The 56,040-nt window shown below is 72.0% G+C and carries 60 protein-coding genes; 46 read left to right on the top strand and 14 right to left on the bottom strand.

Translation table 11 applies throughout. The annotated features are described in order from the left end of the window. Positions 1–69: 69 nt before the first annotated feature. On the bottom strand, positions 70–942 hold the full coding sequence (locus E1262_RS12590) for an A/G-specific adenine glycosylase (RefSeq protein ID WP_203453809.1): 873 nt from the start codon (positions 940–942) through the stop codon (positions 70–72). A 210-nt stretch (positions 943–1,152) separates the two neighbouring features. Here E1262_RS12590 and E1262_RS12585 point away from each other — a divergent pair, with 210 nt between their 5' ends. After that, a complete protein-coding gene (locus E1262_RS12585) occupies positions 1,153–2,382 on the top strand; it encodes a hypothetical protein (protein WP_132103479.1) in 1,230 nt (409 codons plus the stop codon). A 410-nt stretch (positions 2,383–2,792) separates the two neighbouring features. On the opposite strand, the gene disA is transcribed toward E1262_RS12585, so the two are convergent. From disA to E1262_RS12570, 3 genes are all read right to left on the bottom strand, one after another. After that, the gene (gene disA, locus E1262_RS12580; protein WP_132103552.1) at positions 2,793–3,851 is read right to left on the bottom strand and encodes a DNA integrity scanning diadenylate cyclase DisA; all 1,059 of its coding nucleotides are present in this window, start codon (positions 3,849–3,851) and stop codon (positions 2,793–2,795) included. A gap of 248 nt (positions 3,852–4,099) precedes the next feature. After that, on the bottom strand, positions 4,100–5,536 hold the full coding sequence (gene radA / locus E1262_RS12575) for a DNA repair protein RadA (RefSeq protein ID WP_132103478.1): 1,437 nt from the start codon (positions 5,534–5,536) through the stop codon (positions 4,100–4,102). Positions 5,537–5,649: 113 nt separating this feature from the next. Further along, on the bottom strand, positions 5,650–6,354 hold the full coding sequence (locus E1262_RS12570) for a class I SAM-dependent methyltransferase (RefSeq protein ID WP_203453807.1): 705 nt from the start codon (positions 6,352–6,354) through the stop codon (positions 5,650–5,652). Positions 6,355–6,576: 222 nt separating this feature from the next. Here E1262_RS12570 and E1262_RS12565 point away from each other — a divergent pair, with 222 nt between their 5' ends. Next, entirely contained in the window at positions 6,577–8,082 is a 1,506-nt protein-coding gene (locus E1262_RS12565) for an LPXTG cell wall anchor domain-containing protein (protein WP_132103477.1), read from the top strand. Positions 8,083–8,307: 225 nt separating this feature from the next. Here the strand turns inward: E1262_RS12565 and E1262_RS12560 are convergent, their stop codons facing one another. Continuing rightward, the gene (locus tag E1262_RS12560; protein ID WP_420810519.1) at positions 8,308–9,123 is read right to left on the bottom strand and encodes a DUF3109 family protein; all 816 of its coding nucleotides are present in this window, start codon (positions 9,121–9,123) and stop codon (positions 8,308–8,310) included. Here E1262_RS12560 and E1262_RS12555 point away from each other — a divergent pair. The 3 genes from E1262_RS12555 to E1262_RS12545 all read left to right on the top strand — a co-directional run bounded on the left by E1262_RS12555 (position 9,082) and on the right by E1262_RS12545 (position 11,830). Beyond that, positions 9,082–10,041 (top strand): Ppx/GppA family phosphatase, encoded by a 960-nt coding sequence (locus E1262_RS12555; RefSeq protein WP_132103476.1) that lies wholly within the window; start codon positions 9,082–9,084, stop codon positions 10,039–10,041. The two genes, E1262_RS12560 and E1262_RS12555, sit on opposite strands and share 42 nt — an antisense overlap. A 48-nt stretch (positions 10,042–10,089) precedes the next feature. Continuing rightward, a complete protein-coding gene (locus E1262_RS30885) occupies positions 10,090–10,893 on the top strand; it encodes a M15 family metallopeptidase (RefSeq protein WP_203453805.1) in 804 nt (267 codons plus the stop codon). 76 nt (positions 10,894–10,969) lie between these two features. After that, a complete protein-coding gene (locus tag E1262_RS12545) occupies positions 10,970–11,830 on the top strand; it encodes a sugar phosphate isomerase/epimerase family protein (RefSeq protein WP_132103548.1) in 861 nt (286 codons plus the stop codon). Between the two features lie 376 nt (positions 11,831–12,206). Here the strand turns inward: E1262_RS12545 and E1262_RS12540 are convergent, their stop codons facing one another. Then, positions 12,207–12,692: a hypothetical protein gene (locus E1262_RS12540; protein WP_132103475.1), complete on the bottom strand. Its 486-nt coding sequence runs from the start codon at positions 12,690–12,692 to the stop codon at positions 12,207–12,209. Between the two features lie 309 nt (positions 12,693–13,001). Here E1262_RS12540 and E1262_RS12535 point away from each other — a divergent pair, with 309 nt between their 5' ends. The 10 genes from E1262_RS12535 (at position 13,002) to E1262_RS12490 (ending at position 20,949) form a co-directional block, all read left to right on the top strand. Next, positions 13,002–13,616, top strand: a complete 615-nt coding sequence (locus E1262_RS12535; RefSeq protein WP_203453804.1) for a TetR/AcrR family transcriptional regulator — start codon at positions 13,002–13,004, stop codon at positions 13,614–13,616. Positions 13,617–13,673: 57 nt separating this feature from the next. Then, complete coding sequence (locus tag E1262_RS12530; RefSeq protein WP_132103474.1) at positions 13,674–14,402, top strand: ABC transporter ATP-binding protein; 729 nt, start codon at positions 13,674–13,676, stop codon at positions 14,400–14,402. Beyond that, positions 14,399–15,127, top strand: coding sequence for an ABC transporter permease (locus tag E1262_RS12525; protein WP_132103473.1), 729 nt, complete (start codon positions 14,399–14,401; stop codon positions 15,125–15,127). Before E1262_RS12530 ends, E1262_RS12525 begins: the two co-directional genes overlap by 4 nt. 151 nt (positions 15,128–15,278) lie before the next feature. Further along, positions 15,279–16,208, top strand: a complete 930-nt coding sequence (locus tag E1262_RS12520; protein WP_132103546.1) for a proline dehydrogenase family protein — start codon at positions 15,279–15,281, stop codon at positions 16,206–16,208. Beyond that, positions 16,205–17,011, top strand: a complete 807-nt coding sequence (gene proC, locus E1262_RS12515) for a pyrroline-5-carboxylate reductase (protein ID WP_132103472.1) — start codon at positions 16,205–16,207, stop codon at positions 17,009–17,011. Before E1262_RS12520 ends, proC begins: the two co-directional genes overlap by 4 nt. A gap of 7 nt (positions 17,012–17,018) precedes the next feature. Further along, complete coding sequence (locus tag E1262_RS12510; protein WP_132103471.1) at positions 17,019–18,197, top strand: acetoin utilization protein AcuC; 1,179 nt, start codon at positions 17,019–17,021, stop codon at positions 18,195–18,197. Between the two features lie 327 nt (positions 18,198–18,524). Beyond that, the gene (locus E1262_RS12505; RefSeq protein ID WP_119662687.1) at positions 18,525–18,743 is read left to right on the top strand and encodes a helix-turn-helix domain-containing protein; all 219 of its coding nucleotides are present in this window, start codon (positions 18,525–18,527) and stop codon (positions 18,741–18,743) included. Between the two features lie 99 nt (positions 18,744–18,842). Continuing rightward, a complete protein-coding gene (locus tag E1262_RS12500; protein ID WP_074946526.1) occupies positions 18,843–18,944 on the top strand; it encodes a 30S ribosomal protein bS22 in 102 nt (33 codons plus the stop codon). 66 nt (positions 18,945–19,010) lie between these two features. Further along, a complete protein-coding gene (locus E1262_RS12495; protein ID WP_132103470.1) occupies positions 19,011–20,045 on the top strand; it encodes an NAD-dependent epimerase/dehydratase family protein in 1,035 nt (344 codons plus the stop codon). Between the two features lie 46 nt (positions 20,046–20,091). Next, positions 20,092–20,949, top strand: coding sequence for a lysophospholipid acyltransferase family protein (locus tag E1262_RS12490; protein WP_420810520.1), 858 nt, complete (start codon positions 20,092–20,094; stop codon positions 20,947–20,949). Positions 20,950–20,954: 5 nt separating this feature from the next. Here E1262_RS12490 and E1262_RS12485 read toward each other — a convergent pair whose 3' ends face one another. After that, complete coding sequence (locus E1262_RS12485; protein WP_132103468.1) at positions 20,955–21,824, bottom strand: HAD family hydrolase; 870 nt, start codon at positions 21,822–21,824, stop codon at positions 20,955–20,957. 46 nt (positions 21,825–21,870) lie between these two features. Between E1262_RS12485 and E1262_RS12480 the strand changes: the two genes are divergently transcribed. The 17 genes from E1262_RS12480 to ccsB all read left to right on the top strand — a co-directional run bounded on the left by E1262_RS12480 (position 21,871) and on the right by ccsB (position 38,616). Then, positions 21,871–22,137, top strand: a complete 267-nt coding sequence (locus E1262_RS12480) for a glutaredoxin family protein (protein ID WP_238992909.1) — start codon at positions 21,871–21,873, stop codon at positions 22,135–22,137. A 137-nt stretch (positions 22,138–22,274) separates the two neighbouring features. Then, positions 22,275–23,009: a redox-sensing transcriptional repressor Rex gene (locus E1262_RS12475; protein WP_132103466.1), complete on the top strand. Its 735-nt coding sequence runs from the start codon at positions 22,275–22,277 to the stop codon at positions 23,007–23,009. Then, positions 23,006–24,370 carry a glutamyl-tRNA reductase gene (locus tag E1262_RS12470; RefSeq protein ID WP_132103465.1) on the top strand — a complete coding sequence of 455 codons (1,365 nt, stop codon included), beginning with the start codon at positions 23,006–23,008 and terminating at the stop codon, positions 24,368–24,370. Before E1262_RS12475 ends, E1262_RS12470 begins: the two co-directional genes overlap by 4 nt. Then, on the top strand, positions 24,367–25,311 hold the full coding sequence (hemC, locus tag E1262_RS12465; protein WP_132103464.1) for a hydroxymethylbilane synthase: 945 nt from the start codon (positions 24,367–24,369) through the stop codon (positions 25,309–25,311). The genes E1262_RS12470 and hemC overlap by 4 nt, the downstream gene beginning before the upstream one ends. After that, positions 25,286–26,926, top strand: a complete 1,641-nt coding sequence (locus E1262_RS12460; protein ID WP_476702882.1) for a bifunctional uroporphyrinogen-III C-methyltransferase/uroporphyrinogen-III synthase — start codon at positions 25,286–25,288, stop codon at positions 26,924–26,926. Before hemC ends, E1262_RS12460 begins: the two co-directional genes overlap by 26 nt. Before the next feature lie 9 nt (positions 26,927–26,935). Continuing rightward, entirely contained in the window at positions 26,936–27,919 is a 984-nt protein-coding gene (hemB, locus tag E1262_RS12455) for a porphobilinogen synthase (protein ID WP_132103462.1), read from the top strand. A 61-nt stretch (positions 27,920–27,980) separates the two neighbouring features. Next, positions 27,981–29,516: a sodium-dependent transporter gene (locus tag E1262_RS12450; protein ID WP_132103545.1), complete on the top strand. Its 1,536-nt coding sequence runs from the start codon at positions 27,981–27,983 to the stop codon at positions 29,514–29,516. Next, positions 29,513–29,641, top strand: a complete 129-nt coding sequence (locus E1262_RS12445; RefSeq protein ID WP_132103461.1) for a methionine/alanine import family NSS transporter small subunit — start codon at positions 29,513–29,515, stop codon at positions 29,639–29,641. The genes E1262_RS12450 and E1262_RS12445 overlap by 4 nt, the downstream gene beginning before the upstream one ends. A gap of 53 nt (positions 29,642–29,694) precedes the next feature. Further along, a complete protein-coding gene (locus tag E1262_RS12440) occupies positions 29,695–30,141 on the top strand; it encodes a Fur family transcriptional regulator (protein ID WP_132103460.1) in 447 nt (148 codons plus the stop codon). After that, a complete protein-coding gene (locus E1262_RS12435; protein WP_132103459.1) occupies positions 30,138–31,586 on the top strand; it encodes a catalase in 1,449 nt (482 codons plus the stop codon). Before E1262_RS12440 ends, E1262_RS12435 begins: the two co-directional genes overlap by 4 nt. A gap of 500 nt (positions 31,587–32,086) precedes the next feature. After that, a complete protein-coding gene (locus E1262_RS30880) occupies positions 32,087–32,488 on the top strand; it encodes a M28 family peptidase (protein ID WP_203453802.1) in 402 nt (133 codons plus the stop codon). Between the two features lie 137 nt (positions 32,489–32,625). Then, the gene (gene hemL / locus E1262_RS12425) at positions 32,626–33,936 is read left to right on the top strand and encodes a glutamate-1-semialdehyde 2,1-aminomutase (RefSeq protein ID WP_132103457.1); all 1,311 of its coding nucleotides are present in this window, start codon (positions 32,626–32,628) and stop codon (positions 33,934–33,936) included. Next, a complete protein-coding gene (locus tag E1262_RS12420) occupies positions 33,933–34,580 on the top strand; it encodes a histidine phosphatase family protein (protein WP_132103456.1) in 648 nt (215 codons plus the stop codon). Before hemL ends, E1262_RS12420 begins: the two co-directional genes overlap by 4 nt. Further along, the gene (locus E1262_RS12415) at positions 34,580–35,200 is read left to right on the top strand and encodes a TlpA family protein disulfide reductase (protein WP_132103455.1); all 621 of its coding nucleotides are present in this window, start codon (positions 34,580–34,582) and stop codon (positions 35,198–35,200) included. Before E1262_RS12420 ends, E1262_RS12415 begins: the two co-directional genes overlap by 1 nt. Continuing rightward, positions 35,197–35,940 carry a cytochrome c biogenesis CcdA family protein gene (locus E1262_RS12410; RefSeq protein ID WP_132103454.1) on the top strand — a complete coding sequence of 248 codons (744 nt, stop codon included), beginning with the start codon at positions 35,197–35,199 and terminating at the stop codon, positions 35,938–35,940. The genes E1262_RS12415 and E1262_RS12410 overlap by 4 nt, the downstream gene beginning before the upstream one ends. Before the next feature lie 13 nt (positions 35,941–35,953). Next, positions 35,954–37,618 carry a cytochrome c biogenesis protein ResB gene (resB, locus tag E1262_RS12405; protein WP_132103453.1) on the top strand — a complete coding sequence of 555 codons (1,665 nt, stop codon included), beginning with the start codon at positions 35,954–35,956 and terminating at the stop codon, positions 37,616–37,618. Continuing rightward, the gene (gene ccsB / locus E1262_RS12400; protein ID WP_132103452.1) at positions 37,618–38,616 is read left to right on the top strand and encodes a c-type cytochrome biogenesis protein CcsB; all 999 of its coding nucleotides are present in this window, start codon (positions 37,618–37,620) and stop codon (positions 38,614–38,616) included. The genes resB and ccsB overlap by 1 nt, the downstream gene beginning before the upstream one ends. A gap of 136 nt (positions 38,617–38,752) precedes the next feature. On the opposite strand, the gene E1262_RS12395 is transcribed toward ccsB, so the two are convergent. Further along, positions 38,753–39,187 (bottom strand): PLD nuclease N-terminal domain-containing protein, encoded by a 435-nt coding sequence (locus E1262_RS12395; RefSeq protein ID WP_203453801.1) that lies wholly within the window; start codon positions 39,185–39,187, stop codon positions 38,753–38,755. Positions 39,188–39,671: 484 nt separating this feature from the next. Between E1262_RS12395 and E1262_RS12390 the strand changes: the two genes are divergently transcribed. The 3 genes from E1262_RS12390 to E1262_RS12380 all read left to right on the top strand — a co-directional run bounded on the left by E1262_RS12390 (position 39,672) and on the right by E1262_RS12380 (position 41,721). Beyond that, entirely contained in the window at positions 39,672–40,139 is a 468-nt protein-coding gene (locus E1262_RS12390) for an Lrp/AsnC family transcriptional regulator (RefSeq protein WP_132103450.1), read from the top strand. Between the two features lie 78 nt (positions 40,140–40,217). Then, positions 40,218–40,688, top strand: a complete 471-nt coding sequence (locus tag E1262_RS12385) for a Dps family protein (RefSeq protein ID WP_132103449.1) — start codon at positions 40,218–40,220, stop codon at positions 40,686–40,688. A gap of 67 nt (positions 40,689–40,755) precedes the next feature. Then, on the top strand, positions 40,756–41,721 hold the full coding sequence (locus E1262_RS12380; protein WP_132103448.1) for a threonine ammonia-lyase: 966 nt from the start codon (positions 40,756–40,758) through the stop codon (positions 41,719–41,721). On the opposite strand, the gene E1262_RS12375 is transcribed toward E1262_RS12380, so the two are convergent. Next, complete coding sequence (locus E1262_RS12375) at positions 41,699–42,088, bottom strand: rhodanese-like domain-containing protein (protein ID WP_132103447.1); 390 nt, start codon at positions 42,086–42,088, stop codon at positions 41,699–41,701. The genes E1262_RS12380 and E1262_RS12375 overlap by 23 nt on opposite strands. Before the next feature lie 94 nt (positions 42,089–42,182). Here E1262_RS12375 and E1262_RS12370 point away from each other — a divergent pair, with 94 nt between their 5' ends. Together E1262_RS12370 and E1262_RS12365 are read left to right on the top strand one after the other, a co-directional pair. Continuing rightward, positions 42,183–42,647, top strand: a complete 465-nt coding sequence (locus E1262_RS12370; RefSeq protein ID WP_132103446.1) for an Lrp/AsnC family transcriptional regulator — start codon at positions 42,183–42,185, stop codon at positions 42,645–42,647. A 35-nt stretch (positions 42,648–42,682) separates the two neighbouring features. Further along, complete coding sequence (locus tag E1262_RS12365) at positions 42,683–43,606, top strand: DUF2207 domain-containing protein (RefSeq protein ID WP_132103445.1); 924 nt, start codon at positions 42,683–42,685, stop codon at positions 43,604–43,606. A 13-nt stretch (positions 43,607–43,619) separates the two neighbouring features. Here E1262_RS12365 and E1262_RS12360 read toward each other — a convergent pair whose 3' ends face one another. Further along, the gene (locus tag E1262_RS12360; RefSeq protein ID WP_132103544.1) at positions 43,620–44,642 is read right to left on the bottom strand and encodes an LLM class F420-dependent oxidoreductase; all 1,023 of its coding nucleotides are present in this window, start codon (positions 44,640–44,642) and stop codon (positions 43,620–43,622) included. A gap of 159 nt (positions 44,643–44,801) precedes the next feature. Between E1262_RS12360 and E1262_RS12355 the strand changes: the two genes are divergently transcribed. From E1262_RS12355 to E1262_RS30305, 5 genes are all read left to right on the top strand, one after another. Continuing rightward, on the top strand, positions 44,802–45,203 hold the full coding sequence (locus tag E1262_RS12355; RefSeq protein WP_132103444.1) for a cytidine deaminase family protein: 402 nt from the start codon (positions 44,802–44,804) through the stop codon (positions 45,201–45,203). A 526-nt stretch (positions 45,204–45,729) separates the two neighbouring features. Beyond that, positions 45,730–46,380, top strand: a complete 651-nt coding sequence (locus E1262_RS12350; RefSeq protein WP_132103443.1) for a GNAT family N-acetyltransferase — start codon at positions 45,730–45,732, stop codon at positions 46,378–46,380. Positions 46,381–46,626: 246 nt separating this feature from the next. After that, on the top strand, positions 46,627–46,941 hold the full coding sequence (locus tag E1262_RS12345; protein ID WP_132103442.1) for a DUF4229 domain-containing protein: 315 nt from the start codon (positions 46,627–46,629) through the stop codon (positions 46,939–46,941). A gap of 64 nt (positions 46,942–47,005) precedes the next feature. Continuing rightward, a complete protein-coding gene (locus tag E1262_RS12340; RefSeq protein WP_132103441.1) occupies positions 47,006–47,236 on the top strand; it encodes a hypothetical protein in 231 nt (76 codons plus the stop codon). A 106-nt stretch (positions 47,237–47,342) separates the two neighbouring features. Then, the gene (locus E1262_RS30305) at positions 47,343–47,516 is read left to right on the top strand and encodes a hypothetical protein (protein WP_162605881.1); all 174 of its coding nucleotides are present in this window, start codon (positions 47,343–47,345) and stop codon (positions 47,514–47,516) included. Positions 47,517–47,639: 123 nt separating this feature from the next. Here the strand turns inward: E1262_RS30305 and E1262_RS12335 are convergent, their stop codons facing one another. From E1262_RS12335 to E1262_RS12325, 3 genes are read right to left on the bottom strand one after another with little or no spacing between them, the layout of a single operon-like run. Continuing rightward, complete coding sequence (locus E1262_RS12335) at positions 47,640–48,515, bottom strand: 1,4-dihydroxy-2-naphthoate polyprenyltransferase (RefSeq protein ID WP_132103440.1); 876 nt, start codon at positions 48,513–48,515, stop codon at positions 47,640–47,642. Further along, on the bottom strand, positions 48,515–49,723 hold the full coding sequence (menE, locus tag E1262_RS12330; RefSeq protein ID WP_132103439.1) for an o-succinylbenzoate--CoA ligase: 1,209 nt from the start codon (positions 49,721–49,723) through the stop codon (positions 48,515–48,517). The genes E1262_RS12335 and menE overlap by 1 nt, the downstream gene beginning before the upstream one ends. Before the next feature lie 45 nt (positions 49,724–49,768). Next, complete coding sequence (locus E1262_RS12325; RefSeq protein ID WP_132103438.1) at positions 49,769–50,680, bottom strand: 1,4-dihydroxy-2-naphthoyl-CoA synthase; 912 nt, start codon at positions 50,678–50,680, stop codon at positions 49,769–49,771. Between the two features lie 65 nt (positions 50,681–50,745). Between E1262_RS12325 and E1262_RS12320 the strand changes: the two genes are divergently transcribed. After that, the gene (locus E1262_RS12320; RefSeq protein WP_132103437.1) at positions 50,746–51,027 is read left to right on the top strand and encodes a hypothetical protein; all 282 of its coding nucleotides are present in this window, start codon (positions 50,746–50,748) and stop codon (positions 51,025–51,027) included. A 95-nt stretch (positions 51,028–51,122) separates the two neighbouring features. Further along, positions 51,123–52,274, top strand: coding sequence for a hypothetical protein (locus E1262_RS12315; RefSeq protein WP_132103436.1), 1,152 nt, complete (start codon positions 51,123–51,125; stop codon positions 52,272–52,274). A gap of 66 nt (positions 52,275–52,340) precedes the next feature. On the opposite strand, the gene E1262_RS12310 is transcribed toward E1262_RS12315, so the two are convergent. After that, positions 52,341–53,609 (bottom strand): MFS transporter, encoded by a 1,269-nt coding sequence (locus E1262_RS12310; RefSeq protein ID WP_132103435.1) that lies wholly within the window; start codon positions 53,607–53,609, stop codon positions 52,341–52,343. Positions 53,610–53,665: 56 nt separating this feature from the next. Between E1262_RS12310 and E1262_RS12305 the strand changes: the two genes are divergently transcribed. Both E1262_RS12305 and menD read left to right on the top strand, forming a co-directional pair. Next, complete coding sequence (locus E1262_RS12305) at positions 53,666–54,235, top strand: CGNR zinc finger domain-containing protein (protein ID WP_132103434.1); 570 nt, start codon at positions 53,666–53,668, stop codon at positions 54,233–54,235. Continuing rightward, the gene (menD, locus tag E1262_RS12300) at positions 54,232–55,923 is read left to right on the top strand and encodes a 2-succinyl-5-enolpyruvyl-6-hydroxy-3-cyclohexene-1-carboxylic-acid synthase (RefSeq protein ID WP_132103433.1); all 1,692 of its coding nucleotides are present in this window, start codon (positions 54,232–54,234) and stop codon (positions 55,921–55,923) included. The genes E1262_RS12305 and menD overlap by 4 nt, the downstream gene beginning before the upstream one ends. Positions 55,924–56,040 lie beyond the last annotated feature (117 nt).

Raw genomic sequence — 56,040 nt, 5'->3', positions numbered from 1 at the left:
ACCGGCTTGTGGCGGAACGTAGCGAAATGATTACCGGCGGTCAAGAGTGGTCACGCCGAGCGGAGGCAGTCACTCCGCCGGGCGGGAGGCGGGGAGGCGGAACAGGTCGCCGTCCAGGGGCTCGATGAGGCCGTCGGCGACCAGCGCGTCCAGTGCCCGTTCGCGCTGCACCGGCTCGGCCCACGTGGCGTCCAGCAGCCGCTTCGGCACCGGGCTTGCCGACTCGCGGAGTACCGCCATCAGCCGGCCGCGCACCTGGCGGTCGGTGCCGTGCCACGCCTGGCCGCGCCGCGGCGGGCCGTCGTCGGGTGGGGAGCCGGCCAGCCGCCATGCGCACTTGGCCGCGATCGGGCACGACGAGCAGCGCGGCGACCGGGCGGTGCAGACCAGTGCGCCCAGCTCCATCACCGCGACGGCCCAGCGCGGCGCCGTGTCGGTGTCGGGCAGCAGGTCGTGCGCCAGCCGCCGTTCCGCGGCCGTCGGCGCCGTCGGCGGGTACTGGGTCCCGGCGACGGCGCGGGCGAGGACCCGGCGGACGTTGGTGTCGAGGACGGCGTGCCGGGCGCCGAACGCGAACGACGCGACGGCGGCGGCCGTGTAGTCGCCGATGCCGGGCAGCGCGATCAGCTCGTCGTACGTGGCCGGGACCACGCCACCGTGCCTCGAGACGATCGCCTCCGCGGCCGCGTGCAGCCGCAGCGCCCGCCGCGGGTAGCCGAGCCGGCCCCACGCCCGGATCGCCTCGCCCGGCTCCTCGGCGGCGAGGTCGGCGGGCTGCGGCCACCGTCGCATCCACTCGTGCCACACCGGCTGGACCCGGACGACCGGCGTCTGCTGCAACATGATCTCGCTCACCAGCACACCCCACGGCGTGCGGTCCGGCGCGCGCCACGGGAGCTCGCGCGCGTGCGCGGAGTACCAGGACAGGACGGCGGCGTGCATCAGGCCCGAGTCTAAGGGCGGCCGCAGGTGGTCACAAAGGGTCGAAAAAGGACGCCGGGAAAACATTCTCCAACGACGTTTGGTCATGGTCGTTGACTCGTGCTCAGTCTCGTAGTTAGCGTCTTTTCCGCGTGATCATTTCGGCACGCACGGATAATCCGGACTTTGACCTCATCGAGACCGGAAAAGGGTAGTGGAGAAGGAGCAAGTATGACTCTGGAAGCGACTGACCGGCGGCGTGTGCGCCGTGGTGCGGTCAAGGTGGTCGTGGGTGTGGCCGGCGCTGCGCTGGCGTGCTCGGCCGCCGGGCTGCAGGCACAGGCCGCCGAGTCCGGCCGGGCCGCAGGGCCGGACCAGCGCTCCGGCGAGTTCAGGATCGCGGCGGACGGCTACTACGCCACCGCGCAGGTGAAGACCGGCGCCCAGGCGCCGATTCCGGTGCAGGTGCCGGAGCTCGACGCGCACGTCACCGTCGGGCAGATCGAATCCGAGGCGAACTCGGCCGGCGTCGAGGGCGAGGACGAGAACGTCTTCTCCCGCGCGTTCGGCACCATCGCCAGCGTCGGCGGCGCGGGCGCCGAGTTCGACGTGCCGTACCTGGTCGAGCAGGTCGCGCTGCCGGAGGAGGCGGAGGCGGCGACCTACGGCCTGCACGGCCTCGAGGTGCCCATTCTCGGCAACCTGGACGCGATCTCCGGTGAGGCCAAGGCCAACTGGAACGACGACCTCGTGACCGAGGGCGGCGCGGGCGGCGTGCTGACGTCGCTGTACTCCGGCGTCGGCGAGGTCGACCTGATCGACGTCGCGGACCTGGGCGCCGTCGCCGAGCTGCTGCCGATCGAGCTGCCGGTCGGCGGCCCAGTGGTCACGGTCGGCGCGGGCCAGCTGCTCCAGGAGACCGGCACCTTCCCGAAGGAGGACGGTTCGCTGGGTGCGTACGCCGAGGTCAGCGGCCGGTTCGCGGACCTGAGCATCCTGGGAGGGGCGGCCAACGGCGGCATCTCGCTCGGCTTCGCGGGATCCGACGACGGCGAGACCCCGAACGCGTGGGGCCGGATCGAGGCGACCGGCGAGCCGGGTGGCGCGACGTTCGACTACGAGCTGCCGGCGCTGGAGCTGCACGTCGGTGACGACGACGTCATTCACGTCGAGCCGGGCTTCGACGAGACCTTCGACCTGGGCGGCCTGTCGGTGAACCTGAACTTCGCCGACTACCGCGACGAGGACACCGTCCTCGCCGAGGACGGTACCACCGCGTCCGCCTCGGGCGGCGGCCTGTCGGTGCGCGTCACGGTGAGCGTCCCGGTCCCGGTCGTCGGCGATGTCGAGGTGGCCAGCGCCGAGGTCGGCCTGCTGAGCTTCCCCGAGCTGAGCGTCGAGGTCCCGCAGGGTGGCATCACCGGCGACGCCGCCGAGGCGGACGCCGCGCGCTCGCTCTGAGAGCCGCTGGGGTCCCTGACCCGGCGATCGAGCGCGGCGGGCCCACCCCCCGCCGTGACAGAGAAATGAGATGAACCTCGTGGGCCCGGCCCCTTCCCGAGAAGGCGGCCGGGCCCACGAGTCGTTTCCGGGGTACATCACCATGCGTCTTACCGCTTCACCAGATGACATGGGTAGAGCGTCAACAGCCCTACTCACGTGCTCATTTCCGGCTCTTCTGCTGTTCCGTAGGTCGACGCCTCAGGTTTGCCGGGTGCCGGTTCGCCGGGTTTCGTGTCGTGCCGTCCCCCTGCTGCCCTGACCACGCAAATGGTTGATGATCATGGTTGTCCACGGCACTCCATCAGGCGTTCTCCCGCTTCACCAGGAATGCATGGGTGGTAATTTCCCGAAGTGGCGGGGCCGGGGGGTCAGACGTAGCGTTCGAGGATGCTGGACTCGGCCAGCCGCGACAGCCCCTCGCGAACGCTGCGGGCGCGGGACTCACCGACGCCCTCGACGGCCTGGAGGTCGTCGACGCTGGCGGCCAGCAGCTTCTGCAGGCCGCCGAAGTGCTCGACCAGGCGGTCGATGACGCTGTCGGGCAGCCGCGGCACCCGGGCCAGCAGCCGGAACCCGCGCGGGCTCACCGCGGCGTCGAGCTGCTCGCCGCCGCCGGGGAAGCCGAGCGCCCGGGCCACCGCGCCGAGGTCGAGCAGGTCGGTGCCCGACAGGGCGTCGAGCGCGCTGATCGCCTCGCCGAGGCTGCGCTTGCGGCGGCCGGACGGCGCCGGCAGGTAGTCGCGTATCACCAGCTCGCGGTCGGAGTCGACGCCGGCGACGAGCTCGTCGAGCTGCAGGCTGAGCAGCCGGCCGTCGGTGCCGAGCTCGACGACGTAGCCGTCGATCTCGACCGAGATGCGCCGCACCATCTCGAGCCGCTGGGCCACCGAGACGACGTCGCGGACGGTGACGAGGTCCTCGATCTCCAGCGCCGACAGCGTGCCGGACACCTCGTCCAGGCGCAGCTTGTAGCGTTCGAGCGTGGCCAGCGCCTGGTTGGCCCGCGACAGGATCTGCCCGGCGTCCTCGAGCACATAGCGGATGTCGTCGACGTAGATGGCGACGATGCGCATGGACTGGCTCACCGAGATGACCGGGAAGCCGGTCTGCTTGGCCACCCGCTCGGCGGTGCGGTGCCGGGTGCCGGACTCCGTCGTCGGGATGGACGGGTCGGGCACCAGCTGGGTGGCCGCCTTGAGGATCTTGGTGCAGTCGCGGTCGACGACGATGGCGCCGTCCATCTTCGCCAGCTCGCGCAGCCGGGTGGCGCTGAACTCGACGTCGAGACTGAACCCGCCGGTGGACATGGCCTCGATGGTCTTGTCGTAGCCGAGCACGACCAGGGCGCCGGTGCGGCCGCGCAGGATCCGCTCCAGGCCTTCGCGCAGCGCTGTGCCGGGCGCCACAGCTGCCAGAGCCAGGCGCAGCTTAGCGTCGGCGCCGGCTCGATCGATGCCTTGCACGTGACCCCTGTCGTGACCCGGACGGCTTCTCGTGATGAACAGTGTACGGTCGCGCGACGCCGGCCCGGCGAGGGACGGCAGACGACACTGGAGAAAACAGTCTAGCCAGGCGCCGACCGCGAGGTCCCAGGTGGCGAGGAGCCCCACATGGGAAAGCGGAGCGTGTGATGTGCCGCTGCGCGGCGACGATGACGTCAATACCACGCAACGATTCAGGTGTGCTGGGGCGAATCCGCGGCCAGCCCGGCATTGGGGCCGGACGCGGCCAGCGCCTGCCCGACATCGGCCACCTCGATGACGCGGATGCCGCCGGGCACCGGGCCGGGCAGAGGTGGTAGCCGACCGCTGGGTCTGACGTCAGTCCCCGATGATTCCGACGGCACCAGCGCCGTCGTGAACCCCATGCGTTCGGCCTCGGCCAGCCGCCGGCTCAGGCCGGAGACCCGGCGGATCTCACCGGCCAGCCCGACCTCTCCGAGCGCGGTAAGCCCGGCCGGCAGCGGCGAGCCGGACGCCGCGCTGGCCACGGCCAGCAGCAGCGCGAGGTCTGTGGACGGCTCGGACAGCTTCGCGCCGCCGACGGTCGACGTGTAGACGTCGCTGTTGCTGAGCCGGACCTGGCCGCGGCGTTCCAGCACCGCCAGCACCATGGCTACCCGCGAGGAGTCGAGCCCGCTGTTCGCCCGCCGCGGCGTGGCCAGCGCCGACGTGGCCACGAGCGCCTGCACCTCGCCGAGCAGCGGGCGCCGGCCCTCGAGCGTCACCGTGATGCAGGTGCCCGGCACCGGGGTGGCGTGCCGGGACAGGAACAGGCCGGTGGGGTCGGCGAGCGAACGGATGCCGGTGTCGGTGAGGTCGAAGCAGCCGACCTCGTCGGCCGGGCCGAACCGGTTCTTCACCGTCCGCACCAGCCGCAGCCGGGAGTGGCGGTCGCCCTCGAAGTGCAGCACGACGTCGACCAGGTGCTCGAGGACTCGCGGTCCGGCGATGCTGCCGTCCTTCGTGACGTGACCGACGAGGATGGTGGCGATGCCGCGATCCTTGGCGACCCGGATGAGCGACGCGGCCACCTCGCGGACCTGCGTGACGCCGCCGGCTGCGCCGTCGACGGCCGGGCTGGACACCGTCTGCACGGAGTCGAGCACCAGCAGCGACGGCCGGACCTCGTCGACGTGGCCGAGGACGGCGGACAGGTCGGTCTCGGCGGCGAGGTAGAGGTGGTCGGCGACTGCGCCGGTGCGCTCGGCCCGCAGCCGCACCTGGGCCGCGGACTCCTCGCCGGTGACGTACAGCGCCCGGCCGGCCTCGTGCGCCCACCGCGCGGTGACGTCGAGCAGGAGGGTCGACTTGCCGACGCCCGGCTCGCCGGCCAGCAGGATGACCGCTCCCTGCACCAGCCCGCCGCCCAACGCGCGGTCGAACTCTCCGACGCCGGTGGGCCGGGACCGCGCCGCCTCGATGGCGACCGAGCCGATCGGCCGGGCCGCCTCGGTGACCGGGCCGGCCGCCGTGACGCCGGCCTTGGCCGCGCCGGCCTGCTCGACCGTGCCCCACGCCTGGCACTCGCCGCACCGGCCGACCCACTTGGCCGTGGACCAGCTGCACTCGGAGCACCGGAACACCGGGGCCGTCGTCTTCGCCTTCGCCATGCCCAGAACCGTAGACGGCCGGACCGACAAAGAAGGCCAGGAGGGGAGGCCGGTGCGAGACGCAGGACCGGGTGACCGCCAGTGGGGATTGCCCGACCCGACGACCCGAATGACTAGAACCGGCGCCAGAACAGGTTGACCGCGTAGTCGACGGAGCTGCCGGCGTGCTCGGCCAGGATCGCGTCGGCCGTCTTCGGGTCGAACTCGATGCGTACGACGGCCTCGAACGACGCGCGGTCGGGCTGCTCCCAGCGCATCGTCAGCGGCTCGCGGTGCCAGCCCTGCCGGGCCCAGAACCGCTCCACCGCCTCGGCGTCGTACGACGGCAGCCCCGCGCGGAACCAGCGGCCGAACGTCGACCGGGTGGCGTCGTTGTCGATGACGAACGCGGTGCCGCCGTGCCGCAGCACCCGGGCCAGTTCGGCCAGCCCCGGCTCGCAGCCGGGACCGAAGAAGTAGGCCCAGCGCGCGTGCACGACGTCGACCGACGCCGGCGGGAGCGGCAGCTGCTGCGCCCGGCCGCGCAGGACGGTGATCCGCGAGCGGACCGCGGCCGGCAGCGCCGCGGCTCGTTGTTGCGCCCGGCGGACCAGCGGAGCATGCGGCTCGACGCCCACGACGCGGCGGGCGGACGCGGCGAACCGGGGGAGGTGGAACCCGGCGCCACAGCCGACGTCGAGCAAATCGAGGCCGGCCCAGTCGTGGATGCGCAGCATGGCCGCCTCGAGGACGCCCTCGGGGTCGACGCCGCGGTTCTCCAATTCGTAGACGTCCGGATAGTGCCAGATGTTCGGGCTCGGGATGACGTCGCGGCGCACGACCACATCATTGCAGACCGATTGCGGAATTCGGGCAGAAGGGGTCTTTGCCGGCGCTAGGAAACAACTCAGAACTTTGTCGTCGTGCGCCTGTCAGCTGGAAGAATGACCTTTTGTAGAGTACCTTGACACATCTGGTCAGGGGGTCGAATGTACTCCCTGGCGGGCACCCCACAAAACAGGTTGCCTGGGAAACACCTTTCGAATGATTTGAGGAGAATTGTGTTGAAGACAGTGCTGCGTGGCGCCGTTGTGGCCGGCGCTGCGCTCGCCGCCTGTTTCGCCTTGAGCGTGCCGGCGGCCACGGCCGAGGAGGGGAAGGGGGTTGAGCTCCCCAACGAGATCACCAGCGTCGAGGAGGCCGACGGCCTGCTGGACACCCTCGGTCTCGGTGACATCGAGGTCGGCAACAGCCTGTGCGCACTGCCCTGGCTGTGGCAGGGCCCGTTCAACATCCTCGTCGGCGGCCAGGAAGCCTATTACGAGGCCTGCAACGGCAATACCGGCATCGCGATCGGTGACGGCATCAACGTCCTGAACAACGGTGCCGACTCGTACGGCGACGGGATCAACGTCCTCAACAACGCCTGCGCGGCGCCCTGGCTCTGGCAGGGCCCGGCCAACGGCGCTGTCGAGGACCAGGCCGCCTACTACGTGGTCTGCAACACCGAAGAGACCACCTACGGCGACGGCATCAACGTGCTCAACGGTGCCTGCGCCCTCCCGTGGCTCTGGCAGGGTCCGGCGAACGTGTTCAACGCCGACCAGGAGGCCACGTACGTCGCCTGCAACAGCGACGGCACGACCTACGGCGACGGCGTCAACGTCGGCAACAACGTGTGCGCGCTGCCCTGGCTGTGGCAGGGCCCGGTCAACGGGTTCAACGACGGTCAGTCCGCGCACTACGCCGCCTGCAACAACGACGGCACGCTGACCGGCGACGGCGCCAACCTGCTCAACAACGCCTGCGCCGCGCCGTGGCTGTGGCAGGGCCCGATCAACACGGTGCTGGGCGAGCAGTCGGCCCACTACACCGCCTGCAGCGGTGCGGACGCGCCGTCGACGGACCTGCTGAGCAGCCTCGTCTCGACCGAGGGTGGCAGCCTCGACATCCTCAACGACGCGTGTGGCGCGCCGTGGCTGTGGCAGGGTCCGCTCAACGCGGTCATCGGAAGCCAGGAGGCCTACTACCAGGCCTGCGACCAGCGCGCCGGGGCCGAGACCGAGGTGGACGGCACGGAGACCGAGGTGGACGGCACGGAGACCGAGGTGGACGGCACCGAGGTCGAGGTGGACGGCACCGAGGTCGAGGTGGACGGCACTGAGGTCGAGGTGGACGGCACCGAGGTCGAGGTGGACGGCACGGAGACCGAGGTGGACGGCACCGAGGTCGACGGCACCGAGGTCGACGGCACCGAGGTCGACGGCACCGAGGTCGACGGCACCGAGGTCGACGGCACCGAGACCGACGGCACCGAGACCGACGGCACCGAGACCGACGGCACCGAGGTCGACGGCACCGAGGTCGACGGCACCGAGACCGACGGGTCGGATGACGGCTCGGAGGACGGCGCCGCCGGCGGTGCCGAGGACGGCTCCGGCAGCGGCGACGGTGAGGAGCTGCCTGACACCGGTGCGTCGAGCCAGCTGCTATTCGTCGGCGCCGGCCTGCTGCTCGCCGGTGCGGCCGCCGCGTTCGCGGTGAGCCGCCGCCAGGTCCAGCAGTAAGCACGCAACTCCCCTGCAGAGGCCGCCGGCCCGGACGTGAGGTCCGGGTCCGGCGGCCTCTCGCTGCCAGGCGGCGTTCCGAACCGGTCGCCCCATCTCACCAAAGTTGATCTTGGAGAAAGCGCGGAATCAATCGGGCATTTCGCCCAGTAACTCCGCACTTTCTCCAAGATCAACCTCGGCTGGATTGCTGGCGCCGTCGCCGTCGCGGAGGACGAATCGGGGTCAGTCCCGCTCGTGCGCCGCCGTCGCCGGATGCACCAGCAGCGGCAGCTGGGCGGCGAGGAACGCCTCGCAGTGCTCGGCCAGCTGCTCGTACGCCTTGTCGCCGATGAGCGCCCGCAGCTCCGGCTCGTTCGACCGGTACACCGGCTCCCGCCCGACGTGCGCCTCCGTCGCCGTCGTGCAGTACCAGCTCATGTCGTGGCCACCGGCGCCCCAGCCGGCGCGGTCGTACTCGCCGATGCTGATCTCGAGGTAGGTCGTCCCGTCCGGCCGCTCGGCCTCGCGGTAGGACCGCCGGATCGGCAGCTGCCAGCACACGTCGGGCTTGGTCTCCAGCGGATGCAGACCGGTGGAGAGCGCGTAGGCGTGCAGCGCGCAGCCGGTGCCGCCGGCGAACCCTGGCCGGTTGAGGAACACGCACGCGCCGTCGACGACGCGGGTCTTGCGCTCGCCTTCGTCGTCCGTCTCGACGACGCCGCCGCGCAGCCCCTCGTCGCGCAGCTGCCAGACGTCCGGGCCCAGCCGGTTCGCGTATCCGCGCACCCGCTTCTCGTCGTCCTCGTCGGAGAAGTGGGCGCCGTGCGTGCAGCAGCCGTCGTCGGGACGGTCGGTGTAGATGCCCGGGCAGCCCTGTCCGAAGATGCACGTCCAGCGAGACGTGAGCCAGGTCAGGTCGCAGCGCAGCACCTGGCCGTCGTCGGCCGGATCGGTGAACTCCACCCAGGCTCGCGCTCCGTGTGTCCGCAACTCCACCCCACGAGTATCGTCTTTTTCGTGCGCATGGGTGTGCTCGACGTCGGTTCCAACACCGTCCATCTGTTGCTCGTCGACGCCCACCTGGGTGCGCGTCCACTGCCGGCGTACAAGCAGAAGACCGATCTCCGGCTGGTCGAGCTGCTCGACGACTCCGGCTCCATCAGCAAGCAGGGCGCCGAGCGACTGCTGAAGAGCTGCCGCGAGGCGGTCCAGGCGGCCGAGGACAAGGGCGCCACGTCCATGCTCGCGTTCGCCACGTCGGCGCTGCGCGAGGCCGTCAACGGCACCGCCGTCCTCGACCGCGTGCGCGACGAGGCCGGCGTCGACCTGCAGATCCTCTCCGGCGAGGACGAGGCGCGGCTGACCTTCCTGGCGGTGCGGCGCTGGTACGGCTGGTCGGCGGGGCGGCTGCTCAGCTTCGACATCGGCGGCGGCTCGCTGGAGCTGGCCGCCGGCGGCGACGAGGACCCTGACATCGCGGTGTCGCTGCCGCTGGGCGCCGCCCGGCTGACTCGCGACTGGTTCACCGGCGACCCGCCGGACAAGGACGAGCTGCGGGCGCTGCGACGGCACGTGCGGGCCGAGATCGCGTCGATCATCGGCGACGTCAACCGGTACGGCACCGCCGACCGCGCGGTCGCGTCGAGCAAGACGTTCCGCTCGCTGGCCCGGGTGGCCGGTGCCGCTCCGTCCGGCGACGGCCCTTACGTGCGACGCACTTTGAGCAGGGAAGATGTGCAGGATCTCGTGAAGAAGCTGGCGTCCATGACGGCCGCGGAGCGGGCCAAGCTGCCCGGCGTCTCCGCCGGACGAGCAGGGCAGCTGCTGGCCGGCGCCGTCGTCGCCGACGCCGCCATCGACCTGTTCGAGGTCGACGAGGTCGACATCTGCCCGTGGGCGCTGCGCGAGGGCGTGATCCTGCGCCGGTTGGACCAGATCGAGGGGGCCGGTTTCGGCGAATCGGACGAATCGGGTTAGAGTCATCTGGCCGTTATCACCTCGTGACCTTCCGGAGGACCGCCGCTCGTGCCCAACGCTCGTCACAAGCGGCGCCATCCTGCCCGCCTCCGCCGGCTCGTCCTGCCCGTCGCCGGCGTGGGTGCGGCCGCGGGTGCCGCCGTCGGCGCGACGGCGCTGTCCTGCGCCCCGGCTCCCACGACCGCCATCGCCTCGGTCTCGCCGATCCCGGCCGACGTCGACCAGCTGCGCGAGGACGCCGCGTCGAGCGCGGCCCGCGGCGACAACGGCACGCCGGCCCCGCTGGCCGGCAGCGGCACGCCGTCGACCGCCCCGACGGCCACTTCGTCGCCGTCGGTGACGGCTGCTCCCGCACCCACGGCGGCCGCTCCCGCGGCAACGCCCGCGCCCACGCCGTCGCCGACCGGCTTCCCGCCGGTGCCCGGCTGCGACGCCACCATCCCCGGCGGCGACGTCGCCAACGGCGAGCTCGGCGACGAGCACCTCTGCGGCATCGGCAGCGGCCAGCAGCTGCGCCCGGACGCCGCCGCCTCCTTCGTCGCGCTCGACGCGTTCTACCGGGCCGAGACCGGCGAGGGCCTCATCGAATGCGTCACCGACTCCTACCGCAGCTACGAGGCCCAGGTCGACGTCGCCGAGCGCAAGCCCGGCCTGGCCGCCGTCCCCGGCACCAGCGAGCACGGCTGGGGCCTGGCGGTCGACGTCGGCTGCGGCGCCAACTCCTTCGACGGCGCGCTCTATGACTGGCTCGACGACAACGCCGGTGAGTTCGGCTGGGACAACCCCGACTGGGCTCGCCCCGGCGGCAGCACGCCGGAGCCGTGGCACTGGGAGTTCACCCCTGATTCCTGAGCGAAGCGCCACGTCGCCGGGTGGCCCGGCCGCATACCCTTGGAGCGTGTCCGAACTGCGCCAGAGTGCCTCCGGGGTGCTGCGTGTTCCGGAGGCACCCGTGGGGCTGTCCACCGCCGCCACCTATCCGCAGGGCGCGGCGACGGCGTTCGAGATGGCCGCGTCGCTCGGCTACGACGGCGTCGAGGTGATGGTGTGGACCGATCCGGTCAGCCAGGACATCGACCAGATCGAGCGGCTCGCCGAGCGGTACAGCGTCCCGGTGCTGTCCGTGCACGCGCCGTGCCTGCTGATCACGCAGCGGGTGTGGTCGCCCGATCCGACGGTGCGGCTGACGAAGTCGCTGGAGGCGGCCCGCCGGCTGGGCGCGTCCACCGTCGTCGTGCACCCGCCGTTCCGGTGGCAGCGCGAATACGCCCGCGGGTTCGTCGAGCTGGTGGCCCGGCTGGAGGACGAGTACGGCATCGCCGTCGCGGTCGAGAACATGTACCCGTGGCGGGCGGCGGGCCGTGAGGTGGCCGCCTACGCGCCCGACTGGGATCCCACTGACGAGTCGTACGAGCACATCACGCTGGACCTCTCGCACGCGGCCGTCGCCGGCCAGGACGCGCTGGTGCTGTCCGAGGCGGTCGGCGACCGTCTGGCCCACGTGCACATGACCGACGGCACCGGGTCGGCGCGCGACGAGCACCTGATCCCGGGCCGCGGCAACCAGCCGTGCTCAGCGGTGCTGGAGCGGCTGGCCCGCATCGAATGGTCAGGGTCGGTGATCCTCGAGGTCAGCACCCGGCGTGCGCGCAATACGGCCGAGCGCGAGGCCGACCTCGCCGAGGCGCTGGCCTTCACGCGGCTCAACCTCGCCGCGTCGGTCGACACGGCGTTCGCGGTGGGTCCCGACGGGACGGCCGAAGTGGTTGCCCGCGGCCAGGGCGGCTGAGCGCCGTCGTCAAGCGGCCAGCGCCGCTGACGATGCCGGCGATGTGTGATCGGTATGGCGACCGGGCGCGTTCGCTGTCGTGATGACCACAGCTGCGCCACACGGTGGCGGCAGCAGGTGCAGGTTTCTCCGTGTGCCGGAACCCGCATTCCTCCATGATCATCAAGGGTTGGCCCCGTCATGGCGTGGTGGATCCTTGATGATCACCGGGACGCGTGGTGGCGAGCGCTTTCCGACGGTCGGCGAGGGTCGCCACGAGGATTCTCTGAGCACCCCTACTTGCCCCCGACGCGAGCCGTGCGAGAAGACCGAGCAGCACGGGGGAGATTGCCGCAGGAGAAACTGGCAATCTCCGTCCCGTGCCCTCAGCTCATAGTCAGCCCTGCGGCAGCAGCTGCGTGCCCTCGGGGAGCAGCTCGAGCAGCTCGGTCTCGGTGAGGTCCTCGGGAGCGACACCCTCGGGCAGCAGGCTCTCCAGCTGCTCCTGGACGTCGGCCGGGATCTCCTCGGAGCCGTTGCAGGCCGCGTAGTCGCCGGACTGGCTGCCCAGGAGGACGTTGAACGGGCCCTGCCAGAACCACGGCAGAATGCATGCGTTGTCCGCGATGCTGCTGCCCTCGCCGTCCTCGGCCGCGCCGTTACAAGCCGAGTACGAGCCGTACTGGTCCTCGACCATGAAGTTGACCGGGCCCTGCCAGAACCACGGCAGAATGCAGGCGTTGTTCAGGATGTCGATCTCCGGAAGGGAGTCGGTACCCGGAACCTCCGGAACCTCCGGGACCGCGGTGGCCGTAGCCCCGACGCCCATGGAGGCTGCGAACGCCACACCAGCGACGAGGGCGCCGCGCAGTACGTTCTTCACCAGAATACTCCTTGAATGATCACGCGTTGTGTTGCGGTCGGATGGTGCTTGATGCGCATCAGCACGAAAGCTTCGACGGGTGAGCGGGCTATGTCAAGCGTGTTGTCGGAGAGTCACCCGATTGGTGTGACTGGCCGCCGTCTACCCCTCCTGTACAGGTGTTTCATGGTGGTGGCGGCCTGTTTGGCCCGAATTCTCGACACTTCTCGTACATCGCCGAAAGAAATGCGACAACAAGCCACATGCCAGGCGTGTGACGGCACTGCGTGCGGCATCGGCGCGGAGCCGGCGAGATAGGATGCCGGAATTGTGGGAAAGGTTCTGAGGGGGCGGTCCGGGCGGCGTCGCGGCGCACCGGACACCAAGGGTGAGATCCTGGCCGCCGCTCGCCAGGTGTTCGGCGAGCGCGGCTACGACGGCGCCAGCGTGCGCGCCATCGCGGCGGCCGCGGGTGTCGATCCCGCGCTCGTCCACCACTACTTCGGGACCAAGGAGAAGCTCTTCCTGGCCGCGATGGACATCCCGTTCGACCCCTCCGCCATCGCCGGCGCGATCATGGACGACACCAGCGGCGCCGGCATCGGGGAGCGGGCGATCCGCACGTTCCTCGCCGTCTGGGGTCAGCCCGCCGGCCGCGCCCCGATCCTCGCCCTGCTCCGCTCGGCCATGCAGAACGAGGCCGCCGCCCGGCTGCTGCGTCAGTTCGTCACCCGTGCCATCCTCGGCCGCGTCCTGAGCATCTTCGAGGGCGTCCCGAACGGCGCGCTGCGGGCCGAGGCCATGGTGTCGCACCTCATCGGCCTGGCGATCGTCCGATACGTCGTCAAGCTGGAGCCGATCGCCTCCGTCCCGGACGAGGATCTGGTGCGGCTGATCGCACCCGTCCTGCAGCGGTACTACGACGGCGCCTTCGAGCAGGACTAGCCCACACGACCTCGCGAACGCTTGACGCCGACCGTTCGCGGTCGCATTATTCATCACATGATGAATTTCGCCGTACGGATCCGCGGACTGCGGGTCGTGCGCGGCCCGGTGACGGTCCTGGACGATTTCGACCTGGACATCCGCAGCGGCAGTCTGACCGGCCTGCTCGGCCCGTCGGGTTCGGGGAAGTCGACGCTGATGCGCGCCATCGTGGGCGTGCAGAAGGTGGCCGGCGGGACCGTCGAGGTCCTCGGCCGCGCGGCCGGAGACAAGGACCTGCGCGACCGCGTCGCCTACGTGACGCAGGCCCCGAGTGTCTACGCCGACCTCACGGTCCGGCAGAACCTGCGCTACTACGCCCGGGTGCTCGGCGCGCCGCTGAGCGACGTCGACCGGGCGATCGAGCAGGTCGACCTGGGGTCGCGGGCCGACCACCTGGTCGGCCGGCTGTCCGGCGGGCAGGAGTCGCGGGTGTCGCTGGCGACGGCGCTGCTCGGCAAGCCGGAGCTGCTGGTCCTGGATGAGCCGACGGTGGGCCTGGACCCGGTGCTGCGGGTCCAGCTGTGGGAGCTGTTCCACCGGCTGGCCGAGAGCGGCGTCACGCTGCTGGTGTCCAGCCACGTGATGGACGAGGCGGAACGGTGCGAGCGGCTGGTCCTGCTGCGTGAGGGGGCGTTGCTGGCCGACGACACGCTGCCGGACCTGCTGGCCCGTACCGGCGCGGCCGACGCCGAAGGGGCGTTCCTCGAGCTGGTCGAGAAGGCGGAGCAGGAGGCATCGTCATGAGCCCGCGCATCACCCTGGCCACGGCCGCCCGCGTGCTGACCCAGCTGCGGCACGACCCCCGCACCATCGCGCTCATGCTGGTGGTGCCGAGCCTGCTGATGACGCTGCTGTGGTGGATCTACGACGGCGGCGTCGTGTTCGACCGCATCGGCCCGGCGCTGCTGGCGATCTTCCCGTTCCTGGTGATGTTCCTGGTCACCTCGATCGCGACGCTGCGCGAACGGACGTCGGGGACGCTGGAGCGGCTGCTCTCCATGCCGACCGGCAAGCTCGACTTCCTCCTCGGCTACGCGCTGGCGTTCGGCACCGTCGCGCTGATCCAGGCGCTCATCACCGCGACCGTCTCGATCGGGTTGCTCGACCTCGGCACCGCCGGGCCGTCCTGGCTGCTCATCGCGGTGGCGGTGTTCGACGCGCTGCTGGGCGTGGCGCTCGGGTTGTTCGTCAGCGCGTTCGCGTCGACGGAGTTCCAGGTCGTCCAGTTCATGCCGGCGCTGATCGTTCCGCAGTTCCTGCTCTGCGGGCTGCTGGTGCCGCGCGACCAGCTGCCTGATGTCCTCGGCGCGATCTCCGACGTGCTGCCGCTGTCGTACGCCGTCGACGCGATGAGCGAGGTCCAGGCGAACACCGACCCGCAGGTGTGGGGGCAGATCGGCGTGGTGCTCGCGTTCTCGGTGGTGTTGCTGGCACTCGGCGCGGCCACGCTGCGTCGCCGCACCCCCTGACCTCCGGTGCCGTACCCTGGCGGAGTCCGGCTACCGCGAAGGAGAGGGCACCGCCTTGGCAGGAAGGAAGGGTGGCAGCCGACCGCAGGGTCTGGCGTCAGCCCCGGTGAGCAGTGGCAGCCGACCGCGAGGTCTGGCGACAGCGCCGATGATGCTGCGTTCGGCCTTGCTGGGCGCGTCGCGGAGCGAGCGGCTGCGGCACACCGTCGAGCGCCTCCCGCTGACGCGCAACGTCGTCGCCCGGTACGTCGCCGGGACCGAGCAGAGCGACGCCGTGCGGGTGGCCGGCGAGCTGACCGGCGAGGGGCTCGCCGTCACCATCGACCACCTCGGCGAGGACACCCGCGACCGCGCCCAGGCGACCACCATCGCGCAGCGGTACGTCACGTTGCTCGAGGCGCTGCACAAGGCCGAGCTCACTCCTGACGTCGAGGTGTCGGTGAAGCTGTCGGCCGTCGGGCAGGCGCTGCCGGCCGACGGCACCGCCATCGCGCTCGAGAACGCCCAGCAGATCTGCCAGGCCGCCGCCGACGCCGGCACCACGGTGACGCTGGACATGGAGAACCACACCACCACCGACGCCACGCTGGACGTGCTGCGCGACCTGCGCGCCGACTTCCCCAGCGTCGGCGCGGTGCTGCAGGCCCAGCTCAAGCGCACGGAGGCCGACTGCCGCGACCTCGCTTACGAGGGCTCCCGGGTGCGGCTGTGCAAGGGCGCCTACGACGAGCCCGAGAGCGTCGCCTTCCGCGACCGCGGCGACGTCGACCGCTCCTACGTGCGCTGCATGAAGGTCCTGTTCGCCGGCGACGGCTACCCGATGATCGCCACCCACGACGCCCGGCTGGTCGAGATCGCCGGGTCGCTGGCCGCCCGGCACCGTCGCGAGCAGGGCAGCTACGAGTACCAGATGCTCTACGGCCTCCGCTCGCGCGAGCAGCGCCGGCTGGTCCGGGCCGGCGAGCGGGTCCGCGTCTACGTCCCCTATGGTCCGGAGTGGTACGCCTACCTGGTCCGCCGCCTGGCGGAGCGGCCGGCCAACCTGGGTTTCCTCCTGCGATCGGTGGCGAGTTCCAAATGACCGTGGCGATCCTCGGTGCTGGTGTGATGGGTGAGGCGCTGCTCTCCGGCATCGTGCAGGGCGGCCGGCCCGTCTCTGACGTGCTGGTGGCGGAGAAGCGGCCCGACCGGGCGGCGGAGCTGACCGAGCGGTACGGCGTCGACGTGGTCGGGAACGCCGAGGCCGTGAAGCGCGCCGACACCGTCCTGCTCGTGGTGAAGCCGCAGGACATGGGGCCGCTGCTGGACGACGTCGCCGCCTCGGCCCGGCCCGGGCAGCTGTTCGTGTCGCTGGCGGCCGGCATCACGACGGCGTTCGTCGAGGCGCGGCTGCCCGACGGCGTCGCCGTCGTGCGTGTCATGCCGAACACCCCGGCGCTGGTCGGCGAGGGCATGTCCGTCATCTCGCCGGGTTCGCACAGCGGCGAGGAGCAGCTGCGCGAAGCCGAGGAACTGTTGCGGTCGACCGGCCGGGTGGCGCGGGTCCCGGAGAAGCTGCAGGACGCCGTCACGGCGGTCTCCGGCTCCGGCCCGGCCTACGTGTTCTACGTGGTCGAGTCCATGATCGAGGCCGGCGTCCACCTGGGCCTGCCGCGCGCCACCGCCACGGAGCTCGTCGTGCAGACGCTGGTCGGCTCGGCCAAGCTGCTGCGCGAGACCGGCCAGCACCCCACGGTGCTGCGCGAAGGGGTCACCTCGCCCGGCGGCACGACGGCGGCGGCGCTGCGGCAGCTCGAGGAGGGCCGGGTCCGTGCCGACTTCCTGGCCGCCTTGGAGGCCGCCCGCGACCGCTCCCGCGCGCTGTCGTCCGGCGAGTCGGTCTGACAGCTCCATGCACACCGTGCATGTCGCCTGGTCCGACGCCCTGACCGGTTACAACTTCGGGCCCGGGCACCCGCTGAACCCGGTCCGCGTCGACCTCACCATCCGGCTGGCCCGCGAGCTGGGCGTCCTCGGCGGCGACGGCGTGCACGTCGAGGCGCCCGATCCGGCCGACGACGCCGCCCTGCGCACGGTGCACACCGCCGACTACCTCGACGCCGTGAAGGCCGCCAGCGCCGACCCTGACACCGTCGACCTCGCGCACGGCCTCGGCACCACCGACGACCCCTGCTTCTCCGGCATGCACGAGGCGAGCGCGCTGGTCGCAGGCGGGACGATCGCGGCGGCACTGGCGGTCTGGGAGGGGCGCGCGCTGCACGGCGTCAACGTCGCGGGCGGGCTGCACCACGCGATGCCGGGCAGCGCGTCCGGGTTCTGCGTCTACAACGACCCCGCGCTGGGCATCCAGGCGTTGCTCGACGCCGGCGCCGAGCGGATCGCCTACGTCGACGTCGACGTCCACCACGGCGACGGCGTGCAGGCCGTCTTCTACGACGACCCTCGGGTGCTGACGATCAGCCTGCACGAGACGCCGCGGACGCTGTTCCCGGGCACCGGCTACCCCACCGAGACCGGCGGCCCGGGCGCCGAGGGCGGCGCCGTCAACGTCGCGCTTCCTCCCGGGACGTCGGACGCGGGTTGGCTGCGCGCGTTCCACGCCGTCGTCCCGCCCCTGCTGCGCGCCTGGCGGCCACAGCTGCTGTTCACCCAGCACGGCTGCGACAGCCACCTGGAGGACCCGCTCGCGCACCTCGCCCTGACGGTCGACGGCCAGCGCGAGTCCTACCGCCTGTTGCACGACCTCGCCCACGAACTCTGCGACGGCCGCTGGGTCGCGACCGGCGGTGGCGGCTATGCGCTGATCGAGGTGGTCCCGCGCGCCTGGACCCACCTGCTGGCCATCGCGGCCGAACGCCCCATCGACCCCGCGACGCCCACCCCGCCGGCCTGGCGCACGCACATCCAGGGCCACTACTCCCGCACGCCCCCGCAGCGTATGACCGACGGCGCACGGCCGGCGCACTCCGACTGGTCCGACGGCTACGACCCGTCCAACCCACTCGACCAGGCCATCAACGCCACGCGACTCGCCGTCTTCCCGCTGCACGCCCTCGACCCGGCCTACTGACGGAGGGAACGCGGGATCGGCCCGAAGCGGCTCCGGGACCGAGCGGGCCGGCGCTCCTGCTTCCACGTTGATCATGTTCCCTGGCGGTCGCTGAGACGCCGCCGGGGAACATGATCAAGGCGGCGTGGTCGACACCTCCCACCGGTGGCTCCGACCGTCAACGGAAGGCGCCCAAAAGGTCACGACTGAGGACCAATCCGGCCGCGGATCCGGTTCACTTCTCGATCCCCCTTTCCCATCCGTCACATCCGCCACTACCATCAAGCAACACGTCGCCGAAGATGCGCGTCCAACCCATGGGCGCCGCCGGCACGTCGTGGAGGAGCGATGACGACCAACGGGCCCGAAGCACCACTCGGAGAGGTGCGCTTCCTCACTGTCGCCGAGGTGGCGACGGCGATGAGGGTGTCGAAGATGACGGTGTATCGCCTCGTCCACGCGGGCACGTTGCCGGCGGTCCAGGTGGGCCGGTCGTTCCGCATCCCGGAGAGCGCCGTTCACGAGTACCTGCGCGACTCCTACGTCCGCGGGATGCAAGCAGGCTGAGGCCAACGCCCGATTGGACGACGCCCCCGGTCAGCCCGGTAGGCTTGGCCGGTCGCGCGGCTGTCGCGCGTTCAATCGACCTGCGAGTGAGGGTGCCCTGTGGGCTCTGTGATCAAGAAGCGCCGCAAGCGGATGGCGAAGAAGAAGCACCGCAAGCTCCTGCGCCGGACGCGCGTCCAGCGTCGCCGTATGGGCAAGTAAGTCACTCCGGCGGCCGTGCGGGGGTGGTGTCTCGCGCGGCTGCGCTCCAGGGAGAGCGGGACACGATTGTCCAGGGTCGTCATGGTGGTGGGCGTCGCCCGGTATCTGGGCGCCCGGCTGGCTGAGCGCCTCTCGGCAGAACCGGGCATCGGCCACGTCGTCGGCGTCGATCTCGTCGAGCCCACGCAGAGCATCGGTGGCGCCGAGTTCGTGCGCGCCGACATCCGCACCTCCGACATCGGCCGCGCCATCGACCGCGTCGCGCCCGACACCGTCGTGCACATGAACATCCTGGCGACACGCGCCGACGCCGGCGGCCGCACTCCCCAGAAGGAGATCAACGTCATCGGCACGATGCAGCTGCTGGCGGCGTGCCAGCGCTCACCGTCGGTGCGCAAGGTCGTGGTGAAGTCGTCGACGACCGTGTACGGCTCGGGGCCGCAGGCGCCGGCGCTGTTCGCCGAGGACATGGTGTCCGGGGCGCACGCGCGGCGCGGCTACGAGAAGGACGCCGGCGAGGTCGAGGCGTACGTGCGCGGCTTCTCGCGGCGCCGGCCCGACGTCGGCGTGACGATCCTGCGGTTCACCAACGTGCTGGGTCCTGACATCCGCACCGCCCTGTCGGAGTACTTCGTGCTGCCGGTGGTGCCCGTGGTGCTGGGCCGCGATCCGCGCTTCCAGCTGGTGCACGAGGAGGACTGCGTCGACGCGCTGCGGCTCGCGACGGTGGAGCACCGGCCGGGCATCTTCAACGTGGCCGGCGACGGCTTTCTGGTGCTGAGCCAGGCGCTGCGGCGGGCGGGCCGGCCGGCGTTGCCGCTGCCGACGCTGAGGTCGCCGTTCGTCGGCGGCATCATGAAGCGCACCGGCATCGTCGACATGGACTCCGCGCTGGTGCGGTTCCTCACCTACGGCCGCGGCGTCGACACCACCCGCATGCGCACGCAGCTGAAGTTCGAGCCCCTCTACAGCACGGTGGCGACGTTCGACGCGTTCGCCGGCGCGCGCACCCGCGGCGGGCTGCTGGACCGCGACCGCATCCGCGCGGTCGAGCACGCCGTCCGCGGCGTCCTGACCGGGGAGGACACCCGTGGCCGATAGCCCGCTGCCGGGCCTGCTCGACCGCATCGCATCCACGGCGGGCCGGGTGCTGCGCGACCGCCTCGGCGTCGACGGCGAGCGGCTGGACGAGCTGGTCGCGTTCGCCGGGCGGCGGCTGACCGGCGAGTTCGAAGTCGACCCGTTCGGCTTCGACCCGGAGCTGACCGAGACCGTGTTGCTGCCGCTGCTGCGCCCGCTGTACCGGCACTGGTTCCGGGTCGAGGTGCGCGGCATCGAGAACATCCCCGACACCGGCGCGGCGCTGGTGGCGGCGAACCACTCCGGCACGTTGCCGGTCGACTCCTTGATGACCCAGCTGGCGGTTCACGACACCCACCCCAAGGCCCGGCACCTGCGCGCGCTCGGCGCCACGCTGGTCTTCCAGCTGCCGGTGGTGGCCGACCTCGCCCGCAAGAGCGGCACCACGCTGGCCTGCAACGAGGACGTCGAGGCGCTGCTGAGCGGCGGCGAGCTGGTCGGCGTGTGGCCCGAGGGCTTCAAGGGCGTCGGCAAGCCGTTCTCGCAGCGCTACAAGCTGCAGCGGTTCGGCCGCGGCGGGTTCGTGTCCGCGGCGCTGCGCACCAAGGCGCCGATCATCCCGTGCTCGATCGTCGGGGCCGAGGAGATCTACCCGATGATCGGCAACGCCGAGTCGCTGGCCCGGCTGCTCGGGCTGCCGTACTTCCCGCTGACGCCGACGTTCCCGTGGCTGGGCCCGCTCGGGCTGGTGCCGCTGCCGTCGAAGTGGATCATCGAGTTCGGCGAGCCGATCCGCACCGACGACTACCCGCCCGGTGCCGCCGACGACCCCATGGTGGTGTTCGAGCTGACCGATCAGGTGCGCGACACCATCCAGGCGACGCTCACCGAGCTGCTGGAGCTGCGCGGCACCGCGTTCGGCTGACGACGTCAGCGCCGCTTCCGGGCGGCGACGATGCCGACCGCGGCGCCGGCGACGGCACCCGTCCCGGCCGCGATGCCCAGCGTCGTGTTGCGCCGCCGGGCCCGGTAGTCGCGGATCCGCCAGCCGCGCTTGCGGGCGTGCCTTCGCAGCTTGCGGTCCGGGTTGACCGCGCAGGGAAAGCCGACCAGCGAGAGCATCGGGATGTCGTTGGCAGAGTCGCTGTAGGCGGAACAGCGGCGCAGGTCCAGGCTCTCGCGCTCGGCCAGCGAGCGGACGGCGGCCGCCTTGTCCTCCCCGTGCAGCAGGTCACCGACCAGCCGGCCGGTGTACGTGCCGTCGACGTGCTCGGCGACGGTGCCCAGCGCGCCGGTCAGGCCCAGCCGCCGGGCGATGATCGTCGCCACCTCGACGGGTGCCGCCGTCACCAGCCACACCCGCTGACCCTGGTCGACGTGCAGCTGCGCGATCGCCTGGGTGCCGGGCCAGATCTTGTCGGCCATCAGCTCCTCGAAGATCTCCTCGCCGACGCGGGACAGCTCCTCGACCGATCGGCCGGCGATGAACGACAGCGCCGCCGCCCGCGCCTCGACGATGTGGTCAGGGTCCTCGGCGCCGAACGCGAACTGCAGCTGCTGCCGGCCGAACCGGAGGATGTCGCTGGTGCGCAGCAGCCCGCGCTGGTGCATGCCGCGGGCGAGGTAGAACAGCGAGGCGCCGCGCAGCACGGTGTTGTCCAGGTCGAAGAAGGCGGCCGCCCGTGCGTCGGACGGCAGCTCGATGCCGGCGATCGCCTCGGCGGTGCTGGCCGCGACGTCGGCTCGCGCGCGTTCCGACGCGGCTCCGGTCCGTTCCCTGCGCAAGCGCAATCCCGGCATGGTCGCCAAGAGTAGCGGCGCCCCGGGCTTGCGTACGGTTGACTTCGTGACGGACACGAATCAGGCCCCGGGCGCGCGGGTGCTGCTGCTCGGCCGGCCGGGCTGCCACCTGTGCGACGACGCCCGCACCGTCGTCGAGGCGGTCTGCGCCGAGCTGGGCGTCGGCTGGGAGGAACGCAGCATCGTCGGCGATCCCGAACTGGAGCGGCGCTACGGCGAGCAGATCCCCGTCACGTTCGTCGACGGCGCTCAGCATGACTTCTGGCGGGTCGACGCCGACCGGCTGCGCCGGGCTCTCACCGGCGCCTTATAGAACATCCAGCCCAGAACAGCAACTTTGTGCACACGTTCACAAGCGTCTAGGCTGGGGCGCATCGTAAGTCCTGCCGGTTCGGGTCCGTCACCCGGCCCCCGGATGTCGCCTTCCGCGCCGGCCTACCGGGGAGTGTCGTGACCCGAAACAGCCGCCCATCGTCGACGCCGACACCAGCCGCAGCGGCACCGCGCGGCGTGCCGGAGGCGACGGTCGCGCGGTTGCCGCTCTATCTGCGGGCGCTCACCACGCTGGCCGAGCGCGGCGTGGCGACGGTGTCGTCTGAGGAGCTGGCCGCGTCGGCCGGCGTCAACTCCGCCAAGCTGCGCAAGGACCTCTCCTACCTGGGCTCCTACGGCACCCGCGGGGTCGGCTACGAGGTCGACTTCCTGCGCCACCAGATCACCCGCGAGATCGGCCTGACCCAGGACTGGGCGGTCGTCATCGTCGGCATCGGTAACCTCGGCCACGCGCTGGCCAACTACGGCGGGTTCGCTTCGCGCGGCTTCCGCATCGCCGCGTTGGTCGACGCCGACCCCAGCCGGGTGGGCGAGGAGGTCACCGGGCTCAAGGTCCGGCACGCCGACGAGCTGGAGCAGATCGTCCAGGATCTCGGCATCGCCATCGGCGTCGTCGCCACGCCGGCCCGGGCCGCGCAGCTGGTCTGCGACCGCCTGGTCGCGGCCGGCGTCACCAGCATCCTCAACTTCGCACCGGCCATCGTGCAGGTGCCCGAGGGCGTCGACCTCCGCAAGGTCGACCTCTCCACCGAGCTGCAGATCCTCGCATACCACGAACAGCGCAAGAACGGCGCCGCGCTGGCCCTGACCGCCGAGCAGGCGGCCGAGCTGGCCGAGGCGGTGAACGGATGAGCGTCCTGGCCATCGGCGTCTCCCACCGCAGCGCGCCGGTCGAGGTGCTGGAGAGCGTCGCCCTCGACCGCACCGCGGTCGTGAAGCTGCTCGACGAGGTCCCGTCGTCCGACCAGATCGCCGAGGCGGTCGTCGTCGCCACCTGCAACCGGCTGGAGCTGTACCTCGACACCGCCACGTTCCACGGCGGCATCGAGGAGGCCAGCGCGCTGCTGTCCCAGCACACCGGCGCACCCATCGAGCTGCTGACGCCGTACCTCTACGTGCACTACGGCGACCGCGCCGTGTCGCACCTGTTCCACGTCGTCAGCGGCCTCGACTCCATGGTGGTCGGCGAGACGCAGATCCTCGGCCAGGTGCGCGACGCGTTCCGGCTCGCGCAGACCTCCGGCGCCACCGGCCGGGTGCTGACGGAGCTGTTCCAGACCGCGCTGCGGGTGGGCAAGCGGGCGCACGCCGAGACCGGCATCGACGCCGCCGGCCGCTCGCTGGTGACGCTCGGGCTGGCCCGGGTGCTGCCGGCGGTCGCCGCCGAGGGATGGTCGTCCGGCCGGGTCGCCGGCGCGTCCTGGCGCGAGCTGCTCCCCGGCACGTCGGCCCTGGTGGTCGGCGCGGGCTCGATGGCGGCGCTGGCCGCGGCCACGTTGCAGCGCGAGGGCGTCGACGTCGTCGTCGCCAACCGCACGCACGAGAACGGCGTCCGGGTGGCCGAGGCGGTCGGCGGCCGCGCGGTGCCGATGACGGAGCTGCGGCAGGTGCTGCGCGACGTCGACCTCGTCATCTCCTGCACCGGCGCCGCCGGTGTGGTGCTGCCGTTCGAGACCGTCGAGGCGGCGGTCGCAGGCCGTGGCGGGCGGCCGATGGGCATCGTCGACCTCGCCCTGCCGCGCGACGTCGACGCCGGCGTGGCGGACCTCCCCGGCGTGGTGCTGGCCGACCTCGCCCGCCTCAGCGAGGCCGCCGACGACGACGTCGCCGACGCCCGCACCATGGCCGGCGACGTCTCCGCCGTGCGCTCGATCGTCACCGACGAGGTGGCCGCGTTCGCCACCGCGCGCCGCGCCGCCGAGGTGGCGCCCACCGTCGTCGCGCTGCGCAGCATGGCCGACGACGTCGTCGACGCCGAGCTCACCCGCATGGTGGGACGGCTGCCCGACCTCGACGAGCGCACGCGCGCCGAGGTCGCCCGCACCGTCCGCCGGGTGGTCGACAAACTGCTGCACCAGCCGACGGTGCGGGTCAAGGAGCTGGCCGCGCAGCCCGACGGTGCGTCCTACGAGGCTGCGCTGCGCGAGCTGTTCGCGCTGGACCGCCGGTCCATCGACGCCGTCGCCAAGCCCGACGGGACGGTGGCGCCATGACGACCACCCCGCTGCGGCTGGGCACCCGGCGCAGCGCCCTCGCGCTGGTCCAGGCCCGGTACGTCCACGACCGCCTGCGCTCGCTCGGGCACGAGGTCGAGCTGGTCGAGATCACGACCAAGGGCGACCTGTCGTCCGCGCCGCTGGACCGCATCGGCGGCACCGGCGTGTTCGTCACGGCGCTGCGCGAGGCACTGCTCGACGGCCGGGTCGACCTCGCCGTCCATTCGCTCAAGGACCTTCCGACGGGGTCTGCCGACGGCCTGGTGCTCGCGGCGGTCCCGGAGCGGGAGGACCCGCGCGACGTGCTGTGCGCGCGCGACGGCCTCAAGCTCTCCGACCTGCCCGCCGGCGCACGTGTCGGCACCGGGTCGCCGCGGCGCGAGGCGCAGCTGCGGGCGCTCGGGCTGGGCATCGAGATCGTCGGCCTGCGCGGCAATGTCGACACCCGGCTGAGCAAGGTGACCGACGGCACGCTCGACGCCGTCGTGCTGGCCAGGGCCGGGCTGGCGCGGCTGGGCCGGCTCGACTCCGTCACCGAGGTGCTCGACCCGATGCAGGTGCTGCCCGCTCCGGGGCAGGGCGCGCTCGCCGTCGAGTGCCGGACCGCCGACACCGCACTCGCAGAGGTGCTCGGCGCGCTCGACGACGCCGCCACCAGGGCGGCGGTCACCGCCGAACGGACCCTCCTCGCCGTGCTCGAGGCCGGCTGTACGGCGCCCGTGGGCGCCTACGCCGAGGCGGCAGAGGGAGAAAGTGGCCTCGAGCTGTACATCCGGGCTGTCGTTGCAGCACGCGACGGATCGGTGAGTATCCGCAAGTCAGCTACCGGACCTCTCGGGGGGGCGGAGCAGATCGGGCGCGCCCTCGCGCTGGAGCTTCTCGCCGACGGGGCCGGGGCAGTCGTCGACGCCGGTGGGTCGGCGTCGAAGGAGGAATAGAGTCGTGACCACTCCGCGAGGTGCGCAGAAGCGCGCCGATGAAGGTGGCGTCGCGTTCGTCGGCGCCGGTCCCGGCGATCCGGGGCTGCTCACCCTACGGGCGGTCGAGGTGCTCGGCGGGGCCGACGTCGTCATCATCGACGAGCCGGCGCACCGCACGATGCTCGCGTACGCGCCCGGCATCGTCGAGATCGTCGACGTCGGCGTCGACGAGGAAGGCGTCACCCTGACCGCGTCGGCCCGCGGCCGCCGTGTCGTCCAGGCCGCCAAGGGGGGACGGCGGGTGGTGCGCCTGCTCGGCGGCGACCCGTTCACCCACGCCACCGGCGCCGACGAAGCGCTCGCGTGCGCCAAGGCCGGCATCCCGTTCGAGGTGGTCGCCGGCGTCGCCACGGCCACGTCCGTCGCCGCGCACGCCGGTATCCCGCTGGTCACCGGACGCCGCCGCAGCGTCGAGATCTTCGACGTCGGCGGCAAGATCGACCTGCGGTCCTGCACGGCCGACACCGTCCTGCTGACCGGCGTCACCGAGCAGCTCGGCCATCTCGCCGACGCGCTCGTCGACGCCGGCCGGGTGCCGTCAACGCCGGTCGCCGTCGTGACGTCCGGCAGCACCGTCGAGCAGCAGACCGTCGTCTCGACGCTCGGCGGCATCGCGGCCGACGCCCGGGCGGCCAAGGTCGAGGGGCCGTACGTCGTCATCGTCGGCGACACCGTCGAGCACCGCGACACCCTGTCGTGGTTCGAGACCAAGGCGCTGTTCGGCTGGCGGGTGCTGGTGCCGCGGACGAAGGAGCAGGCCGGCGCGCTGTCGACGGCGCTACGCCGGTCCGGTGCGGTACCCGAGGAGGTGCCGACCATCTCCGTCGAGCCGCCGCGCAACCCGCAGCAGATCGACAAGGCCGTGCGCGGCATGGTCGAGGGCCGCTACGAGTGGATCGCCTTCACCTCGGTCAACGCGCTGCGGGCGGTCAAGGAGAAGCTGACGGCGTACGGCCTCGACGCTCGCGCGCTGTCCGGCCTGAAGGTCGCCGCCGTGGGTGAGAAGACCGCCGAGGCGCTGCGGGCGTGGGGCATCGAGCCCGACCTCGTCCCGTCCGGCGAGCAGTCCGCGGTCGGGCTGCTGGCCGACTGGCCGCCGTACGACGAGGTGCTCGACCCGATCAACCGGGTGTTCCTGCCGCGGGCCGACATCGCGACGGAGACGCTGGCCGCCGGGCTGACGGAGATGGGCTGGGAGGTCGACGACGTCACGGCGTACCGGACGGTGCGCGCGGCGCCGCCGCCGGCCGAGACCCGCGACGCGATCAAGACCGGCAAGTTCGACGCCGTCGCCTTCACGTCGTCGTCGACGGTGCGCAACCTGGTCGGCATCGCCGGCAAGCCGCACGCGTCCACCGTCGTCGCCTGCATCGGGCCGCAGACGGCGAAGACCGCCGAGGAGCACGGCCTGCGCGTCGACGTCTTGGCGCCGGAGCCGTCCGTCGAGGCGCTGGCCGACGCGCTCGCGCAGTTCGGCCTGACCCGCCGGCTGGCCATGGTCGAGGCCGGCGAGCCGGTGCTCAAGCCGTCCCAGCGCCGCCGTGCGTCCGCCCGCCGCAAGAACGCCCAGTAGGAGGGCCGCATGGGGTACCCGGAGATCCGGCCGCGGCGGCTGCGCCGCACGCCGGCCATGCGCCGGCTGGTCGCCGAGACGTCGCTGGAGCCGCGCCACCTGGTGCTGCCGATGTTCGTCCGCGAGGGCGCGACCGAGCCGCGGCCGATCCCGTCCATGCCCGGCGTCGTGCAGCACACCATGGAGTCGCTGCGCAAGGCGGCGCTCGAGGCGGTCGAGGCCGGCGTCGGCGGGCTCATGCTGTTCGCCATCCCGGAACGGAAGGACGCCGTCGGCTCCGGCGGCGTCGACCCGAAGGGGCCGCTCAACGCCGCCATCCGCGAGGTCGTCGCCGAGGTGGGCGACGCGACGGTCGTCATGGCCGACCTGTGCCTCGACGAGTTCACCGACCACGGCCACTGCGGTGTGCTGGCGCCCGACGGCTCGGTCGACAACGACGCGACGCTCGAGGTCTACGGCCGCATGGCGGTCGCGCAGGCCGAGGCCGGCGTCCACGTCGTCGGGCCGAGCGGGATGATGGACGGTCAGGTGGGCGCCGCGCGGACCGCGCTGGACGCCGCCGGGTTCACCGACGTCGCGATCCTGGCCTACGCCGCCAAGTACGCCTCGGCGTTCTACGGCCCGTTCCGCGACGCCGTCGAGTCGTCGCTGACCGGCGACCGCAAGACGTACCAGCAGGACCCCGCCAACGGGCTGGAGGCGCTGCGCGAGACCGCCCTCGACCTCGAGGAGGGCGCCGACATGGTCATGGTCAAGCCGGCCATGTCCTACCTCGACGTGCTCACCCGGGTTCGCGACCTCGTCGGCGTCCCCGTCGCGGCCTACCAGGTCTCCGGCGAGTACGCGATGATCCAGGCCGCCGCCGAGCGCGGCTGGATCGACCGCGACCGCGCCGTCCTCGAGACGCTGACGTCCATCCGCCGGGCCGGCGCCGACATCGTCCTGACGTACTGGGCGGTCGAGGCCGCCCACTGGCTGCGCGCGGCCCGCTGACCCTTTCTCGCTGTCGGACCGCACCGGTAAGGTCGGCCTGTCACACGACACGCGAGGAGTGATAGTGCAGCGCGAACGGGAGCAATGGGGCACCCGGGCCGGCTTTCTCCTGGCCGCCATCGGGTCTGCGATCGGGTTGGGCAACATCTGGCGATTCCCGTACGTCACGTACGAGAACGGTGGCGGCGCGTTCCTCGTGCCGTATCTCATCGCCCTGCTGACGGCGGGCATCCCGTTCCTGATCCTCGAGTACGCCATCGGCCACCGCTTCCACGGCTCGCCGCCGCTGGCGTTCCGCCGGCTGCACCGGCGGGCCGAGGCGCTCGGGTGGTGGCAGGTCGGCATCTGCTTCGTCATCGCCGCCTACTACGCGGTCATCGTGGCGTGGGCGCTGCGCTACACGGGCTTCTCCATCGGCCAGGACTGGGGCGACGACCCCGAGGCCTTTCTCATCGGCGACTTCCTCCAGGTCGGTGAGCCGGGCTGGATCACGTCCTACGTGTCCGGAGTGCTCTGGCCGCTCATCGCGGTCTGGGCGTTCGTGCTCGTGGTACTGGCGCTGGGCGTCCGCCGCGGCATCGAGCGGGCGAACATGATCTTCATCCCGCTGCTGGTGGTGCTGTTCGGGATCCTGGTGGTGCGTGCACTGTTCCTCGACGGCGCCGAGCTGGGCCTGGACGCGCTGTTCTCGCCTGACTGGAGCGCCATCACCGACGGTGGTGTGTGGGTGGCCGCGTACGGGCAGATCTTCTTCTCGCTGTCCGTGGGCTTCGGCATCATGGTCACGTACGCCTCGCACCTGCACCGCCGTTCCGACCTCACGGGCTCGGCCCTGGTGGCCGGGTTCGCGAACAGTTCGTTCGAGATCCTGGCCGGCATCGGGGTATTCGCCACACTCGGGTTCATGGCGGCGTCCAGCGGGGTGGCGGTCGGTGAGGTCGCGCAGTCCGGCATCGGGCTGGCGTTCATCGCGTTCCCGCAGATCATCTCCACGTTGACCAGCGGTGCGGGGCTGTTCGGCGTGCTGTTCTTCGCCTCATTGGTGATCGCCGGGCTGACGTCGCTGGTGAGCATCGTGCAGGTGGTCATCTCGACGGTCCAGGACCGCACGCCGCTCACCCGCGTGCCGGCCGTGGCGATCGTGGGCGGCGCCATCGCCCTGGTGTCGATCCTGCTGTTCCCCACCGCCCAGGGGCTGCACTACCTCGACGTCACCGACCACTTCATCAACCAGTACGGCATCGCGCTCGCGGCGTTGGTGATCGTCATCGTGGTGAGCTGGATCCTGCGGCGCCTCCAGCCGCTGCAGGCGCATGCCAACCTCACCTCGGCCGTCCGGCTCGGTGCGTGGTGGCAGGTGGCGCTCGGCATCATCACGCCCGTGGTGCTGGGCTGGATGATGTGGGACAGCCTGCGGCAGGAGTTCGAGCAGAACTACGGGGACTATTCGACGGAGTTCCTCCTGGTCGTCGGGTGGGGCCTGGCCATCGGCGTCATCGTGGTCGGCGTTGTGCTGTCGCTGTTCCGCTGGCGGGGCGCCGACGACTTCGTCCCCGCCGAGATCGAGACCGTCGGCGGAGAAGGGAGGCGGTCATGAGCGGCGGAGCGCTGGCGATGCTGATCGTGGCGATCGTCATCGTGTGGGGCGGCCTCGCGATGAGCGTCGTGACCTTGATGCGTCACCCTGACGTCCGGGTCGCGGAGGATCGACCAGATCTGTGATCTGAAACAGCCGCTTACTTGACTCGTTCCAGAAAAGGGTCGAGGATCGGGTCGTGCCCACCGACGAGGAGCTCCGCGACGACGCCGCGTCGCGGCTACGCGCGGCCGGGCTGCGGGTCACCGCGCCCCGCGTGGGCGTGCTCGTCGCCCTCGAGCGCGAGTCGCACGCCGACGCCGACACCGTCGCGCGGCACGTCCGGGCGTCGCTCGGCGCCGTCTCCACCCAGGCCGTCTACGACGTGCTGCACGCGCTCACCGAAGCCGGGCTGCTGCGCCGCATCGAGCCGGCCGGGTCCACCACGCGCTACGAGACGCGGGTCGGCGACAACCACCACCACATGATCTGCCGGGGCTGTGGCGTCATCGTCGACGTCGACTGCTCCGGGCTGGCGCCCTGTCTGGCGCCCGCGCGCACGCACGGCTTCATGCTCGACGAGGCCGAGGTGACCTTCTGGGGGCTCTGCCCCGAGTGCCAACCAGCGAACGAGGAGAATGCATGAGCTCGACGCCGCACACGACCACCAACTCCGGTGCACCGGTCGCCAGCGACGCCCACTCGCTGACGGTGGGGCCCAACGGTCCCATCGTGCTGCACGACCACTACCTGGTCGAGAAGCTGGCCCAGTTCAACCGCGAGCGCGTCCCGGAGCGGGTCGTGCACGCCAAGGGCGGCGGCGCGTTCGGCGTCCTCGAGGTCACCGAGGACGTCAGCCAGTTCACCAAGGCCGCGCTGTTCCAGCCGGGCACCCGTACCGAGGCGCTGGCGCGGTTCTCGTCCGTCGCCGGTGAGCAGGGCAGCCCCGACACCTGGCGCGACCCGCGCGGCTTCGCGCTGAAGTTCTACACGACCGAGGGCAACTACGACCTCGTCGGCAACAACACCCCCGTGTTCTTCCTGCGCGACACCATCAAGTTCCCCGACTTCATCCGCTCGCAGAAGCGGCTGCCGGGCTCCAACCTGCGCGACCACGACATGCAGTGGGACTTCTGGACGCTGTCGCCGGAGAGCGCGCACCAGGTGACCTGGCTGATGGGCGACCGCGGCCTGCCGCGCACCTGGCGGAACATGGACGGATTCGGCTCGCACACCTACCAGTGGATCAACGCGGGCGGTGAGCGGTTCTGGGTGAAGTACCACTTCCGTACCGACCAGGGCCACGAGTTCCTCACCCAGGCCGACGCCGACCGCATTGCCGGTGAGGACGCCGACCACCACATCCGCGACCTCTACGAGGCCATCCAGCGCGGCGAGCACCCCTCGTGGACGGTGTACGTGCAGGTCATGCCGTACGCCGACGCCGCGAGCTACCGGTTCAACCCGTTCGACCTCACGAAGGTTTGGCCGAAGGGCGACTACCCGCTGATCAAGGTCGGCACGCTGCGGCTGGATCGTAACCCGGAGAACTACTTCGCACAGATCGAGCAGGCCGCGTTCGAGCCGAGCAACTTCGTGCCCGGCATCGCCGCCAGCCCGGACAAGATGCTGCTCGGCCGCATCTTCTCCTACGCCGACGCGCACCGGTACCGCATCGGCACCAACTACGCGCAGCTGCCGGTCAACGCGCCGAAGAACGAGGTCGACTCGTACTCGAAGGACGGCGCCATGCGGTACTCGTGGGCGTCGCCGGAGCGCCCCGTCTATGCCCCGAACAGCCACGGCGGCCCGGCGGCCGAACCCTCGCTGGTGGGCGACGCCGGCTGGGAGTCCGACGGCGAACTGGTGCGCGCCGCCGCCACCCTGCACGCCGAGGACGACGACTTCGGCCAGGCCGGCACGCTGGTCCGCGAGGTCCTCGACGACGCCGCGCGCGACCGCCTGGTGGGCAACATCGCCGGCCACGTCGGCCAGGTCAAGAGCGACGAGCTGCGGCAGCGCGTCTACGCCTACTGGCGCAGCGTCGACGAGACCCTCGGCAAGCGGGTCGAAGAGGCCGCCGGCCGCTGATCGCGCGAGCCCGACGCCGCCCTCGTCCGCGCCCCGTCATGGGGCCGGACGGGGACGGTGCGCCTGCCCCACCCAGCGTTGATCTTGGAGTTGTTCGGCCATCTACGGGACATTTCGCCCCACGATGGCCGAACAACTCCAAGATCAACACGCGACCGGAGTTCACGTCGCATATGGCCGTCTGATCAGGGTTCCGTCCGGGCGCGGACGGGCGTAGTCTCCCGCTCCACGAGGGGACCGCAGGCCCCGCAGGACACCACGATCTGGGGAGCCAGGATGAGACGGAACGCAGTGTGGGCCGCGGGATCCGCGGCAGCTGTCGTACTGGTCGCAGCACCGCTGGCGTCGGCCGCGAAACCGGCCGAGAGCACCGAGCTGCGCGATGCCGTGACCACGGCCGGCATCATGGAGCGCACCTGGAGGTACTCCAGGACATCGCCGACGCGAACGGCGGCACGAGGGCGTCCGGGACGCCGGGCTACGACGAGTCGCTGGAGTATGTGAAGGCCCAGCTCGACGCCGCCGGCTATCAGACCACTGTCTTCGCCGGCCAGGGCCTGGAGACCGAGCCGACGGCCTTCGACGGACGGTCGGACTACGACGCGTTCATCAGCGTGGGCATCCCGGCCGGCGGCCTGTTCAGCGGCGCCGAGGGCATCAAGACGGCCGAGCAGGCCGCGATCTACGGCGGCACCGCGGGCGTCGCATACGACCCGTGCTACCACGCGGAATGCGACGACATCACCAACCTGTCGATCGAGGCGCTGGACGAGTTCTCCGACGCCGCTGCGCACGCCACGCTGGCCTTCGCGATGACGACGTCGGCCATCGAGGGCACCGACAAGGGCAACGCCACCGGCCAGTCGGAGTCGCTGTTCCTAGGGTCGCACCTGCGGCGCTGAGGCGGTTGTCGGCGGGAGCGGCCCGGACGCCCTGTTCCGCCTTTCCCTTGTGGGCCTCGCCGCCCCTTGGGACCCCGTGGTCGGCCTTTGGCTAGGCCGGCGTTCGGGCTGCTCCGGCCGCTTGCGAGAATGACGCGGTGACCAACGACGACGTGCCGCGCAGTGCGGAGCTCTTCGACCGTGCGCGGACCGTCACGCCCGGCGGGGTGAACTCGCCGGTGCGGGCGTTCCGGGCGGTCGGCGGAACACCCCGGTTCATCCAGCGCGCCAGTGGACCCTACCTCTACGACGTCGACGGCCGCGAGTACGTCGACCTCGTCGGCTCGTGGGGGCCGATGATCCTCGGCCACGCCCACCCGGCGATCGTCGAGGCCGTCCGCGCGCAGGTCGCGCTGGGCACGTCGTACGGCACTCCCACCCAGGCCGAGGTCGAGCTGGCCGAGGAGATCGTGGCCCGCACCAGCGTCGAGCAGGTCCGGCTGGTCTCCAGCGGCACCGAGGCCACCATGAGCGCCATCCGACTGGCCCGCGGCGCCACCGGGCGCAGCAAGGTGGTGAAGTTCGCCGGCCACTACCACGGGCACGTCGACGCGCTGCTGGCCGCCGCCGGGAGCGGGGTCGCGACGTTCGCCCTGCCCGACACCCCCGGTGTGACGGGTGCCAGCGCCGCCGACACCATCGTGCTCCCGTACAACGACACCGGCGCGGTGAAGGCGGCGTTCGCCGAGCACGGCGAGCAGATCGCCTGTGTCATCGCCGAGGCCGCCGCCGGCAACATGGGCGCCGTCGCGCCGGCCGAGGGGTTCAACGCGTTCCTCCGCGACACCGCGCACGAGCACGGCGCGCTGCTCATCCTCGACGAGGTGATGACGGGATTCCGGGTCTCCCGCTCGGGCTGGCACGGCCTCGACGGCGTCACGCCCGACCTCACCACGTTCGGCAAGGTCATGGGCGGCGGCTTCCCGGCCGCCGCGTTCGGCGGATCAGCGGAGGTCATGGGGCTGCTGGCGCCGGCCGGGCCGGTCTACCAGGCCGGCACGCTGTCCGGGAACCCGGTCGCGACGACGGCCGGCCTGACCACGCTGCGGCTGGCCGACGCCCAGGTCTACGCGCACCTCGACACCACGGCCGCGCGCATCGGCGAGCTCGTCGGCGAGGCGCTCACCGCGGCCGGCGTGCCGCACCGCATCCAGTACGCCGGCAACCTGTTCAGCGTCTTCTTCACCGCCGACGGCGGCCCGGTCACCGACTTCGCCGCGGCCAAGCGCACCAGCACGGCGCGGTTCGGCGGGTTCTTCCACTCGATGCTGGAGTCGGGCGTGTACCTGCCGCCGTCGGCGTTCGAGGCGTGGTTCGTCAGCGCCGCCCACGACGGCCGCGCGGTCGATCGCATCGCGCAGGCGCTGCCCGCGGCCGCGGCCGCCGCTGCCGGGGCGGATGCGGCATGAGCGAGCTGACCCGAGTGCACCTGCTGCGCCACGGTGAGGTGCACAACCCCACCAAGGTCCTCTATGGCCGCCTCCCGGGCTACCACCTCTCCGACCTCGGCCAGGCCATGGCCGAGCGCGTCGCCGGTGCCGTCGCCGACCGCGACATCACGGTGCTGGTCAGCTCGCCGCTGGAGCGGGCCCGCGAGACCGCCGCCCCGCTGGGCGAGACGCTCGGTCTCGAGGTCCGCACCGACGACCGCCTGCTCGAGGCGCTCAACGTCTTCGAGGGCCTGACGTTCGGCGTCGGCGACGGCTCCATGCGGCACCCGCGGCACTGGCGGAGCCTGCGCAACCCGTTCAAGCCGTCGTGGGGCGAGCCGTACCGCGACATCGCCGCCCGCATGCTGGCCGCCATGAGCGACGCCCGCCGCGACGCCGCCGGCCACGAGGCCGTGCTGGTCTCGCACCAGTTGCCGATCTGGACGGCGCGCAGCTTCATCGAGGGCCGCCGGCTCTGGCACGACCCCCGACGGCGGGAGTGCGCGCTGGCCAGTCTCACCACCGTGACGTACGAAGACGACACCATCGTCTCGGTCGCCTACAGCGAGCCCGCCGGCGACCTGCTGCCCCAGATCGGCAAACCCTTCTCGGCGGGTGCGTGATGCGACGATTGGTGGTTCTCGCGGCCGCGGCGGCGCTGGCGCTGGCCGGGTGCTCCGACGGCCAGGTCGAGCGCAGCGACAACGCGAACCAGGCCGGCTACATCGCCGGCGACGGCACCATCGGTGTCTACGAACCGGCCGAGCGGAAGGCTGCGCCGGAGTTCGGCGGCGAGCTGCTCGACGGCGGCGACTTCCAGCTCGCCGACCAGCTGGGCGACGTCGTCGTCCTCAACGTGTGGGGCTCCTGGTGCCCGCCATGCCGCAAGGAGGCGCCGGACCTGCAGTCCGCCTACGAGGCGCTGGAGCCGGAGGGCGTCCAGTTCGTCGGCGTCAACGTCCGCGACACCAACGGCAAGCGAGCACCGCAGCAGTTCGAGGACGAGTTCGGCATCACCTACCCCAGCATCTACGACCCCAAGGCCGACGCGCTGCTGGCGTTCCGCGACACCATCCCGCCTGCGGCCATCCCCAGCACGTTGGTCATCGACCGCCAGGGCCGCATCGCCGCCCGCATCCTCGGGCCCCTCGGCGAGACGACCCTGACCGACATCGTCCGCGAGATCGCGGCTGAGGCGCCCGCGACGGGCGCGGCCGCGGAGGGCACCGCTGAGACATCGTGAACTCCTTCGGCGAGACCGTCCTGACCGGTTCGCTGGCGCTGGCCGTGCCGGTGGCGGCGCTGGCCGGGCTCGTCTCGTTCCTGTCGCCGTGCGTGCTGCCGCTGGTCCCGGGTTACCTGGGCTACGTCACGGGGCTGTCCGGCGCGGAGCTGGCGTCCGGGCGGCGCGGCCGCCTGGTGCTCGGCGTGCTGCTGTTCGTGCTCGGGTTCAGTGTGGTGTTCGTCTCGTACGGGCTGCTCTTCGGCGGCCTGGGGTCGCTGCTGCTGGAACACAGCGAGACCGTCATGCGGGTGCTGGGCGTCGTGACGATCGGCCTCGGCCTGCTGTTCGCCGGCTGGCTGCCCGGGCTGTCGCGCGACTGGCGCACCGAGGCGAGTCCGGCGGTGGGGCTGGCCGGCGCGCCGCTGCTGGGCGCGGTGTTCGGCATCGGCTGGACGCCGTGCATGGGCCCGACGCTGGCGGCGGTGCAGTTCCTGGCCTTCGACGAGGCCAGTGCGGGCCGCGGTGCGCTGCTGTCGTTCGCGTACTGCCTCGGCCTGGGCGTGCCTTTCCTGCTGGCGGCGCTGGCGTACCAGAGGGCGACGCGGTGGTTCCAGTGGGTGCGCCGGCACCAGCTGGCAGTCATGCGGGTCGGCGGGATCATGCTGATCGTGCTCGGCGTCCTGCTGGTCACGGGGCTGTGGAGCGAGCTGATGTCGTCGCTGCAGGGCTGGATCGGCAGCTACGAGGTGGCGGTGTAGAGGTGGGCACACGATGACGACGGGGATGGACACGCGCCCGCCGGTGGACAACCGGCCGCCCCCGCTGAACGGCCTGGAGCTGGCGCGGTGGGCGTGGCGGCAGCTCACCTCGATGCGGGTGGCGCTGATCCTGCTGTTCCTGCTCGCCGTCGCCGCCATTCCCGGCTCGGTCATCCCGCAGAGCGACGTCAACCCGCTCAACGTCCGCGACTTCCGCGCCCGCAACCCCACGCTGTCGGAGTGGTACGACCGCCTCGGCCTGTTCGACGTCTACTCCGCGCCCTGGTTCGCGGCCATCTACATCGCGCTCATGGTGTCGCTGGTCGGCTGCATCCTGCCGCGCATGTGGCAGCACTGGAAGGCGGTCCGCGCGCAGCCGCCGAAGGCGCCGCGCCGCCTGACGCGGATGCCGGCGTACCGGAAGGTCGAGGTCGACGCCACGCCGGAAGAGGTGCTGGCGGTCGCCCGGGCCGAGCTGCGGTCCCGGCGCTACCGGCTGCGCCGTCCCGCCGAGGGCGAGGAGGACTCCGTCGCCGCCGAGATCGGGCACCTGCGCGAGACCGGCAACCTGCTGTTCCACCTGTCGGTCGTCGTGGTGCTGCTGGCGGTGGCGCTCGGCGGGCTGTTCAGCTACCGGGCGACGGTGCTCGTGCCGGAGGGCGCGGGCTTTTCCAACCAGGTCATCCAGTTCGACAGCCTGTCCGCCGGCGCGCTGTTCGACACCGCCGACCTGCCGCCGTTCTCGATGGACGTCGACGAGTTCCGGATGGAGTTCGTCGAGGCCGGCAACCAGATCGGCCAGCCCGCCGAGTACGAGGCGACGGTGACGGTGGTGCGTGAGCCGGGCGCGGCACCCGAGACGCACACGATCCGGGTCAACGAGCCGCTGAACATCGACGGCACATCGGTGCACATCATCAACCCCGGCTACGCGCCCGCGTTCACCGTCCGAGCCGCCGACGGCGAGACGATCCTCGCCGAGGGGCCGGTGCCGTTCCTGCCCGAGGACTCCAGCTTCACGTCCACCGGCGTGGTCAAGGTCGAGGTGCCGCCGGAGTTCGGCGACGACATCGGCATCCAGGGCAGCTTCCTGCCGACCGCCGTGCTGGACGAGAACGGCCCGCGGTCGATCTTCCCGGGCGTGCGCAACCCCGCGGTGTTCCTGACCGCCTGGCACGGCGACCTCGGCCTCGACGACGGCCAGCCGCAGTCGGTGTACCGGCTGGACACCACCGACATGGAGCAGTACCAGGAGAACGGCGAGCCGTACCGCAAGCAGCTCGTCGTCGGCGACACCGTCCAGCTGCCCGACGGCCGCTACATCACCTTCGACGGCTACGTGACCTGGGTGAACCTGCAGATCGGCCGCAACTCCGGTCGCGAGCTGGCGCTCGTCGGAGCCGTCGTCGCGGTGGTCGGTCTCATGGGCTCGCTGTACGTGCGCCGGCGCCGGGCCTGGGTGCGTGCGAGCACCGGGCCGGAGGGGCGTACCGTGGTCGAGGTCGCGGGGCTGCACCGGGCCGAGGGCTCGTCGGGCGACCGCCTCATCGACGAGATCGGTGCCGTCACTGACGGGCTGTCGCTGCGCCTTGGCGGCGCGGAAGAAACGGCCGATGCCGACCGCGAGGTCCCAGGTGGCGGCGAGTCCAACAAGGAAAAGGAAAGAGGCGAGGACTGATGGACCTCGATGCCGTCGCCGAGTGGAGCCGCTACGTCGTCGTCGTGGCCGTCCTCGGCTACCTGGCGGCCTGGCTGGCGTACTGCGCCGAGGCCGGCATCCACAGCCGCCGTCGCCGCAACGTGACGACCACCGTCCCGGAGCGCGAGCTGGTCGGCGTGACGTCGCCGGCGGCGGATGCGCCGGGGTCCGCGGATGTCCCGGCGGAGGCGCCGGCGGGTCCTGGCGACGCCGAGCTCCAGGAGCGCGCCGATCGACTCGGCGGTATCGGCCGCGGACTGTTCGGCCTGGCCACGCTGGTGCTCGCGGTCGGCGTCGTCATGCGTGGCCTCGGCACCGAGCGGGCGCCGTGGGCGAACATGTACGAGTTCTCCATCACCGGAGCCCTCGTCGCCTCGATCGTCTTCCTCGCCCTCGCCCGCACCGTCGTCGGCCGCGTCGTCGCCGTCTGGGCCGTCCTGCTGATCTTCGTCACCGTCGGCCTCGCCGCGACGTTCCTCTACGTGCCGCCCGGCCCGCTGCAGCCGGCGCTGCAGTCGTACTGGCTGGTCGTCCACGTCGGCTGCGCGGTGCTCGCGTTCGGCCTCTTCACCGTCGGCGCGGTGGTCAGCGCCCTGCAGATCGTGTCCGAGCGGGCCGCCGACCGCGGACGCACGAGCGGCTTCGGCGCGTCGCTGCCCGACTCCGGCGCGCTGGACCGGCTCGCGTACCGGCTCACCGCCATCGCGTTCCCGATCTGGACCTTCGGCCCGCTCATCCTCGGCGCCATCTGGGCCGAGGTGTCGTGGGGGCGGTACTGGGGCTGGGACCCCAAGGAGGTCTGGGCGCTCATCACCTGGCTGGCCTACGCGGCCTACCTGCACGCCCGCGCGACGGCCGGCTGGAAGGGCTCCAAGGCGTCCGTGGTCGCGCTCATCGGGTACGCGACGGTGCTGTTCAGCTACTTCGGCGTGAACATCCTCTTCGACGGCCTGCACTCCTACGGCGGGGTGGGCTGATCCCGCCTCCTGCAGGCATCCCGCTGTCTCAGGGCCGTCATGAGGTTTTCTCCTGCCTCAACACGCCTGCAATCGTGTTGAGGCTCCAGTAATCCTGGTGATGTACGCGATCGTTGGTCGGTCGCCACGCTACGCCCTAGCGGGAGTCGTCCTCGTCGTCGGTGTGCTGACGGGCCTCGTCCTCGCGCTGGCGCGCCTCGGCCTCCTTGCGGCGCTGGGCCTCCTCGGCGGCGCGCGCCTCGGCGTCCTTCTTACGCTGGATCTCCGTCTCACGACGGCGGAGGTCGGCCTCCCACTGGTTGAGCATCTGCTCGTGCTTGTCGTCGACGTCGCGCAGGTGGCGGAGGAATTCGGGGTCGTCGTCGGGCGCGAGCGGACGACGGGGCGGCGGCGCTGCGGGCCGCTGCGGGCGGTGGCGGACCTTGCCGACGGCCAGCCAGAGGATCGGCCCGATCAGCGGGATGAGCACGATGATCGCCGCCCAGGCGACGCGGTTGAGCGACCGGAACCGGGTGGAGTCGGTCTGCAGGCAGTCGATCAGCGCATACACCAGTAGCGCGATGGCGACCACGATTGGTAGTACCCGACCCACCGTGCGACCTCCCCGGTCGAGCTGTGTTCCTTTCCACCAGCCTAGGTGGTGTGCCGGGCATGACGCACCCCGGACCCGTTTCGGCTTGTCTGGGCAAGCGTCTCGCGGTCCGGGGGCGCCACGACCAGGGGCTGGGGGCTAGCCCTCGCAGGCGTCCGGCCGTACAGCGCCGGACGCGTGGTCGATGGTCAGGAGAAGAGCCGACGCCGCGGCCGGTGGCCGGCGCGGAGCTCGGCTGCCTGGCGTACCCTCTCCGCCTCCCGACGCAAGTCGTCGATGCGGGTCTGGGCGTACTCCAAGCTGTACAACGTCACTCCCTGTAGCGAACCTCAACCAAATCAAAGGTCAAATACCGTTCTTCGCCTATGATTCTAAGTTACGGGAAGGTCACGGCGCAATCTCGAACCGGGTGATTCCCACCACGTTGCCGGCGCCCTCGGCGGCGCTGCGAGGATGGAGCGCCATGGACACCGTCGATTCGAGTCTTGTCGCGGCGCTGCGGGCGAACGGCCGTGCGTCGTACGCGGAGCTGGGGAGGCTGGTAGGCCTGTCCGGCCCGAGCATCCAGGAGCGGGTCCGCCGGCTCGAGGAGCGCGGGGTGATCACCGGTTACCGAGCGACAGTCAATCCGGCGGCGCTCGGTCTGGGGCTGACGGCGCTGATCGGGCTGGTGCTCTCCGACTCCGCCGGCCACGAGGAGGTCGGCGCGCGGCTCGAGGACGTCGCGGAGGTCGAGGACTGCTGGTTCATCGCCGGCGACGAGGCGTACATGCTGAAGGTCCGCGTCGCCGACGTCGAAGGGCTGGAGCGGCTGCTCGGCAAGCTGGTGCGCATCGAGGGCGTCGCACGCACCCGCACGACGCTGGTCATCTCCACGCGGTTCGAGGACCGCCAGATCGAGCCGGCCCGATCCGAACTGGTCGGCCGCTGACCTAGGGCGACACCCTCGCCGGTGAAATTCCGCGGATCGGTTACGGGCACGGAGAGAACGATCCGAGGAGGGGACACCATGACGACGATCCACAGCCCACTCACCGACGACGCCCACAAGGTCGTGACGGAGGCCCTGCGCGACGCGCTCATCGACCTCGTCGACCTCTCCCTGGCCGGCAAGCAGGCGCACTGGAACGTCACCGGCCCGCGTTTCCGCACCATTCACTTCCAGCTCGACGAGGTCGTCGACGCCGCGCGGAAGCACGCCGACATCGTCGCCGAGCGGTCGGCGACCATCGGCAGCCCGCCCGACGGCCGTGCGGAGACCGTCGCCGGCGACTCGCAGCTGCCCCGGCAGCAGCCAGGCTGGGTCCGCGACGACGACGTCGTGGCGACGTTCATCGGTCTGTACGACGGCGTCATCGCGCGCATGCGCCAGCGCGCCCACGACGTCGAGCGGGCAGATCCCGTCAGCAACAACATCCTGCTCGACGTGATCGAGGAACTGGAGAAGCAGTACTGGATGTGGCAGGCCGAGCGGGGCTGACGCTCGCCGCCCCGGACGCGTGGGCGATGATGCTGCCGATCCCCGAAGCCCACGAACGGCGGCATCCATGGACGCGTCCGGCCTGGTCACTCTCGACGACGTGCGCGCGGCGGCGCGGCGGCTCGACGGCGTCGCCGTCCGGACGCCGCTGCTCCCGGCCGCGTGGGCCGGCGGCGAGCTGTGGTTGAAACCGGAGGGCCTGCAGGCGACCGGGGCGTTCAAGCTGCGCGGCGCGTTCAACGCCGTCGCCCTGCTCGACGACGGCGCCCGGGCCCGCGGCGTCGTCACGCACTCCAGCGGCAACCACGCGCAGGCGCTGGCCTGGGCCGCCCGTGCGCAGGGCATCGCGGCCACAGTCGTCATGCCCGACGCGGCCGCGCCGGTGAAGGTCGCGGCGACCCGCGCGCTCGGCGCCGAGGTGGTCATGGTGCCGCCGCCGGAGCGCGACAGCCGGGTCCGCGAGCTGGTCGCCGAGCGCGGGCTGACGTTCGTCTCGCCGTTCGACGACGCCCGGATCATCGCCGGCGCGGGTACCGTCGGACTGGAGATCGCCACCGACCGGCCCGACGCCGGCACCGTCCTCGTCCCCGTGGGCGGCGGCGGGCTGATCTCCGGCATCGGCGTCGCCGTGAAGGCGCTGGCGCCGGGGACCCGCGTCGTCGGCGTCGAGCCCGAGCTGGCGGCCGATGCACGCGACAGCCTGGCCCGCGGCGAACGGGTCGCCTGGAACCCGGCCGACACCTACCGCACCATCGCCGACGGCGTCCGGCTCCCGGTGGTCGGCGAGCTGACCTGGGAGCACATCCGCCGCTACGTCGACGAGATCGTGACGGTCCCGGAGGACGCGATCCTGGCCGCCGTGCGGCTGCTCGCCACCCGCGGCCGCATCGTGGCCGAGCCGACGGGCGCGCTGACGACGGCCGCGTTTCTCGCCGAGCCGGAGCGGTTCGGCCGGGCGGTGGCCGTGGTGTCCGGCGGCAACGCGGACCCGGCGCTGCTGGCGCGGGTGCTCACTGACTCGGCGTCAGGCTGAACCCCTCGTCGAGCCAGCCCGTGACGCCGCCGATCATCTTCTTGACCGGGCGGCCGAGCCGGGCCAGCCGCAGCGCTGCCTTGTCCGCGCCGTTGCAGTGCGGTCCGGCGCAGTAGACGACGAAGGGCGTCTCCGCGGGCCACTGCGCGAGGTTGCGCTCGACGATGCGGCCGTGCGGCAGGCTGACGGCGCCCGGCACGTGGCCGGCGGCGTACAGCTCCGGGCTGCGCACGTCGAGCAGGACGAAGTCCGCGGTGCCGGTCGTCAGCGTGTGGTGCACGTCCCAGCAGTCGGTCTCGAAGGCGAGAAGGGACGCGAAGTGCGCGGCGGCCGCCTCAGGCGGCGCGGGTAGGATCGTCATCGTCATAGCGTCGACGGTACGTCGGCCGGGTGTGCTCCGGCAGAGATGATCGGGGGTATTCGGCCACATCATGGCGGGGAAGCCCCGGTATCCTAGGCGCATGGCCGACGATTCCGCAGCGACCCTCGACGGCGTCGACTGGCAGCTGCTCGAGCACCTCCAGCGCGACGGCCGGGTCGCCGTCGCGGAGTTGGCCCGCCGCGTCAACCTCGGGCCCACCGCGACCGCCGACCGCATCCGCCGGCTGACCGACCTCGGCGTCATCGCCGGCTTCCGGGCCGAGCTCGACCTGGAGCGCATCGGCTACAGCGTCATCGCCTACGTGCGGCTGCGCTACCCGTCGGGCAACTACCGCGCGCTGCACGCCGAGCTAAACCGCACCCAGGAGCTGCTGGAGTGCCACCACGTCACCGGCGACGACTGCTTCGTCCTCAAGGTGGCCGCGCGGTCGATGCGGCACCTCGAGGAGCTCGCCGGCAGGCTGGCCACCCTCGGCAGCGTCACGACGTCCGTCGTGTACTCGTCGCCGCTGGTTTCGCGGGTGATCACCCAGCCGCAACCCTGACGCGACAGCGTCGGTCATGGAGGTGGGTCGCGCTCGTGACCGCATTGCTCGTGCTCTTCGCCCTGGTCGTGGCCGGCGGCATCGGGTCGGCGGCCGGCGCCTACCTCGTCGACCGGCGGCCGCGGCCGGACCTCGCACGCGAGGAGCTGGCCCGCGGTCTCGACGCCACCGACGCCGCGCTGCTCACCGGCGGCGTCGCCCGGGCCGTCGATGTGGCCGTGCTGGCCCTCGTCGACCGAGAGCTGGTCCGCGCCGACGGCGGCACGCTCACCGTCAGCGACGAGGTCGACCGGTTGCTCGACACCCCGATGGACAGTCCGGACTACCGGCCGCCCTACTCCTTCGAGGAGGCGTCGATCCTGGTGTCGGTCCGCGCCAGGGGCGGGGAGGGCCTGGACGCCGTCCGCCGCGACGTCCTGAAGTGGAAGCTGCGCAGCCGGTTGCGCGCGCTGGCCGGCCGCGGGCTGCTGGTCACGCCGTTGCGCCGGCAGTGGGGGCCGATGACGGTGGCCGGGCCGACGCTGGTCGGCATGTTCTTCTGTTCCATGGGGTTCCTGTCGGCGGGGCCGATCGAGGAGATCGAGGTCCCGGCGTCGCTGACCATCCTCGGCTGGCTGCCGGTCACGATCCTGACGGCGGTCATCTGGAGCCGGCGGCCCGGCTATCACGGTCCCGACCCGCGGACCGCGCGCGGCCGCGACATCTCGGACGTCCTGGTGGCCGAGCTGCCCGGCGACGCGGCGCAGGCGCAGCGGGTCGCCGTCGGCGGGTTCGCCGCGATGACCGACGACGCGCTGCGCCGCGACGTCCAGGGCAACGCCGTCGAGTCGCGGTGGAGCGTCCCCAGCGGCCGCCGCCGTGCCGCCGCCTACGGCGTCAACGCCGCGCTCGCCATCGACTCCGGCATGACGAGCGACGGCGGCGGGGACGGAGGCGGCGACAGCGGCGGCGGGGACTGACGGGTCCGGTCGCTCAGGAGAGCGCCGGGATGACCTCGCGCTCGAACAGTTCGACGCCGCTGAGGTCGTGGGCGGCCTCGGGGAAGTAGCCGATGGCGTAGCGCATGCCCAGGTCCTGGAACCGCCGGATGCCGTCGGCGACCTGCTCGGGCGTGCCGACCGCCGGGCTGTCGCGGTACGGCTGCATCTTCTCCGCGACGACGTCGGGCCTCATGAACCGGCCGTAGATCTCCTCGACCCGGGCCAGCTTGCTGTCGACCTCGGCCTGGGTGGTGCCGATGACGACGTTGAAGTTCATCGACCGGGTGATGGAGTCGTAGTCGGTGCCCAGGTCGCGGCAGTGCTGCGCCAGCACCTCCGATTTGTGCTTGAACACCTCCGGCGTGCCGCTGAAGTTGGTGTACGCCGTAAAGCTGCGCGAGCCGGTGTACTGCGTGCCGCGGGCGTGCTTGGCCGCGATGCGCAACGTCACCTTCTCGCCGCCGCCGGCGATCCACAGCGGGATGCCGTCCTCCTGCAGCGGCAGCGGCCGGCAGATGGCGCCGTCGACCTGGTAGTGCTCGCCGGCCAGTGTCGCGACGCCGTTGGTCCACGCCTGCCGCATGATGTCGACGCCCTCGTCGAGCATCGCCAGGCGCACGCCAGCGCGCGGGAAGCCGAACCCGTAGGCGCGCCACTCGTGCTCGTACCAGCCCGCGCCGATGCCCATCTCGACCCGCCCGCCCGACACGACGTCCGCCGTCGCGGCGACCTTCGCCAGGTACGCCGGGTTGCGGTAGGCCATGCACGTGCACATCTGGCCCAGCCGCACCCGCTGCGTCGCGGCGCCGAACGCCGCCATCAGCGTCCACGCTTCGTGCGTGGCCTCCTCGGTCGGCACCGGGGTGGTGTGGAAGTGGTCGTAGACCCAGATCGACTCCCAAGGGCCCGCGTCGGCGTGCTGGGCGACCTTCAGCATGGTCGCCCAGTGTTCGGCCGGCTTGATGTCGACGAGGTCCAGGCGCCAGCCCTGCGGGACGAAGAGTCCGAACTTCATGGGGGAAGAAGTCATAGGGCTCACGCTAGGTCAAGGCCGTGAACGGCCGGAGACAAGCCTCCGGTTTGGTCGTCCGTCCCGCTGGCTAGGCTGCGGCGATGGGCCGGTTCACGATGGCCGCCGCCCTATCGTCCAGATCACGCGAGCCCGGGAGCGACGGTGAACGACGACGAACTGATCGCCTCGGCGACCACCCACCTCAACCCCCGCCATGTGGGGGACAGGCTCATCGGCGACGTCGCGTCGACGTTGGTCACAGACCGGGGCGAGGCGTACCACGGGGTCTGCATCGACACCCCGTCCGGCACCGGGTTCTGCGCCGAGCACAGCGCGATCGCCGCCATGGTGACTGGCGGCGAGGAGCGCATCGCCGCCATCGTGGCGGTCTGGCGCGACGAGAACGACGCACTGTACGTGCTGCCACCGTGCGGCCGGTGCCGCGAGTTCATCCGCCAACTGCACCCGGACAACCTCGACACCCGGGTCGTCCTGGGCCGGGACCGCGCCGTGCCGCTGCGTGAGCTGCTGCCGGCGCACGAGTGGCCCGCGCCGCTGGACTGAGGCGGAGGAAACTGGCTCGTCGACCTCAACCGCCCCAGCTAGCTGGTGACGTGGCCGATCGTTGATGATCACCGCTGTCCACAAGCACCAACGCCACACCACGAGCCCACGCACGAACCCCGGCTGACGTGCCACGTGCCACGCGCTCGGCAGAACACAACCACCGCGAACGTGCGAGCCGCCACCGAGTCGATCATGGAGAAGGGTCGGGTTTCCTGCGACTGCAGAGCCGACCTTCTCCATGATCAAGCCGTGCCCGGTCGTCGTCGCCGTGCGCGCCAGCCCCGTACGACGCCACGCTGACGGCGCAGACGACCCATCCGACATCGGACCGGTTGTCCACACCTGGTCGTCAACGTCAACGACGACCCATCGTCACCGACAACGGCGGCTGACAACCGCGGCCGCTCACGGGCGAGATGGACCCACGGACGGAGCAGAAGAGCCCGGGGAACTCGCAGGCTTGTGGAGTGACCGGCCGAATATTCGCTGGTGCTGCCCGATCCCACGGGGCACACTGTCGGCGATGCTGATCGATCATTTCCCCGTGATGGGGCTTCGGCTGCGAAGCCCCAGGCTGGAACTGCGGCTGCCTACACACGACGAACTGGCCGAGCTCGCGGAGCTGGCCGTCGACGGGATACACGAACCGGACATGATGCCGTTCGGGACACCGTGGACCGAACTGCCTCCCGAAGAGCTGGCTCGCCGTGTCATCCAGCGTCAGTGGAAGACCCTGTCGGAGATCAAACCCGAGTCCTGGGCACTGAATCTGGTCGTCTTCATGGACGGTAAGCCGGTGGGCGTCCAAGAGATCGAAGCCGATGACTTCGCGATCCAGCGTGAGGTCCGATCCGAATCCTGGCTCGGCCTGCGTCACCAGGGGCAGGGCATCGGCACCGAGATGCGCGCCGCCATGCTGCACTTGGCCTTCGCCGGGCTGAGAGCCGAAGAGGCGGTGTCCGTCGCCTACACCCATAACCACGCTTCGCTGCGGGTGTCTCGCAAGCTCGGCTACGCCGAAAACGGGATCGGCCGGGGCATCTCCAAGGGGAAATTGGCCTTCGAACAGCGTTTCCGGCTGACCCGGCAAGCCTGGGAGGACCACCGGAGTGTCAACGCGACGATCGAGGGTCTCGAACCCTGCCTGTCGCTGTTGGGGGCAGAGAACGTCTAGACGACCAGGGCATCGAGATCCGGGATCGGCCGCACATCCGAAGGTTGACGCTCGAACACCTGTTCGATAGTGTCTCTCCATGGTTCTTCCGAACACCACACCGGCGGCCGGCTACGGGCAGCGGCCGAGCCGCCCCTCCAGGCCACCACCCTCCCCGGGGTGATCGGCAGGGCCGTCGCCCGGGCTTCCCCCGACTCGCGGGCGGCGGCCCTGCCGATCACTGGGCGGCGTAGAATTCGTCGGGTCATGGCCGTTCTCCGATACACACTGCTGCGCGCGCTGGTCTTCGCCGTCGTCGCCGCGCTGCTCTGGCTCGTCGGGTTGCGCGGGCTCGTCCTCGTGGCGCTCGGCCTCGTGCTCTCCGGAGTGCTCAGCTTCTTCGTGCTGCGCGGCAGCCGCGACCAGGTGTCCATCGCGTGGGACCGGCGGCTGCGCACCATCCGTGAGCGCACCGCGGCCGAGGACGCGTGGGACGACGAGCAGCGCGCCCAGGCCGAGCGGTCCCGCTCCGATGCGGAGGCCCCGCGGGCGAGCCGTCCCGACGGGCCGCGCGAGGCCTAGCCGGCCGCTCGCGAGGCGTCAGCCGGAGGCGTGCGAAAGCCGCCCGGCTGGGTACATCCGTGCCATGACCGACGATCGACGCACGAAACCCGGGGCCACGCCCGGCGAGGACCCGCGGGAGATCGACCAAGAACGCCTCGGTGAGGCCGCGCTCGACGAGATGGAAGGCTACGAGGGCGTCGTGCATCCGCAGCCGGCCACCGGCGACCAAGGTCTCAGCTCCGACGCACCGGGCCGTGACCTGCATGAACTCGACGACGCCGCCGACGTTCCCGAGCTCCGCGACGAGAGCTGACCACTTCCCGAGAGAAATCTTGACAGGGCGCGTCATGATCCGGTCGTCCCCCTGTCTTGTGGGTCAGACGGCACCGCCGGGGGCCGTCGTCACACAGGAGGTTCTCATGATGACTGACGAATACGAGCGTGCTGCCGAGGACGCGAAGCAGGCCAAGCGGGGCCGGCACCGCGGCGAGAGCCTGTCGCTGCTGCAGGATCTGCGGGCCGCCATCGTCGCGCGGATTCCCACCGAGGACCGCGGCTACACCGGTCCCCGCCGCGCCCGCCGGCACGCCTGAGGTGCGGGCGGGAGCCACATCTCCGTCGACCGACCCGCGGATCGCCGCAGCCAGCGGTCCCGCCAGACGAAGAGCCGGCCGCCAGCCGGTTCCCGACCCCGGCCCGGCGCGTGGGCGAACCCCTCAGCCCACCGCCAGGCCGACGGTCAGCAGCACCGCGAAGACCAGCTCGGTCATCCCCGTCCGCTTCAGCACCGGGATGAGGTCTCGGCCGGTCGCGCGCCGGACCACCGGCAGCGCGGTCACCACGGCCAGTGGGGCGCACAGCAGCGTGAGGGCGCCCCACGGCCGGCCCGTGACGGCCAGCGCCGCGACGATGAGGAACGGCGCCGTCATCAGCAGCACGTAGAGCATCCGGCTGCGCTGCTCGCCGAGCGTCACTGCCAGCGTCCGCTTGCCGCTCACCGCGTCGGTGCCGATGTCGCGGATGTTGTTGACCAGCAGCAGCGCACACGCCAGGCAGCCGATCGCCACCGCCGACACCATTGATGTCCCCGTCAGCCGATCGGCCTGCACGTACGTCGTCCCGGCGACGGCCACCAGCCCGAAGAACACGAACACCGAGATCTCGCCGAGCCCGCGGTAGCCGTACGGGTTGCGGCCGCCGGTGTAGTACCAGGCCGCCGCGATGGCCAGCGCGCCGACGGCGAACAGCCACCAGTGCCCCGACCACGCCACCAGCGCCGCCCCGGACACCCCGGCTGCCCCGAAGCTCCACAGCGCGGCCGCCTTGACCGCCGCCGGCCGAGCCGCGCCGGACCCGACCAGCCGGAACGGGCCGACCCGGTTCTCGTCGGTACCCCGGATGCCGTCGGAGTAGTCGTTCGCGTAGTTCACGCCGATCTGCAGCGCGAGCGCGACCAGCAGCGCCAGCGCCGCCTTGCCCAGGTGCTCGGCGTCGGCGGCCGCCGCGGCTCCGGTGCCCACCAGCACCGGCGCGACGGCGGCCGGCAGGGTCCGCGGCCGGGCGCCCTCGACCCACTGCCCGAGCGTCGCCATCAGGCGTCCTCCAGTCCCAGCCGGGCCGCCAGGGCGCGGCGGTCGGTCTTCCCACCCGGCAGGGTGGGCAGCGCATCGAGCACGTGCAGCTCCTTGGGGGCGTAGGCGACGGGGTGCCGCACGCGGATGTGGGCGCGGACGGAGTCCAGCGACGGCGGCCGCGCGGCGTCGGCGGGCACGACAGCGACGACGATCCGCTCGCCCCACTCGGCGTCGGGAACGGCGACGCTGAGCGCCTCGGCGACGTCCGGATGCGAGGCGACGGCGAGATCGACGGCGGTCAGCGGGACGTTCTCGCCGCCGGACACCGCGACGTCGTCGGCCCGGCCGAGCACCGTCAACCGGCCGTCGTCGTCCAGCGAGCCGAGATCGGACGTGGTGAACCAGCCGCCGTCGAACGCCGGCGCGAGGTCCGGGCGGAGGCGGTAGCCCGACGCCAGCATCGGACCGGCCAGCCGGATCCGTCCGTCGGCGGCCAGCTCGACCCGCGCACCGTCCAGCGGGACGCCGTCGTACACGCAGCCGCCGCAGGTCTCCGTCATCCCGTAGGTGGTGACGACCTCGACGCCGGCCTTGCGCGCGCGGTCGAGCAGCGCGCCGTCGGTCGCGGCGCCGCCGACGAGCACGGCGTCGTACCCGGTCAGGGCCGAGAGCGGTGCGCCGCCGGCGTCGAGCAGCGTGCGGAGCTGCCGCGGGACGAGCGCGGTGTAGCGGCGTCCGCCGCCGGCGAAGACCTGCACGCTGGCGGCCGCGAACAGCTCCGGGTCGAACCCGCCGCTGAGGTCGACCGCGACCGGTTCTCTCCCCGCGATCACCGACCTGGCCAGCACCATCAGCCCGGCGATGTGGGTGGCCGGCAGCGCGAGCAGCCAGCGGCCCGGCCCGCCGAGGCGCTCCAGCGTCGCCTCGGCGGAGGCCCGGACGGCGGCGGCGCTCAGCAGCGCGCCCTTCGGCCGCCCCGTCGACCCCGACGTCGGCACGATGAACGCGACGTCGTCCTCCAGTGGCCGGCGCGGCGCGAACTCCCCGATCAGCTCGTCGCGCATCGCCGCCGGCGACGACGGGAGCGGCAGCAGCGCGTCCCCGCCGGCCAGCGCCGCCGCGACGGCGGGCAGCAGCCGCGGCACGACGGCGGGCCGCAGCGGCACCTCGACCGTGGTCAGGGTGCGGCGGCTGGACGGGCCGGGCGGCTGGGTGTGCGTCTGCATCGCCCCACCACCCTAGATGCCGGTCAGCGCCTGCCGGGCGACGGCTCAGTAGTACCAGGGGAAGCGCGACCAGTCCGGCGGCCGCTTCTCCAGGAACGCGTCGCGGCCCTCGACCGCCTCGTCGGTCATGTAGGCGAGCCGCGTCGCCTCGCCGGCGAAGACCTGCTGGCCGACCATGCCGTCGTCGATGGCGTTGAAGGCGAACTTGAGCATCCGCTGCGCCGTCGGGCTCTTGCCGTTGATCTTGGCGGCCCACTCGAGCGCGACGTTCTCCAGGTCGGCATGTGGGACGACCGCGTTGACCATGCCCATGCGATGCCCGTCGGCCGCCGAGTACTCGTCGCCGAGGAAGAAGATCTCGCGGGCGAACTTCTGGCCGACCTGCCGGGCCAGGTACGCCGACCCGTAGCCGCCGTCGAACGAGCCGACGTCGGCGTCGGTCTGCTTGAACCGGGCGTGCTCCTCGCTGGCCAGGGTGAGGTCGCAGACGACGTGCAGGCTGTGCCCGCCGCCGGCCGCCCAGCCGGGGACCACCGCGATGACGACCTTCGGCATGAACCGGATCAGCCGCTGCACCTCGAGGATGTGCAGCCGCCCCGCCCGCGCGGCGTCGACGGTCTCGGCGGTCTCGCCGCTGGCGTACTGATAGCCGGAGCGGCCGCGGATCCGCTGGTCGCCGCCGGAGCAGAACGCCCAGCCGCCGTCCTTCGGCGACGGCCCGTTCCCGGTCAGCAGCACGCACCCGACGTCGGGCGTCATGCGCGCGTGGTCGAGCGCCCGGTACAGCTCGTCGACGGTGTGCGGCCGGAACGCGTTGCGCACCTCGGGCCGGTCGAACGCGACCCGCACAGTGCCGCGGTCGTGCGCGTCCGCGACGTGCCGGTGGTACGTGATGTCGCTGAACTCGAAGCCCTCGACCGGGCGCCAGCGGGACGGATCGAACGGTACGGTCGTCACGCCGGTCACGCTAGCCGGTGCATCCGTCCGGGTGCTCGCATAGGGTGCCGCTCGGATGCCGACCTGTGCTGACGGTGGCCGCCTGCTCCGGCGGCGACACCGAGCCCGAAGCGGTCGCTGCGACGCCCACACCGACCACCGACGTGGCGGGCACGAACGAGAAGACCAACGTCCCGCCGCCCGCGACCCGCAGCCCGGGGGCGAGCGTGCTGCTCGACAGGGTGCCGTTCGCGGACGAGCTCAGCCGGACGGGCGCCGCCCTCCCTGAGGGCGCCGAGCCGGTCTCCAACGCCATCACCGGTCCGGACGGCGCGACCATCGCCACGGAATCGCTCGTCATCCCCTGAAATCGGGGGAACGAACCGGTCGATTCCATCGTCCCAATGGTGTGGGTGCACCGGGCCGGGGCCGACATGCGTCGGTGATCATGGAAAATAGGGGCATGAAGTACCGCGTGACGGCCGTTGCCGGTGTCCTGGCCCTCCTCGTGGCGGCGGTGTTCGCCATCCTCGGAGCCACGAACGGCGACGACACGACCGCGAGCGACGACGGCGGTTCCGACGCGACCATCGTCCAGGCGGCCGCCTCGCCGGCGCCCGAGCAGGTGGCCGGCGCCATCGCCGCGGAGCCGCCGGCCGCGCCCGACGAGCTCCCGCTGGTCCTGACTGCCCCGACGGAGGCGCGGCCGGGTAGCACCGTCACGTTCGGTGCCAGCTGGATCACCCCGTCCGGCGAGGCCGTCAGCGGCGAGGTCGACCTGCAGCGCATCGAGGGCAACTCCTGGGCGACCGTCACCACGGTCCCGGTCGAGAACGGCACCGGCGAGGTCGAGGTGCAGGTGCAGACGTCGGGCATCTACCGGCTCGCGTACGGCGGCGGCCCCGAGGTCGAGGCGGTCGCGTCGCACGAGGTCGTCATCACGGCAGGCTCGCCGCTGGTGTCGCGCGTCACCGCCACCGCGGAGAAGTCCGACGACGGTGTGAGCGTCACCGCCGCGTGGACCACCGAGGGCGGTGTCCCGATCGTCGGCGAGATCGGGCTGGAGCAGGCGGCCGACGGCGAGGAGTGGGCGCCGGTGTCCGCCATCACGACGACGGCCGAAGGCACGGCGACCGCGCAGGCCACCGCCGAGCACACCACGCGGTTCCGGTTCAGCTATGCCGGCGGCAGCCGGTTCAGCGCCGTCGTCAGCGAAGAGGCCATCGCGCTCGGCGACGACGTCCGCACGATCCCGGTCGAGACCTGCGATGACGACGTCGACATCGACAACCTCGGCAACGGCGTCGGCTGCCACTACACGCCAGTGGAGTCCGGCACGTTCGTCGTCGCGCACGACTACCTCGGCAACTCGTGGTGGAACTCCATCCCGCACGGCACGTTCGTCCAGCTCGAGGGCGAGTTCACCGGCCTGTACGAGGTCGTCGACCGCGTCATCGCGCAGGGCCGCGGCTCCGCGCTGGGCTCCGCGTCGAACTGGACCTGCGGCGACGAGTGCGACATCGTCCTGCAGACCTGCCAGGGCAGCAACACCGGCTTCACCTGGCTGCGCAAGGTCGAGGGCGAGGCGCCCCCGGAGGGCCAGCCGCAGACGTGACCGTGGTTGCCGACCGCGAGGTCTGACGTCAGTCCCGATGAGACCCAGCGTCCGGGCGCGCCACGGTCAGCCCGTCCGCGACAACCGGGCCGCCTCGTCGATCGACGTCAGCCGGCGCACCGGCGAGAACGCCACCCACAGCGTCGCCAGCACCATGCCGCAGGCGCCGGCCACCATCGCCGTCCGCGCGTCGGCCGCCCCGGCCAGCACCCCGCCGAGCGATGCGCCCACCGGGATCGCGCCCCACGAGATCAGCCGGTACGCCGCGTTCACCCGGCCGCGCAGGTCCTCCGGCAACGCCGCCTGACGCAGCGTCACCGCGTGCACGTTGGCGATGCCGATGCCGACGCCCATCACCACGAACACCGTGCACAGCAGTACCAGCGTTCCGACGACGTCCGTGCCCGTCAGCGCGACCAGCACCGGCGCGGTGTTGCCGAGGATCAGCGTGATCAGCAGCACCCGCCCGTAGCCGAACCGTCCGGTCATCCGCGAGCCGAACCACGCGCCGAGGAACGAGCCGATCCCGCCGGCGGTGAACACGACGCCGATCTGCACCGGGTTCAACCCGACCTCGCGCACCGTGAACAGCATCAGTCCGAGGATGAAGACCTCGTTGAACAGGTTGAACGTCGTCGCCTCGCCGAGCAGCGCTCGGACGAACCGGTTGTGCAGCGCCTCGCGCAGCCCGGCGGTCACCTCGGCCCACGACGGACGGGCGGATGCCGCGGGCCGCGGCGTCTCCACGACGGCGATGCCGCGCAGGCTGAGCGCCGACACCAGGTAGGTCAGCGCGTTGACGAGCATCGCGACCGGCGCCGAGGCCGCCTGCACGAGCAGCCCTCCGAAGCCGCGGGCGCCGATCTCGTTCGCCGACTGCGCCGCCGCCAGCTTCCCGTTCGCGTCGACCAGCTGGTGCGGCGTCACGACCTCCGGCACGAACGCGAAGTCGGCGACCTGGTACAGCACCGTCAACACACCGGCCAGGAACATCACGCCGTAGAGCAGCTCGATCCCGGCGACCCCGGCCCAGACGGTGATCGGGATCACCAGGATCAGCGCGAACCTCCCGAGGTCGGCGCCGACCATGAGCGGCAGCCGGCGCCGCCGGTCGACCAGCATCCCCAGCGGCAGCGTGGCCAGCAGGAACGGGAGGAACTGCGCCGTGCGCAGCGTGCCCAGCTCGCCCGGCGTGGCGGCCAGCACACCGATGGCCAGCAGCGGTACCGCCAGCTCGGCGACCTCGGATCCGAATATCGACACCGCCGACCCGGTCCAGAGCCGGCGGAAGTCACGGCTGTCCCAGGCGCGAGTACTCGCCGTAACCGATGTCATAGATTCAGAGGTTATGAAATAACCGATGAAAACCGCAAGAGGGTTATGCTCAGAACATGTCCGTCACCGGAGCCAGCACGCCGGCGCCCGGCCGGCTCGAAACGGTCCGGCGCTTCGTCAACACGCTCGACATCGACGCGGGCACGGACGCGCTGGCGACCCCGGGCGACCTCGCCGGCTGGCTGCGGTCGGCGTCGCTGCTGCCCGGCGACGCCCCGGCCGCGCCGGATGATCTCGCCCACGCGGTCGCCGTCCGCGAGGCGCTGCGGGAGGCACTGGCCGCCAACCACGGCGGCGACCCGATCCCGTCCGGCGCCGTCGCCGTCCTCAACGCCGCCGCCGCGCGCGCCCGGCTGACCGCGACCCTCACCGCCCGCGACGGCTGGCGGCCCCGTCCGTCGGCCGGCGGCGTCGACGGCGCGATCGGCGGGCTGCTGGCACTGGTCGGCGACGCGATGGCGGACCGGACGTGGTCGCGGCTCAAGGTGTGCGTCAACGACACCTGCCGGTGGGCGTTCTACGACGCGTCGCGGGCACGGTCGGGCAAGTGGTGCTCGATGCAGGTCTGCGGCAACCGGGCCAAGCAGCGGGCGTGGCGCGACCGCAGGGCAGAATCGACCACGTGAACCCCTCGACGTCGGCGGCCCGCACGCTGGTCACCGAGCTGGTCCGGTACGGCGTCCGGCACGTCGTGCTGGCGCCCGGCTCGCGGTCCGCGCCGCTGGCCCATGCGCTGGCGACGGCGGCCGCGCGCGGCGACCTTCGGCTGCACGTGCGCATCGACGAGCGGGTCGCCGCCTTCACCGCGCTCGGGCTGGCCCGGGTGGCCGGGCCGGTCGCCGTGGTGACGACGTCCGGGACGGCGGCGGCGAACCTCTATCCCGCCGTGCTGGAGGCGTCGCACTCCGGGGTTCCGTTGCTGCTGCTCACCGCCGACCGGCCGCATGAGGTCCGCGGCACCGGCGCCAACCAGACCACCGACCAGGTGCGGCTGTTCGGGTCCGCCGTCCGGTTCTTCGCCGACGTGCCCGCCCCGTACGGGCGGCCGGGGGAGGATGCGGACCTGCGCGCCCTGCTGGCCCGCGCGGTCGCGGCCGCGGTGGGGACCCGATCGGGCTTCGCCGGCCCGGTTCATCTCGACCTCGCCTTCCGCGAGCCGCTGGTCCCCGACGACGACGCGGCCTGGCCGGTGTCGCGGGCCGGGGCGGTGGATGTCACGGACGTCACGGCCGTCGCGGCTGGCGCGGGCGCCGCGCCGGCGGGGGAGCCGGTGACGCTGGACGAGGGGCCGCGGACGGTCGCGGTCGCCGGTGACGCCGCCGGGCCGGCCGCGCGGACGTACGCCGAGGCGGCCGGCCTCCCGCTGCTCGCCGAGCCGTCGTCGGGCGCCCGGTCCGGACCCAACGCCGTCGGCCCCTACCGATTGCTGCTCGAGCGGCCCGAACTCGGCGGCCGCGTCGAGCGGGTCGTCGTCTTCGGGCATGCGACGCTGTCGCGGCCGGTCAGCGCCCTGCTGGCCGGCGAGTCGGCCGAGGTGGTCGTGGTCGCCGGCGGCGCACCCGACTGGATCGACCCCGGCCGCCGGGCCGCCCGCGTGGTGCCGGCCGTGACGGTGCCGGCCGGGGCTCCGGGCGGCGACGGAGAGTGGCTGGCGTCCTGGCAGCGGGCCGCCAAGGCCGCCCAGGACGCCGTCGACGGCGTGCTCGCGGCCGGACCGCTCTCCGGGCCGGCGGTGGCCGCGCTGGTCTGGGCGGCGCGCCGTCCGGGCGAGACCCTCGTGGCCGGCTCGTCGAACCCGATCCGCGACCTCGACCTCGCCGCGGCGCCGCTCTCCGCCACCGACGGTGGGCCGGTGCTGGCCAACCGCGGCCTGGCCGGCATCGACGGCACGCTGTCGACCGCGACCGGCGTGGCGCTGGGGACCGGCTTGCCGGTTCGTGCGCTGGTCGGAGACCTCACCTTCCTCCACGACGCCGGCGGCCTGCTGATCGGCCCGCTGGAGGACCGGTCAGACCTTCAGATCGTCGTCGTCAACGACGACGGGGGCGGCATCTTCGCGCTGCTCGAGCACGGCGACCCGGCCCACGCCGACCGCTTCGAACGCGTCTTCGGCACCCCGCACGGCGCCGACCTCGCGTCGTTGTGCGCAGGGTACGGAGTGGCGCACCGCCGGGTGACGGACGGCGCGTCGCTGCGAGCGGCCCTGGCCGAGCCGGTGACGGGGCGCAGCGTGCTCGAGGTTCCGGTCGCCCGGGCGGCCCTGCGCGACCTGCACGCCCGCATCCGCGCCGCGGTGACCGCCGCCCTCGGCTGATCCACCACACCCTCGAAGTTGATCTTGGAGTAACCGGGGTATCAATCCGACAAATCGGACCGCAACTGCGCGGTTACTCCAAGATCAACTTGGGAGTTGGCTGGGGGTGCATGGGGC

Origin of the sequence: Jiangella aurantiaca, from assembly GCF_004349105.1 — a bacterium.
Lineage (GTDB): Bacteria > Actinomycetota > Actinomycetes > Jiangellales > Jiangellaceae > Jiangella > Jiangella aurantiaca.
The sequence above is the reverse complement of the archived record's forward strand: the minus strand, read 5'-3'. Positions and strand labels throughout refer to the sequence as shown.

Bases quoted from the DNA above. Each gene is read 5' to 3' on its own strand.
- E1262_RS12590 (WP_203453809.1), bottom strand. From the start codon at position 942: ATGCACGCCGCCGTCCTGTCCTGGTACTCCGCGCACGCGCGCGAGCTC.
- E1262_RS12585 (WP_132103479.1), top strand. From the start codon at position 1,153: ATGACTCTGGAAGCGACTGACCGGCGGCGTGTGCGCCGTGGTGCGGTC.
- radA (WP_132103478.1), bottom strand. From the start codon at position 5,536: ATGGCGAAGGCGAAGACGACGGCCCCGGTGTTCCGGTGCTCCGAGTGC.
- E1262_RS12560 (WP_420810519.1), bottom strand. From the start codon at position 9,123: ATGGACGGTGTTGGAACCGACGTCGAGCACACCCATGCGCACGAAAAA.
- E1262_RS12530 (WP_132103474.1), top strand. From the start codon at position 13,674: ATGATGAATTTCGCCGTACGGATCCGCGGACTGCGGGTCGTGCGCGGC.
- E1262_RS12525 (WP_132103473.1), top strand. From the start codon at position 14,399: ATGAGCCCGCGCATCACCCTGGCCACGGCCGCCCGCGTGCTGACCCAG.
- E1262_RS12520 (WP_132103546.1), top strand. From the start codon at position 15,279: ATGCTGCGTTCGGCCTTGCTGGGCGCGTCGCGGAGCGAGCGGCTGCGG.
- proC (WP_132103472.1), top strand. From the start codon at position 16,205: ATGACCGTGGCGATCCTCGGTGCTGGTGTGATGGGTGAGGCGCTGCTC.
- E1262_RS12510 (WP_132103471.1), top strand. From the start codon at position 17,019: ATGCACACCGTGCATGTCGCCTGGTCCGACGCCCTGACCGGTTACAAC.
- E1262_RS12505 (WP_119662687.1), top strand. From the start codon at position 18,525: ATGACGACCAACGGGCCCGAAGCACCACTCGGAGAGGTGCGCTTCCTC.
- E1262_RS12485 (WP_132103468.1), bottom strand. From the start codon at position 21,824: ATGCCGGGATTGCGCTTGCGCAGGGAACGGACCGGAGCCGCGTCGGAA.
- E1262_RS12470 (WP_132103465.1), top strand. From the start codon at position 23,006: ATGAGCGTCCTGGCCATCGGCGTCTCCCACCGCAGCGCGCCGGTCGAG.
- hemC (WP_132103464.1), top strand. From the start codon at position 24,367: ATGACGACCACCCCGCTGCGGCTGGGCACCCGGCGCAGCGCCCTCGCG.
- hemB (WP_132103462.1), top strand. From the start codon at position 26,936: ATGGGGTACCCGGAGATCCGGCCGCGGCGGCTGCGCCGCACGCCGGCC.
- E1262_RS12445 (WP_132103461.1), top strand. From the start codon at position 29,513: ATGAGCGGCGGAGCGCTGGCGATGCTGATCGTGGCGATCGTCATCGTG.
- E1262_RS12435 (WP_132103459.1), top strand. From the start codon at position 30,138: ATGAGCTCGACGCCGCACACGACCACCAACTCCGGTGCACCGGTCGCC.
- E1262_RS12420 (WP_132103456.1), top strand. From the start codon at position 33,933: ATGAGCGAGCTGACCCGAGTGCACCTGCTGCGCCACGGTGAGGTGCAC.
- E1262_RS12415 (WP_132103455.1), top strand. From the start codon at position 34,580: ATGCGACGATTGGTGGTTCTCGCGGCCGCGGCGGCGCTGGCGCTGGCC.
- resB (WP_132103453.1), top strand. From the start codon at position 35,954: ATGACGACGGGGATGGACACGCGCCCGCCGGTGGACAACCGGCCGCCC.
- ccsB (WP_132103452.1), top strand. From the start codon at position 37,618: ATGGACCTCGATGCCGTCGCCGAGTGGAGCCGCTACGTCGTCGTCGTG.
- E1262_RS12390 (WP_132103450.1), top strand. From the start codon at position 39,672: ATGGACACCGTCGATTCGAGTCTTGTCGCGGCGCTGCGGGCGAACGGC.
- E1262_RS12385 (WP_132103449.1), top strand. From the start codon at position 40,218: ATGACGACGATCCACAGCCCACTCACCGACGACGCCCACAAGGTCGTG.
- E1262_RS12380 (WP_132103448.1), top strand. From the start codon at position 40,756: ATGGACGCGTCCGGCCTGGTCACTCTCGACGACGTGCGCGCGGCGGCG.
- E1262_RS12375 (WP_132103447.1), bottom strand. From the start codon at position 42,088: ATGACGATGACGATCCTACCCGCGCCGCCTGAGGCGGCCGCCGCGCAC.
- E1262_RS12370 (WP_132103446.1), top strand. From the start codon at position 42,183: ATGGCCGACGATTCCGCAGCGACCCTCGACGGCGTCGACTGGCAGCTG.
- E1262_RS12360 (WP_132103544.1), bottom strand. From the start codon at position 44,642: ATGAAGTTCGGACTCTTCGTCCCGCAGGGCTGGCGCCTGGACCTCGTC.
- E1262_RS12350 (WP_132103443.1), top strand. From the start codon at position 45,730: ATGCTGATCGATCATTTCCCCGTGATGGGGCTTCGGCTGCGAAGCCCC.
- E1262_RS12345 (WP_132103442.1), top strand. From the start codon at position 46,627: ATGGCCGTTCTCCGATACACACTGCTGCGCGCGCTGGTCTTCGCCGTC.
- E1262_RS12340 (WP_132103441.1), top strand. From the start codon at position 47,006: ATGACCGACGATCGACGCACGAAACCCGGGGCCACGCCCGGCGAGGAC.
- E1262_RS30305 (WP_162605881.1), top strand. From the start codon at position 47,343: ATGATGACTGACGAATACGAGCGTGCTGCCGAGGACGCGAAGCAGGCC.
- E1262_RS12335 (WP_132103440.1), bottom strand. From the start codon at position 48,515: ATGGCGACGCTCGGGCAGTGGGTCGAGGGCGCCCGGCCGCGGACCCTG.
- menE (WP_132103439.1), bottom strand. From the start codon at position 49,723: ATGCAGACGCACACCCAGCCGCCCGGCCCGTCCAGCCGCCGCACCCTG.
- E1262_RS12315 (WP_132103436.1), top strand. From the start codon at position 51,123: ATGAAGTACCGCGTGACGGCCGTTGCCGGTGTCCTGGCCCTCCTCGTG.
- E1262_RS12310 (WP_132103435.1), bottom strand. From the start codon at position 53,609: ATGACATCGGTTACGGCGAGTACTCGCGCCTGGGACAGCCGTGACTTC.
- E1262_RS12305 (WP_132103434.1), top strand. From the start codon at position 53,666: ATGTCCGTCACCGGAGCCAGCACGCCGGCGCCCGGCCGGCTCGAAACG.